The following is a 54,968-nucleotide window of genomic DNA, read 5'->3' on the forward strand; positions in this document are numbered from 1 at the left end:
CTGAGGCTCCTCACCAGCCCGCCTTTGGACAGGGCGTCACGCCCAAAGGGCCAGCGACACGACACGCACACCTAACAGCTATGACAACAGGCTCTGCGATAGACCTTCGGCTCTGGTGCAGAAAAGAACTTGGCCACGTCCTGCTCCACGGTCCCGACAACGAGGACGCCGCCATGCACCGAGGGATCGCCGAGGTCGAGGCAGAGTCTGTGGCCTTGATGATCGGTGCCGCGCACGGCCTGGACACCGCCACCTACACAATTCCCTACGTCACCTCCTGGGCCAGCAGCGTGCCCGACAAGTCCCCGGTCGAGGTCGTCCAGGCCACCGCAGAGCGGGTACGGAAGACGGCCGTCAGCATTCTCAACCAACTCGAAACCCCACAGGTCGGGAACGGAGACCCTCCCGGGCTTGACCGCACGGCTCCGGTCGCGGTCGCCGTCGTCGGACACCGGCCGTCTTCGGTTGAAGCATCCGAGCGTGCACAGGCAGCGGTGATCGGGCTATGAGTCTCCTGCACACCACCACGCCCTACCGGCGCGACCAGCTAAGCCCACTGCGGGTGCCCGTCACGCTGCCCCTTGTGGAGGTCCACGTCGACACCGACGGGGTGCTCAGCATCTTGATCAACCGCGAGCCCTACGTCACCGACCGGCCCTTGATGAGAGACGACCTTCGGCAGGCACTCACGCGGATCGCCGACGACCTGCAGTCCCCGGTCAAAGTCGAGATCCACGAACAGGGCGAGACGGTCTTCACCGACATCGTCATCCCGGGTGTACAACCGGACGAAGCGCCGCTGCCGAACCCGGAATTCCCTACCATCTTGAGTCCGGGCGAGGTCGCCGGCGACGGGTTCCTTCCCGACGAAGACGTCGCTGTCGCGGTGGTCGTGGCCCATCAGGTCGCCAGCCCCGACGGAACCGCACGGCTGCGCCTGCCCACAGCTCTGCTCGCTGGTCGACCAGGCATCGTCGTCCTACTCGGGCGGACCTCGGGGGCGATCGCGGTGAGCGGCAGTACAGCGTGAACCCGCGCGGCCGCTCGATCGACGACCAACTGGTCAACCTCGGACTCGTCATCATCGCTGCGGTCGGTCTCCTCGCGGCCATCCTTCGACTAGCCGGAACCGCGGCCGCCTGGTTGACCGGGGCGACGCCACCGACCGGTGGGTTGGCGGGCGGGTTCCGTGTCCTCGGGGACCCCGGCAACCCGGCTGGCGCCCTCGGCTCCCCCGGTCTCCCGGCCTGGCTCTACTGGCTCGTCCTCACCCTCATGACAGCGACGGTGGCCCTGACGGCACTCGTGCTCTGGCACCGCATCCAAACCGTCAAACACAAGACCTCACGCGACCCACGACGGCTGGCCGGAGTCGCCACCAAGCGGGACGTCGCAGTGGCCGCCTCCGAACGAGCTCTGCTGGCGCGTGGGCGAACGCTGCGTCCCTCACTGGCGAAGCCGGAAGCCTCGGACGTCGGCTACCTGCTGGGTCACTCCCGCGGTCACGGCGTGTGGGCGTCCGTGGAGGACTCGATGCTGCTCCTCGGTCCACCACGCTCAGGCAAGGGGTTGCACGTCGTCATCAACGCCATCCTCGACGCACCCGGCGCCGCCGTCACCACGGCGACTCGACCCGACAACATCGCCGCCACCATCACAGCGCGACAGCGACGTGGCCCGGTTGCTGTCTTCGACCCCCAGCGGCTCGCCGACGGGCTGCCGGCTGGGCTCAGGTGGTCCCCGGTCCGAGGCTGCGAAGACCCCCTCACCGCGATGATTCGAGCCACCGGTCTCGCCTCGGCCACCGGACTGTCGACCGGAGGGGTCGAGTCCGGCGGGTTCTGGGAAGGCAAGACCCGCACCGCCCTCCAAGCTCTTCTACACGCAGCAGCCCTGGACCACAGGAACCCGACTGACCTGTTCGCCTGGACCCTGTCGCCCTCCGCGGCCGCCGACGCAGTGGCGATCCTGGCCAGCCACACCGACGCGGCACCCGGCTGGGCCGACTCGTTGGAATCGACGATCCACTCCGACCCCCGCACCCGCGACTCCATCTGGATGGGCGTCTCCCTGGCGCTGTCGTGCCTTGCCGATCCACGGGTGCTCGACGCGGTCACACCACGACCGGGCGAACACTTCGACCCACGCGAGTTCCTGACCAGCAACGGCACCCTCTACCTGCTCGCCACCGGAGCCGGAGCCGGCGCGTCGTGGTCACTCGTCGCTGCATTCATCGAGGACCTCGTCGAGACAGCACGCCACCTCGCCGCGGCCTCCCCGGGCGCCCGGCTTGACCCCCCACTGCTCATGGCACTCGACGAGATCGGCAACCTCTCCCCACTACCCTCCCTGCCGGTCCTAATGGCCGAAGGCGGCGGCACCGGCATCACCACCATGCCGGTCCTCCAGTCCCTGTCCCAGGCCAGGGACAAATGGGGGGACCACTCGGCCAGCGCCATCTGGGACGCCTCCATCGTCAAAATCATCCTCGGCGGCACCTCCGCGGCCCGCGACCTCCAGGACCTCTCCGCACTCATCGGAGAACGCGACGAACACACCGACACCGTCTCGATCGGGGACCACGGCTCACGGTCCCTGCAACGCTCCACCCGACGCGTACCCGTCATGCCCCCGGAGACCATCCGGACCCTGCCCTTCGGGACCGCTCTCGTGCTGCTGCGCAGCGCACCACCGCTCGTCACCGACCTCCAGCCCTGGACTGCCCGGCCTGAGGCCCACCAGATCACCGCCGAACGCGCCGCCGTCGAGTCGCAGCTCCGCCGCCGGTAGGCGGAGTCGGTCGCCTGCGCCGGCGGCCGCGGTGTCCGGAGCCACCTGCGCACCTGACCGACGAGAGCGGCCGCCAATCCGGCACCGCACGACGGCAGGAGTCAGCGATGTCGATCCCCACCCAGATGAGCCTCCACGGATTCATCGCCAACGACCCCGAGATCCACTTCACCGCCAGCGGCACCGCCCGGTTCTACGCCCGCATCGGCGTCGAGCACTTCCGAAAGGAAATCGACGGCTCCTTCACCCGACTCGAGCCGAGCTTCCACGACCTGGTGATGTTCTCCACCAGCGCGCAGATCGCCCACGACAGATTCAACAAAGGCGACCAATTCGTCGCCTCCGGCTACATCACCACCTACGAGCTTCAGCGTGGCGGCAAAACAATCCCGCGCGAAGAGTTCGTCGCGCGCCGGATCGGGCACGACACCGCCCGCACCCGCTACCCGGTCGACCGCCCGCCGCCAACAGAGCCCACGTCGCCCAGCCAGGCCCCGGTCGCGGCGCCTTGTGAGTCGGCCCTCGCCGTCGGCCTCTAGGGCAAGCGATGACGACTGACGTGGAGTACGGCGAGCAGCAATCCCTGCTGGACCCACCGACAGACGACCACGACCACCCGGACTTCGGCAGGTACAACGCGCCAGACGAGCCCCTCGCGCCTGGATTCCCAGACGACGACGTGCTTCCGAGGCCGATCAACTGGAACCTCCTCACCTCCGAGGAGGCCCAGGCCGAATGGCTCGACCTCAACGCATGGGTCAACTGGCTGCGAGCGACCTACGGCCTACCACCCACGGTGATCCCACCGTTCTGGCACCGCCACGACGAACTGATCTGGGAACTGTCCGCACTGCACCAACACTGGCTCAACTCCTACGACCCCGACGGTTCGCCCGCAGCGCCACTCGCCTGGCACCGCGACTTCGCCGACGCCAGGAACCGACTGCGCGAATGGGTCGGAACCTCGGGCACCCGGCTCGATCGCGACCGGCCCACCCGACAGACCACCTGGCCAGGCGAACTGCCCGCCCAACCAGCCGTCGAGCGCGTCGTCGCCGACCGCGACGCCGACTTCGTGGACTTCGTCCTCGCCGACGTCACCGCACGCCAGCACATCGAACAACGAGTCCGTGCCCACCTGCCCTGACGCCTCCATTACGCGCAGCCGCTCGGCTCTCCACACCTACGCCGATGGACACGAAGACCCAGCCCTGGAAAGCAGACGGTCGACAGGTGCGCCCGTCCCAAGCGCTCTGATTCGGAAGGAAGTTGCCATGCTGCTCGCACACGCTGTCACGCTCGCCGAAGCGCGCTCCTACGTTGCTGTTCTGGCCGACCTGGCTCACACGTTCGACGCCTCGGTCGAGTACGAGCGCGTCCTGCTCCAACTCGACTGGATCCACGGCGATGACGGCCCTGCGCTCACCACCGTGCTCACCGTCGAGCGCGAGGTCATCTACTCGGCTGCCGAGGACGCCATCGAGGAGTTGGCCACCCATGGCGTCGACGCGCTCCAGATCGAACTCGTCCTCGACATGCTCGAAGCCGCCAGGGCGATGGACCTGCCATGACGTACGGCGAGAACGGCAGCCAACTCAGGACCGAGGTCGCAACACTGCTGAGGCAACATCGAATCCAAGTACGCCTGGGCGGATCCCACGGGCCATTCGGCCAAGAGTCGACGACGATGCAACAGCGCGAAGAGCTCGGGCGACAGATCGGGCGCTACCGCCTGGCCGTGCTCGTCTGGTGCCAACTGGCCGTCAGGGCCTCCAGCCCAATGGGCGGAGTAGCCGAAACCTCGATTCGGCCACGTTCCCCAGTCGATGAATTGCGCTACCGACTCACGCTCGCAGTCAGAGCCACCGGAACAGCCTTGCCGGCCCTGGACGAACTCACTACCGCGCAAGAGTTCGCCATCGTCGAGACGTGGCGGCAAGCTGCCCGAGCCGCTGCACTCGGCGAGCACGACTTCGCGGCCGGGCTTGGAAACGGGAGGCTGTCAGCCGCGCAAGCGCAGACCCTAGTGACAGACGCCGCCGAGATCACCCGAGGGCTCGTCACGCTCGACCGGCGCTACGAGAACATCCCCGGATGGGAGAACCTTCAGGGACAAGGACGCCTCGGCCGAGCCGCCGACGTCTGCGCGGAGTCCGCCAGTGGTGCCGACATGGACTACAGCGTCGACCTCCGAGGTTGGCGGCCGCGGATGGCGACACTCGAGGGTTCAGTGATGACGGGCTGGCGCGGCGTTCTCCAGGCCGAGCACAACCTCCTCGTGGCCCTGAACAACTTCCCCAACGCTCGCAGCCTCCGTCTGATCCTTGATTCCCAGCGAGTGCTCTCGCAGGAGGCGGCGGTTCGCGTCGTCAATATGGCCTCTCGCTTCTCGGACAAGTGGCTTGCGCGGGGGCAGACATATGGCGCGTTGGTTCGAGAGACCCGCGACCTTGGTGGACGCGTCGGAAGCGGGGCGGAGGCCGCCTCCCAAGGAGCGAACGCCATCGGACGCTTGAGAAAGGTCCGCAACGGCGAGGCGCCGGAGTCGCAGCAGCTTCGACACTTGGACCGGTTGTTCCTCCAGGTGGACGAGCGACTCTGCGACATCATCGAGCAGGGCACACGCGAACGGCTCTACGTCCACCGCGTAAGACTGCCCCGCGTCATCCACCAGTCCGAGGGCCTCATCAAGTCGGTCCGCGAGCGCTACGTACCGATCACAGCGCCTATCCAGACGGACCTCGTCAACGTCGTTAAGTCGCAACTGAGGCCGCCTCCCGCGATCGCCACTCCCCCGCCCGCGGCTAGGAGCAGTCGCGTGGAACTTCACGAAGCCATCACGCATCGATCCGAACGCCGCGGGACAAACCTTTCGATCTAGGACGTCGTGCTCGGAGTGAACGCTCGACCCCGCTCCGGCATTGCCGGGTCAGCTCCGCCAGGCAAGATTTCTGAGGCATCCAGCCAGGCTTCCACGGTCGCCCAGCCCTGTCTGTCGAGCCATCGGACCGTGATCACCCCGCCTTCCCAACCCGTCGCCGCGCGACGCCATTCGACGAGCAGGGAGGGTTGTCCGTTCACAAAGCAGTGCCTGGCCGGTGAGGCCAGTGCCCGAGCAGCATTCGAGTCTGCGGATCCCTCGGGCTGCCGCGCATCCATGTCCCCGATTCACGTAGCAACCGACGACCCCTGATCTCAGGCTAGCGTCCCACCCGACCGACCTGAATGCGAGCACCCAACACGGGCGCGGAGCCCGCTGAGCACCTTTGTTGCGAGGGCAAACCGGCCCACGCCAACGCAAAGGAGCACATGATGGGTCCGACGACACCCAGCACTTCAGCGCGCTCGATCCTCACGATCGACCAGGCTGCGGCGTACTTGGCCATCCCGAAGGCGACGCTCTACACGTGGCGCACCCGGCGCGCTGGCTTCGGCCCACGCGCGGTCAAATTCGGCAGCTGCCTGCGGTACCGACGCTCCGACCTGGACGCCTGGATCGCGGAGCACGTGGAGTGCTTCGAGAACGAGCCCATGCCCACTGCACTGCCTCTCGACACGTCGTCGCGCCAGCCGGACGTGTCGGCGATCTCAAGCCGCTGAGTGGCGCAATGCACTTGCCCACGTCGGAGTCGTCAGCTTGAGAGGCCGTCCGCTGCCGAGTTCAGGAGCCGAATGCGGTCCCCCACGCGTCTTGGATCTGCGCCGCACGGTCGGGGGCGAGCCGGCTTTTGTGGATGTAGTGGCTCTCGGCGATTTCGCGAGTGTTGCCCATCTGAGCCGCGGCTGCTTCGGCGCCGAATTCGTTCGCAACGACCGTCCCCGTGGCGGATCGCAGGAGTCGCAGCTCGAACCAGGCGCCGACGTCGGTGTCCTTCAAGATGCTGTCTCGAAGTCGCGTGTTGATGTTGTTCAGGGACAGCCAATTCCCGGTCCGGGTCGCGAAGATGGCGTCGTTCTCGTTCGGTGCCGCGGCCATCATGCGCTCACGCAGCATGGCGGCGACGAAAGTCGGGAGAATCACGGTGCGGTCGCCGGCGCCGTGGCCCTTGGTGTGAGGCTGGCGGAGGAGGCCACCAAGTTCTGCGTCGTAGACGACCGTTCCGGTGATGTGGGCGACTGGCTTGGTCGTTCCGGGCGCGACGGTGCAGTTGAGATCGATGTCGCAACGCCGAAGAGCGAGTGCCTCACCCGGGCGGCATGCGGTCCCAGCGATGAGCAGGACCAGATCGCGGTAGTTGGTGCTGGGTCGCGGACCAGGTCGCTTCCTGGTCATCCATCCTTCGATCGCGGCGAGGACGGTCTTCAGGTCCTCGATGGTGAACTCACGATCCTTGGACCGCTTCTGGATGTTCTTCCGCTGGTAGCTCTGCAGGTTGGTGACAGGGTCACGGCGAAGTGCGCCTTGGACGACGAGCCATTTGATGAAGGCATGGAGGATCTTGCGGACATCCGCGTACCGCGTTGGGGGGACGTCGTTGCGGAAGTAGGTATCTAGCCGGCCAGGGGTGAGTTGGCGGACTTGGAGTTCTCCCAGGATCGGCTTGATCCAGTTCTCGGCGACCGACCGGTAGATCTTGACGCTACGCGGGTTCGCCCGCCCGATGCCGTTGCGAGCGTCGTCCATCCGGTTCATCAGGTAGATGTCGACCGCCTCGTTCACGAGGCTGGCCGTGGTGACCAGACTGTTGAGGTTCTCGAACTCGATCCGTTCCTTCAGCTCATCCGCCAGCGCGCGTCGGGAGGCCGTCTCTGTGCGACCAGTCTTGCGGCAACGTCCTTTGGTGCCGGAGCGGTCGCAGTAGGAGGCGTCGGCTCGCCAGAGGCCGGGCCGGATCTGTACCGTGCGGATCTTTCCGATCTCGCCGGGTTGAAGCGGGTTGCGTGACATGAAGTCGTTCTTTCTGATGGCCATCAACTCGACGACGGCAGGAGTCTTACGCGGTCAATGGGCGGTAGCTGATCCGTGGATGCCGGCTCCGCCAGCGAGGGGCTTCCGGCTTGGCCGCCGGTGCCGGGTGACGGGAGGGAGATCTGCGGGCGATGTCTTGCCTCGCTTCGAGCCTTCGATGCCCTCCGAGACGCTCCCGTCCTCGTTTTCGGTGTGCTCGTCGATCCAGGCCAGCAGGTCCGCAGGTCGGTAGCGGATGCTGCCACCGACCTGAACTGCTCGCGGGCCGTAGCCGCGCCGACGGGATCGCCACGTGCGCAGGGTGGCGACCGGCACGCCAAGCACGACCGCCGCCTCGTCGGACGTGAGGAGGCGGTGAGAGGCGATCTCCTCCGGCAGGCCGGAGGGTGCGGGAAATCCGGAATGAGTGGACATGGCTCTGCCACACAGGTGCCCCAGGGTGCCCACAGGGTGGCGCTGGCAGACCGCCTCCGGCTCAACCTCGGCAGTGCTGCGAGCGCCCAAAAGTGGCGCAAAAGTGTGAATAGTGGGCTCAGAGCCGGAAACGTGAAAACCCGCCGTACCTGTTTACGCAGGTCAGGCGGGTTTTCGGTGCTCCCCCGGTTGGACTCGAACCAACAACCCTCCGGTTAACAGCCGAATGCTCTGCCAGTTGAGCTACAGGGGATCGCTTGGCAGCCCGCATAGGTTAGCAAGGAGTGCAGGCCGGTGCGAATCGGGTTGAAGGAGGGGGCGCGGGGCCCTACTCAACGGGTGCCGACCTCGTCCTGAGCGGCGGCGAGACCGGCTGCAGCAGCGAGCCGGACCACCGGATCGTCGGGGTCGATGCCGTCCTGGTATTCGAAGATCCAGCGGATGGGGGCGTCGCCTGCGGGCGATCGCCGGGCGATCACGAACAGCCCGCGACGGCCGCGGACCGGGACGTGGCGCTGCAGGACGACGCTGGCTGTGACCCGTTCGCGAATCAGCTCCAGGAGGCGACCAGGCTCCTCGAAGCTCAACTCGTGAACAGGGCGCTGCTCCCCCCAGGTGCCGACCTCGGCCACGCGCAGGACGGAGGTGTCGAGATCCCAGTCGGCGCTCTCGACGTCCTCCCAGCCGATGCGCTCGTCGCCGATCATCAGGGCGTCCCTGGTGCCGCCCACGAGCACTCCCGTCGTGGTGGTGGCGCGCGCGAGCATGCCGTCGCGCGGCGTACGCCACCTCACGAGGTGCCCATCGCCAGCTCACGCAACTGGCGGCGGTGCTGCTCGAGCGCGACCAGCTCTCCGAACATCTTGTTGTACTCCGCGACGTGCTCGACCGGGTTGGTGCGCTGCAGCCGCGACTTGACCTCGGCGATGCGGCGCATGGCGGTGAGTTCCTGGAGCTTGTAGACGTGGGCTGCGACGTAGGCGGAATCGGGATCTCGCGGGGTCAGCAGTGGCTCGACACCCAGGGCACTGATCGCCGAGGCGACACCGGGATCGCCGACACCGTCGCGCAGTCGCGACGCCCAGGCCGGGTCGGAGGCACCCGCTGCTGGTCCCCCGCGGCCGGTGACAACGTCCCAGACACCGCGATAGGTCGGGTGGGTGAAGTCGTTGCCACCCAGACCAGCAGCCAGTGAACCGAGGGCGCCAGGGTGCTGGATGACCAGCTTGAGCGTCTCGCGCTCCAGGGAGAACCGGGGGTCACGCAGGTCGGGCACGTCGGGGCGAGGCGCCTGGACCTGCACAGGCGCCTCGGACTGCGCGTGCGAGCCACGTCGAGCCGCGCGGCGCACCTCGGTGAGGACCTGGTTGGTGTCGATGTCGGCGCCCACCATCTTCGAGATCTCCTGCGCGAACGCCGTGACCTTCGACTGGTCGCGGATCGAGGCGACGAGCTTGGCGGACTCACGGACGGCGTCGATGCGGCCATCGGCCCGGTCGAGGTCGTATTTCGAGACCACGTTGCCCAGCACGAACCGGTACAGCGGGACCCGGCGGGCGACCAGCTCGCGCACCGCCGCATCACCGCCCTGGAGGCGCAGGTCGCAGGGATCGAGGCCGTTGGGCTCGACCGCAACGTAGGTCTGGGACACGAAGTTCTGGTCACCGCTGAACGCCCGCAGCGCAGCCTTCTGGCCCGCCGCGTCACCGTCGAAGGTGAAGATCACCTCGCCCCGGAACTCCTCATGATCGTGCAGGAACCGGCGCAGCACCCGGGAGTGCTCGTCACCGAACGCGGTGCCACAGGTGGCGACCGCGGTGCCCACCCCGGACAGGTGACAGGCCATGACGTCGGTGTAGCCCTCGACGATGACCGCCTGGGAGGAGCGCGCCATCTCGCGCCGCGCCAGGTCGATGCCGTAGAGCACCTGACTCTTCTTGTAGATCGGTGTCTCGGAGGTGTTGAGGTATTTCGCGTCGATCCGGTCATCGTCGAAGATGCGACGGGCGCCGAAGCCGATCACATCGCTGCTGGCGTCGCGAATGGGCCACAGCAGCCGCCCCCGGAACCGGTCGTAGAGACCCCGTCCGCCCTGGCCGACGATGCCGGCCGTGACGAGCTCCTCGTCCTTGAAGCCCTTCTGTCGAAGGTGGTGCAGCACGGCCTCACCGCTGCGGGGCGCGAAGCCCACCCCGAACATCGCCGCGGCGTCCTGGTCGAACCCGCGCTGGTCGAGGAACTGTCGGGCCACTAGGGCATCGGCGGTCGTGAGCTGGTCGGCGTAGAACTCCTGGGCCTTGTTGTGAGCGTCGATCAGCCGCCCACGGTTGGGACCGCCGGCGCCACGGACCGGGGCCGGCCCGTCCTCGTAGCGCAGCTGGATGCCGGCCTTGTCGGCCAGTCGCTCAACGGCGTCGGTGAAGCTCAGGCCGTCGATCTTCATCAGGAAGGAGTAGACATCGCCTCCCTCGCCGCATCCGAAGCAGTGGTAGAAGTTCCGCGACGGAGTGACGTGGAACGACGGGGACTTCTCGTCGTGGAAGGGGCACAGCCCCTTCATCGAACCGCCCCCGGCGTTGCGCAGCGTGACGTAGGAGGACACCACGTCGTCGATCCGCGTCTTCTCGCGGACCTCTGCAATGTCCTCTTCCCTGATCCGACCGGCCACGTCGCGGAGTCTACGGCGCGGCACCGACCGATCCGCAGGCCGTCACTTCCACCCCAAGGGGTGGAGCGCGGGGAACAGGAATCCGCGAAGGTGGGGGCGACGGGGGTCAGACGACGTTGTCCAGCGGTTCATCCCGGGCGAACCGCTGGAGTTGTTCTCGGATCAGCCTGACCGCCCGTGGTTTGAACGCTGTCGAGCTGCCGCCGGTATGAGGCGAGATCAGCAGTCCCGGAGCACTCCACAAAGGGTGCTCCGGCGGCGGCGGTTCCGGGTCGGTGACGTCGAGTGCGGCTGTGATCCGACCACCGTGCAGGGCTGCGACCAGCGCATCTGTGTCGACCACCGCACCCCGAGCGACGTTGACGAGCAGTGCTCCCTGCTTCATCGCGGCAAGAAAACGCGCGTCCACGAGGTGCCGGGTGGCCTCGGTCAGCGGTACGACGAGCACGATCACGTCGGCCTCGGGGATGAGCGCAGGCAGGTCCGCGAAGGCGTGCACGTCGGCTCGTGCGGTCCGGGCGACCCGGACCACCTCGACCTCGAAGGGGGTGAGACGAGCCTCGATGGCGGCCCCGATGTCGCCGTAGCCGATGATCAGGACCCGCCGGTCCGCCAGGGCAGGGCGCTCGCCGGGCACCCACTCGCGTCGGTCCTGGGCGCGGACGAAATCGGGGATCGCGCGCAGTGAAGCCAGCATCAGGGCGACCGCGAGCTCGGCGGTGGAGGCGCTGTGGATCCCGCGGCCGTTGCACAGGGTCACCCCCTCCGGGATCCGGCCGACCAGGTGATCGACACCCGCAGTCAGCGACTGCACCCAGCGCAGGCGGGGCGCTCGGGCCAGGAACGCTGAGTCCCCCGGCTCGAACCGATAGGGCAGCACGTAGCCGGCGACCTCCGCGAGGCTCGCAGGCAGGTGCGCCACGGGATCGGGGACGACCTCACAGCGCACCCCCACAGGAAGATCGTCGATCTCGAACGGCAACCAGACCAGTGGAAGGCTCACGAGACCACCAGGGCCCGGTGCCAGGTCACCGCGGAGACGTCGGTCAGGGAGGCCACCTGGTCGATCACCACCCGGGCCCGGGCAGCGTCGTCAACAGCTTCTTTCCAGTCGTCGGCGAACGGCGTCGCGAGCGCATCGGGCCCCCGATCGTGAAGGGCGTGCACCAGATCGGTGAGCAGCTCGCGTTGGCGCACCATCAGCTCGACCCGGTCGTCGGCACGCATCACATAGTGTGCGGCGATGCCCTTGAGGACGGCGATCTCGAGAGTCGTCGTCTCGGGCACGACCAGATCGGCACCGTGGCGCACGAACGGTCCCGCATTGCCGGCGAACGTCGCCTGCTGCACAGCCCCGCAGAACCTGCCGACCAGATCGCTGGTGAGGTTCTTCAGCGCTGCCAACCCGCGTCGGCTGCCGTCGTACGGCGTCACCGGCCAACTGCCCTGCGACTGCAGGCCGAGCAGGACATCGTCGAGGAGTCCGTCATCGGCGGTGGGGACGTACCACTCCCGCACCGTCTGCCACACCGCCTCGCGATCGATCCCGACCAGGTCGATGCGACCGGCCACGATTCCGTCCTCGATGTCGTGCACCGAGTAGGCCACGTCGTCGGCCAGGTCCATCACCTGCGCCTCGACACAGCGGCGCTTGCCCGCCACACCGTCACGCAACCACGTGAACACCGGCAGGTCGTCGTCGTAGACCCCGAACTTGCGGATCTCCCGCGGCGATCCGTCGGCGTGGACACCGGACGGGTCCTCGGAGTCCTCGCGGGTCCAGGGATACTTCGTGCATGCGTCGAGGGTGGCGCGGGTCAGGTTGAGCCCCACGGACCCGTGGTCGTCGAAGGTCTTCGCCTCGAGCCTGGTCAGGATCCTCAGTGTCTGCGCATTGCCCTCGAAGCCACCACACTCCGCGCTCAGGGCCTCGAGAGCCCGCTCACCGTTGTGGCCGAACGGCGGATGACCGAGGTCGTGGGCCAACGCGGCGGTCTCGGCGATGTCGGGCTGACAGCCCAGGGCACGAGCGAGGTCGCGGGCCACCTGGGCGACCTCGAGGCTGTGGGTGAGTCGGTTGCGCACGAAGTCGTCGGTCTCTGGCCCCACCACCTGGGTCTTGGCCGCGAGACGCCGAGACGCCGCCGCATGGACGACCCTGGCCCGATCGCGCTCGAACGGCGTGCGGACCGGAGCCTCGACCCGCTTCGGCGGCTCGGGCACTCGACGCTCGCACGCAGCGGCGTCGTACAACTCCAGCGCATCCATCAGCGACGACCCTACTGCCCCTGACCGACCACAGCCGGTGCGGCAACCCGTGGACCAACCGGGGAGCCCGGCGTAGCCTGGGAGCGGAGGCGCCCATGAAGCAGACGATGATTCCCGATGCCATGCCCGTGCTCAGTCCCGGACGACACCGCACGCCACGCAAGGGGGCGTGCTTCATGGAGTTCGCCTCCTATCTGGCCGGCGAGCGGTGGAGCGATCACCCGAGCTGCACACACCCGGCACTGGCGGCTCTGGCTCGCGGCGTCAACGACACGGTGAGCGACGAGGCCCGCTCGGAGCTCGTCGCCCTGATCCCCGATGTGGTGGGGGTCAACGGCGGAGGCCGGAGTCTGGACCTCTGGATCGCCCTGCACAGTGCCCAGGCGGCGATCCGGGTGGCACCGGAGACACGTCAACGCGTGCTCGCCCTGGCCATCCTCAACGGCGAACGGGAGCTGGCCGAGCTCGAGGGAAGTGGCCGCACAGACCTGTCGCCAGCGTCCGCCGAGGCGCTGGGTGACGTGCCGGGCGCCCATCGGTGGGCGGTGGACTACCTGTCCGCGCATCCCATCCGGGTGCTGCGCACCAACGTGGCCGCAGTCCTGGAGAACGCCGTGCTGGGGCTGAGCCAATCGGTCGCCGCGGACCGCGACGCCCAGCTCGTCGAGCTGCTGCGCAGCAGCATCGTGCACTGCCGGTCCGTGCTCACCCCGGTGTCACAGCCCACCGGGCGGGCGGTCGGCACGGGCAGGTCCTCCACACCGACCCGCTGAGGCGCCGGGTCACGGACCCACGTGACAACGGTCAGTTGACCGACACGTGCACGTGGTCGTAGTGGTTGGCCGTGGACGATCCCCGACTGGGCATCGAGCGCCATCCCTCACTCGAGCGGACCGGGGTCCAGATGTGCTGCTGCCACAGGATGTCGTAGAGGTTCAGCTCAGCCGCGTGCGCCTGCAGGAAGTCCGCGATCGCCGAGCCCAGCGCGCTGTCGGAGGTCATGATGTCCAGGGCCCTGCCGGAACTGTGCTCACCATGGTTGTCCCAGCCGCCGTACGACGTGATCTGCGGGAACGCGTGGCACACCGAGCGGTAGACATAAACGGCGTCGGAGGTGAGGCCACTCTCGACGCCCGGGTCCGGGCAGGGCTCCATGGACAGGCCCGCCGCGGCGGCGAGCGGCTTCTCGTCGGAGAAGTAGCCCGACGTCACCCACCGGGACTTGCCCTTGACGACGACTTCGCTGCGTCCCTCGGCCGTCCGTCCGGTCACCAGCACCTTGTCTCCGGCGGCAATCTCACCGAGGATCCGTGCGTCCTTGCCGGCGTCACTCCACAGGTTGAGGTCCGTGGTGGCCCACAGCCGGGTGTCGGCCCGGCGGACCGCCTTCGCAGTGGCCGCCTGCGCGGCCATGCGCTGGTCGCGCAGCTTCATCGCCTTGAGCTGACTGGCGGGAAGGTAGGCCCGACCCAGCTCACGCGAGACCTCTTCGGGCCGGTCGGTGGTGGTGGGGAACTGGGGGTTCGCCGCCGTCAGCGAAGAGTTGGCATCGGCCATCAGAGTAGGTGTCACAGGGGTGCCGAGCAGCACTCCGGCAGAGACAGTGGCGACGGTGGCCGCCAAGGCCAGAGGAGCGCTGACCAGAACAGCCTTGGGCATCTTGCGGCGGGCATTGGTGACCCGCTTGTGGCGATGATCTGCCACAGCGTTCATCCTTTGCGAGTCGAGGACACGGCGGGTGTGCGTGAACCCCGAGGACCAAGCACGAGGTTCGAGTCAAACACATTCGTCAAGAGGAGCCGAATCGAACCGCCTGTGGCGGTGGTCACCCACCCGAGGTCTCGGAGGCTTCCTCTCGTACGACGAACCCGCTGCCGTCGGTGTTGTCGAGCCACCCTTCGGGCAGGACGACGCGCTTGCGTGGTGAGCCCTGGCGTCCGCGCGGAGCACCCAACTCGCCCACCGGGAACGGCTCGTCAGGGTTGAGCTCACCCAGGAGAAGGTCGAGGGTCGCGAGCGTGTCCACCAGCGCGAGGGCGTGGCGCAGGGGTCCGCCCGCAGCGAAGCCCTTGAGGTACCAGGAGACGTGCTTGCGGAACTCCTTGCACCCGCGCTCCTCCCCCATGTGCTCGCACAGGAGCTCGGCGTGGCGTCGCATCATGCTGCGCACCTCACCCAGCAGCGGGAGGGTCCGGGCCTGTTCTCCCGCGAACGCCGCGGCCAGGTCGCGGAACAGCCACGGCCGCCCCAGACAGCCGCGGCCCACCACCACCCCGGCGACCCCGGTCCTCTCCACCATCGCGATGGCGTCGCCCGCCTCCCAGATGTCGCCGTTGCCCAGCACCGGGATGTCCACCGCCTCGACCAGCTCGCCGATGGCGTCCCAGTCGGCCTGGCCGGAGTAGGCCTGCTCCACGGTGCGCCCGTGCAGGGCGATCGCCGCCACTCCGGTCTCCTGCGCGATCCGCCCGGCATCGAGGTAGGTCAGGTGGTCGGTGTCGATGCCCTTGCGGGTCTTCATCGTCACCGGCACGTCGTAGGGACTCGTCGCCCGCACCGCACTCTCGAGGATCTCGCCCAGGAGACCTCGCTTCCATGGCAGGGCTCCGCCGCCACCCTTGCGGGTGACCTTGGGGACCGGGCAGCCGAAGTTCAGATCGATATGGGCCACGCCGTAGTCGGCGCACAGGATCTCCGCGGCCTTGCCGACATACGCAGGGTCGGTGCCGTAGAGCTGGACGCTACGAACGGTCTCGAGCTCGTCGAAGACCAGCATCGACGTGGTGACCGCATCGCCCTCGACGAGGCCGCGACTGGTGATCATCTCGCACACGTAGAGGCCGGCACCCTGCTCCGCGCAGAGTCGGCGGTAGGCCGCGTTGGTGATCCCCGCCATCGGCGCGAGCACGACAGGCGTGTCGACGCGCACTGACCCGAGGCGCAGCTCGGTGGGGATCGGAAAGGTCACGCCCTCATTGTCCGTGGCCACGGGCTCGGGCGCGAATTGCCGCGGTGCCTCAGCCCTTGTCGTTCTTCGACTTGTTCTTCTTCGGCTTGTCCACCGGCGCCTTGGTGAGTTCGCCGGTCCACTGGATCGGGTCGTAGGCCTGGTCCGGGCGGAAGCTGACTGCGGCCAGGGTCCCGTGGTCGGCGGCGATGTAGACCAGGCAGACCTTCGTGGCCCGACCCGGCTTGAACTTCTCGGGCAGCGGCTTCGCGGCGCACGGGGTGAAGGTGCTCCGGAAGGTCGACTGGCCCACCAGGACATTGTTGCCGTCCACCATGAACAGAGGGGTCTTCACCCCGCTCAGGTCGGTCCTTCCGAGGTTGCGGACCGTCGCATCGACGTAGTACGGCGTCGACTGCTGGGTCGCCTCGTCGAGCACGAATCCCGAGAAGTCCTTGACACTCCCCCGGCGCAGCTTCGTCACCGTGATGGCAGCGACTCCCACCTTGTTCTTGTCCACCTGCCACCCCACCCGGGCGGTGTCGCCCAGGGCGAGATCACTGCCGAGCGGAGTCAGCTTCGTGCCACGCGGAAGGTCGAGACCGTAGGCGGCGTTGGCATCCTCCGACGCAGTCGTGTCCTGACTCGACCCGTCGCCGGACGTCGCGGAACCCCCGGTCGTGCCGGCCCCGGACGTGTTCCCGGCCCCGGGGTCGGCGCCGTCCCCGCCGCCACACGCGCCCAGCACGAGTGCAGACGCCGCAAGCAGGCTCACGGCGCCGAGAGCGCGCCTGGCCACCGAAGAGATCATGGCCGTCATTGTGCTTGACGACACCAGTCAGCAGCCGACGAAACGCTCGGCGAAGTAGGTCGAGATCCCGTCCAGGCTGATCCGCTCCTGCTGCATGGAGTCGCGCTCGCGAACCGTGACCGCGTTGTCGTCAAGGGTGTCGAAGTCGACGGTCACGCAGTACGGCGTCCCGATCTCGTCCTGTCGACGGTAACGACGCCCGATCGCGCCGGAGTCGTCGAAGTCGACGGTCCAGTTGCGCCGCAGCTCAGCGGCCAGCGCCTTGGCCTTGGGGGTCAGGTCCGCGTTGCGGCTCAAGGGCAGGACGGCGACCTTGATCGGCGCCAGGCGTGGGTCGAGCCTGAGCACGGTGCGCTTGTCCACCCCGCCCTTGGTGTTGGGGGCCTCGTCCTCCTGGTAGGCATCGACCAGGAACGTCATCAGGCTCCGGCTCAGGCCGGCGGCCGGCTCGATCACATAGGGCGTGTAGCGCTCGTTGGCGGCCTGGTCGAAGTAGGACAGGTCGTGGCCGGAGTGCTTGGAATGGGTGGTGAGGTCGAAGTCGGTGCGGTTGGCGATCCCCTCGAGCTCACCCCACTCGGAGCCGGCGAACCTGAAGCGGTACTCGATGTCGACCGTGCGCTTGGCGTAGTGACTCAGCTTCTCCGTCGGGTGTTCGAAGTGACGTAGGTTGTCGGCCGCGATGCCCAGGTCGACGTACCAGCGGGTGCGCTCGTCGATCCAGTACTGGTGCCATTCCTCGTCCTCGCCCGGCTTGACGAAGAACTCCATCTCCATCTGCTCGAACTCCCGGGTGCGGAAGATGAAGTTGCCCGGAGTGATTTCGTTGCGGAAGCTCTTGCCGATCTGGGCGATCCCGAAGGGCGGCTTCTGGCGACTGCTGGTGACCACGTTGGCGAAGTTGAGGAAGATGCCCTGGGCGGTCTCCGGTCGAAGGTAGTGCAGTCCGGAGGCGTCCTCGATGACACCGAGGTAGGTCTTGAGGAGACCGGAGAACTGCCGAGGCTCGGTCCACGCGCCGCGGGTGCCGCAGTTGACACAGACGATGTCACTCAACGGCACCGAGTCGGGGTCCTCGATGCCCTTCTTCTCCGCGTATGCCTCCTGCAGGTGGTCGGCACGGTAGCGCTTGTGGCAGGACTGGCACTCGGTCAGCGGGTCGCTGAACGTGTCGACGTGACCGCTCGCCTCCCACGTCTGACGAGGAAGGATCACACTCGAGTCGAGACCGACCACGTCCTCGCGAGCCTGCACCATGGACTTCCACCACTGGCGCTTGATGTTGTCCTTGAGCTCGACACCGAGCGGCCCGTAGTCCCAGGCCGAGCGGGTGCCGCCGTAGATCTCGCCACACGGGTAGACAAACCCTCGGCGCTTGGCGAGGGAGACGACGTTGTCGACGGTGGTCGGGGGCGGCTTTGCCACTGCGGAGCTCCATTCGGTGGTTGAGCAGGGCGCACTGCGCCCCGGCTCGAAACCCAGGCCGGCTGGCTGCCGGTCTCGAGGGTTCAGCCTAACGACCGTGTCTGCTCGACATTCAGTTCGGTGCCCGACTCGACCACCTCGTAGGCGCTGGGCTCGTCGATCGCCCGGCTCAGCAGGGGCACAGCGCCGAGCTTGACGTCGTACGCCGAAAGCGCGCGGCGGTAGGAACCGACGTTCTCCCACTGGGTCGAGAGCACCCAGAGCTCCGGGTCGTCCACATTCCGGCCGACGTGGCCGGCCAGGTGGCCGGGACGCTCGGCGAGGACCGCGGCGGCACGCTCGACATCGATGCGGAACGACGCGGCATCTGCTGCCTCAACCCGGAAACGACTGATCACCAACATGCTGCGCACGCTATCCCTTCCCGTTGAGTGGTGCCCCCTCAACGGGAGGGGGGATGGGCACAGTTGACAATGATTCTCAACTAGATGAGAATCATTCTCATGAGATTGCTCGCCACCCCGAAGCCACGCGCCCACCGCCCCGCCTTGGCGCTCCTCCTTGCTGGAAGCCTGGCCGGGACCGTGGCGTTCAGTGGATGCTCGGCGCTGTCGGACGACTCCGGAAATGGTCGCCGGATCGCGGCAGCGTTCTATCCGCTCGCCTATGTCGCCGAACGGGTGGCGGGCAATCTCGCCGACGTGGAGAACCTGACCCGACCGGGGGGCGAACCGCACGACCTGGAGCTTGGGGTCAAGGAGGTCGCCGAGGTCGCCGAGGCCGACCTGGTGATCCTCGAGGAGGGGTTCCAGCCGGCCGTCGACGACGCCGTCGCCCAGAACGCCACCGGGGAGGTCCTGGATGCGGCCGCACCCGCCCGGCTCGAGCCGTTCGGGCACGACGGGCACGACCATGCCGACGAGTCCGGGCTGGACCCGCACTTCTGGCAGGACCCCCTCCGCCTGGCCGCCGTCGGTGACGCCACTGCCGAGAAGCTGGCCGAGCTCGACCCCGACCACGCCGCGGACTACCGGGCCAACGCAGCAGCCCTGCGCAGCGACCTCGAGAGCCTGGACCAGCAGTACGCCGAGGGCCTGGCGAGCTGCGAACGCACCACCGTGGTGGTCTCACACGACGCCTTCGGCTACCTGTCTCGCTACGGCCTCGACTTCGAGCCGATCGTCGGCCTCTCCCCCGAGGCCGAGCCGACCCCAGCCGACCTCGCCCGCCTCCAACGCCTGATCAGGGCGAAGGGCATCACCACCGTCTTCTCCGAGACCCTCGCCAGTCCGAAGATGTCGGAGACCCTCGCCAACGACCTCGGCATCACCACCGCCGTACTCGACCCGATCGAGGGCCTGAGCGACGCCACCGCCGATGAGGACTACCTTTCCATCATGCGTTCGAACCTCTCGGCCCTGAAGAAGGCGAACGGGTGCTGAACCCGGTCCCCCCCATCCAGATCCGCGAGGGCGCCGTCGCCATCGGGGGTCGGCCGATCCTGCGCGGCATCGACCTGACCGTGGAGACCGGGCAGTTCCTGGCGCTGATGGGAGCCAACGGCTCCGGCAAGTCGACGCTCGTGCGGGCGATGACAGGGCTCAGCCCACTCGCTACCGGCTCGCTGGCACTCTTCGGGACCGACATCGACGACTTCCACGACTGGCACCGCATCGGCTTCGTGCCCCAACGAGCGAGCGCCGCCTCGGGCGTCCCCTCATCGGTGCGCGAAGTCGTCTCCTCGGGCCGACTGACCCGGCGTCGGCTGCTGCGGCCACTCTCGCGCGCCGACCGCCGGGCCATCGACGACGCGCTCGCGGTCGTCGGCCTCACCGATCTGGCCCAGCGCGGCGTCGCCCAGCTCTCCGGGGGCCAGCACCAGCGCGTCCTGATCGCCCGGGCGCTCGCCGGCGAACCGGACCTGTTCTTCCTCGACGAACCGGCGGCCGGCGTGGACCTCCCCAACCAGCAGGCCCTCGCCGATGCCCTGCAGGTGCTGTCCGAGCGTGGCGCCACCATCGTGCTGGTGGCACACGAACTCGGCCCGATGGCCCCGCTCATCGATCGCGCGGTCGTGATGCGGGACGGCCGGATCGCCTACGACGGGGCGCCGCTGGGCGACCACGAGGTGCACCATCCAGACTTCGGCGAGCCCCACACCCACCATCACCACGAGTCGCTCGAGCGTCGCGACCACGCGCCGTACGTCTCCTCGCCGCTGGACGGGGGCAGCAACTGATGGACATCTTCACCCTGCCGTTCATGCAACGTGCCCTGCTGGCGGCCGTGTTCACCGGGCTGGCTGCACCGGCCATCGGCACCTACCTGGTGCAGCGTCGCCTGGCCCTCATGGGCGACGGGATCGGCCACGTGGCGGTCACCGGCGTGGCCCTCGGGCTGCTGACCGGCACCTCACCGACCTGGACGGCCGTGATCGTGGCCGTCCTGGGTGCCACCCTGATCGAGGTCATCCGCGAGCGCGGCCACACCAACGGCGATGTCGCGCTCGCCCTGCTCTTCTACGGCGGCCTCGCCGGCGGCGTGCTGCTGACCGGGCTCGGTGGGCAGAGCGCCTCCACACTGCAGCAGTACCTGTTCGGCTCCATCCTGACCATCTCGCTGGTCGACGTCTGGGTCACCGTCGTCCTGGCGGTCACCGTCGTCCTCATCTGCGTCGGTCTGGCACCCCAGCTCTTCGCGGTCGCCCAGGACCAGGAGTTCGCGAAGGTGGCCGGCCTCAACGTGCGCGTCTACAACCTCCTGGTGGCGGTGCTGGCCGCGGTGACCGTCACGGTGGCGATGCGCACCGTGGGCCTCCTGCTGGTCTCCGCCCTGATGGTGGTGCCGGTGGCGACCGCCCAGCAGGTGACCCGCTCGTTCCAGGCCACCCTCAGGCTGGCCATGGTGCTGGGCGTCGGCGCCTGCCTGGGCGGACTGGTGGTCTCGGCCCTGGTCTCGTTGCAGGGGCCGATGGTCGCACCCGGGTCGACCATCGTGCTGCTGGCTCTGGCCGGCTTCCTGCTCACCTGGCCGATCGGCGTGTTGCTGCGCCGCCGCCAGCGGTTGCTGACCCCCTTCGCCTCAGGTGAGCCCGAGGGCCACGAGGCCAGCACGGAGGAGCACCCCCACGAGCACGGCGAGAACTGCGGCCACCGGGCGGTGCCCCACGACGACCACCTCGACTACGTGCACGACGGGCACCGACATGCACCTCACGGAGAGCACTATGACGAGCACTGATCCCAAGCCGGTGATGGCCGGGGCGCGTCCGACGCGACAGAGACTGGCGGTCGCGGAGGTCCTGTCGACCTTCGCGGACTTCCGCTCCGCCCAGGAGATCCACGACCTCCTCGACCAACGGGGCCACTCGGTCGGGCTGGCCACGGTCTACCGGACCCTGCAGAAGCTGGTGGACGCCGATGAGGTGGACATGCTGCGCACCGAGGACGGCGAAGCCATCTACCGGCGTTGTTCCGACACCCACCACCATCACCTCGTGTGCCGCTCCTGCGGAGCCACCATCGAGGTGGAGGGCCCGGCGGTCGAACGCTGGACCCGCACCATGGCTGCCGAGCACGGCTTCTCGGACGTGTCCCACACGCTGGAAATCTTCGGGACCTGTCCGCGGTGTCGCGTCGCGACATAGAGGGCGAGGTCAGGCCGAGCCGTAGCGCCGATCACGCCTGGCATAGGTGTCGATCGCGGCCCACAGGTGACGTCGGTCGACGTCCGGCCAGAGCACGTCGGTGAAGACCAGCTCGGCGTACGCCGCCTGCCACAACATGAAGTTGGACAGGCGCTGCTCACCCGACGTACGCCAGATCAGGTCAGCCTCGGAGGTCTCGGGCACGTAGAGGTGGCGGGCGAACGTCTTGTCGTCGATCTTGTCGGGGTTGAGCTTCCCGGCCGCGACCGCCCGTCCGATCGAGCGCGCGGCGTCCACCAGCTCGGAGCGGCCGCCGTAGTTCACGCACATGGTGAGGGTGAGGACGTCGTTGTCCTTGGTGAGCTCCTCGGCGACCTGGAGCTCGCGGATGACCGACTTCCACAGCCGCGGGGCACGCCCGGCCCACCGCACGCGCACGCCCAGGTCATGCATCTCGTCGCGCCGGCGGCGGATGACGTCACGGTTGAAGCCCATCAGGAACTTCACCTCGTCTGGCGAACGCGACCAGTTCTCGGTCGAGAACGCGTAGGCCGAGATCGCCTTCACGCCGATCTCGATCGCACCCTCGACGACGTCGAAGAGCGACGACTCGCCCTGTGCGTGTCCCGCCGTACGCGGCAGTCCGCGTTCCTTGGCCCACCGGCCGTTGCCGTCCATGACGATGGCCACGTGCCGGGGCACGAGTTCGCGAGGAAGGGATGGTGCCGTGGCACCCGAAGGGTGAGGTGTCGGGGCTTTTGCGGTTCGGGGCACCTGCCAAACGATAGTGTGCTCAGAGGGGGTCCGCGGCGATGGAGGCGAGGCCAGAGGTGGGAAACGCTAACGACGAGATCGAGCAGCAACTGTTGCTGTTGCTGCGTCGTACTCAGGCGATCCATGTCCGGACATCCTCCGGCGACGTGCTCATCGAGCGCTCCAGCTACGGCATCCTGTGCCTGATCCTGGACGAGGGTCCTCAGCGCCTCGGCACCATCGCCCAGACGTTCACCTTGGACCCCTCGACCATCACCCGCCAGGTCCAGGCCGTGGTGAAGGCCGGGCTTGCCGAGAAGACGGTCGACCCCAGTGATCGGCGTGCCATGTTGCTGAGCCTGACACCTGAGGGCCGCACCGCCATCAAGGAGGCGCGCGCCCACCGTCGCGCCATGCTCGAGGAGCTCATGAAGAACTGGACCGAGGACGAGCGCACCGAGTTCGGTCGTGCCCTGCGCCGGTTCAACACGACCGTGGAGGAGTGGAACGTCACGGGCCTGCCGGAGTCGTTGGTCGAGCAGGTCTAGCGCTGCACGTAGGCCATCGAGCGCAGCCCGCGCTCCAGGTGCCACGAGAGGTACGCCGAGACGAGCGTGCTGGCTGCCTTCAGCTGACGGGCGTCCGCCGCTTCGACGAGCGGCCAGTCACCGGCGAGCAGCGCACCGAGCACCAGCACCGTCTCCGGTTGGGGATTGGCCGAGCCGGGCATCCGGCAGTCGCCGCACAGCACCCCACCGGCGGCCGGGCTGAACCAACGGTGCGGCCCCGGGTCGCCACAGCGCGCGCACACGTCGAAGGACGGTGCATAACCGGCCACCGCGAGTGAGCGGAGCAGGTAGGAGTCGAGCACCGCACCCGGGATCCGCTCGGGAGAGGTGAGCGCCCGCAACCCGCCGATGAGCAGCAGGAACTGCTGGAGGGCCGGTTGCTTCTCCTCCACCACCAGTCGCTCGGCGGTCTCCAGCATCGCCGTACCGGTGGTGTAACGCTCGTAGTCCAGGCCCAGGCGGGAGTGGAAGGGAGTCAGGGTCTCGGCCTGCGTGATCGTGTCGAGGTTGCGGCCCTCGGCGAGCTGGAGGTCGACATGGGTGAACGGCTCCAGCCGCGAGCCCCAGCGCGAGGTGGTGCGACGTACTCCCTTGGCGACGGCCCTGACCCGGCCGTGGTTGCGCGAGAGCATCGTGATGATCCGGTCGGCCTCACCCAGCTTGTGGGTGCGCAGCACGATGGCTTCGTCACGATAGAGGGGCACCCTCCCATTCTGCCGTGTGCTGCGACTTATTCACGCGCACGCGCGGGTGCGAACCTGAGAGGCTTGTCGACATGATCGAGATCCGGATGCTCGAGGCCGACGAGTGGCAGCTGTGGCGCGACCTGCGCCTGCGCTCACTGGCCGACGCCCCGGACGCATTCGGTTCGACGCTCGAGCGCGAGCAGGCATTCGTCGAGGCCGACTGGCGTGACCGGCTCCAGAGCATGCCGGTCATGGGGTTCCTCGACGGCCGTCCCGCGAGTCTGGGCGGCGGCTACCGGATCCGGCCCGGCTGGGTCCAGGTGGTGGCGATGTGGACCGATCCGGCCCACCGGGGCAGAGGCCTGGCGGGACAGGTGCTGGAGCGCATCGTGGCGGCAGCTGGTGATGAGCATCGCCGGGTCGTCCTGGACGTCGAACGGCGCAACACCGGTGCCCGGGCGCTCTACGAGCGGTTCGGCTTCGTCGCCACCGGCAACTCCTCTCCCCTACGTGAGGGATCCTCGCTGGTCGTCGACGAACTGGTGCTACCTGCCCGGCGCTGACGGGCGCTGCGACGCGGGGTCGCCTCACTCATGGACCATCGTCGGTGGGGTAGCCGAGCGGAAGGTCAGCCACGGTGCGCCACGAGAGGGGACGTGTCGACCCCGCGATGAGGCGGGCGCTGTCCACGCGAGCGCGCAGCGGGAGCCCCACCGTCAGGGCAGCCTCAGCACGGTGCAGTTCCTGGACACCGCCGCCACCGCGGACCGCGACCGTCAGGTGCGGCACCAGGTCCTCATGGGCGCCCTCGTACGGCGGGCGGTCAGGGAAGGCGCCCCACACCGCCCGGGTCAACTCGGTGAACGGCTGGGACGGTTCCGGCGCGAGCCAGAGCACGTCGGATCCGAACCAGCGACAACTCGCGAAGGTGCAGTCGAAGCCCGACACGTTGCCCACCGCAGCCGCCAACCGGGCCACCGTCGGTTCGCCGACCTCGGCCGGGGCGACGAAGGGGAACAGCACCGTCACATGGGCGGGCACTCCCCAGGCAGCGGCCGGGTCGAGTTGCGCGCGCAGCGCAGCGACGAGTGGTTCGGCCGCGGGCACCGCGATGATGACGGCCGTCTGGGCAGCACCGTGCAGTGCCGAACGGTCCACCGATCAGGCGCGGTTGACCGCGCTGATGACCGCCTTCAGCGAGGCCGTGACGATGTTGGGATCGAGGCCCACTCCCCAGAGGATCTGGTCGCCGACGGCGCACTCCACGTAGGCCGCCGCGATCGCGTCGCCGCCCGAGGACAGCGCGTGCTCGGCGTAGTCCAGCACCCGCACGTCGTGGCCGAGGTCGTTGATCGCGTTGACGAACGCCGCGATCGGGCCGTTGCCGGTGCCCTCGAGGGATCGGATCTCACCGTCCACGTAGACGTTGACGGCGAGCTGGTCCTTCTCCCCGGCGGCTGACGAGGTGTGCACCGAGTTGAGCTTGAGCGGTGTCTCGCGCTCGAGGTACTCGGCCTTGAAGGTGGACCAGATGTCCTCGGGAGCCATCTCGCCACCCTCGGTGTCGGTGCGCTCCTGGATGACCCGGCTGAACTCGATCTGGGCGCGGCGCGGCAGGTCGAGCTTGTGCTCGGCCTTGAGGATGTAGGCCACCCCACCCTTCCCCGACTGGCTGTTGACCCGGATCACGGCTTCGTAGCTGCGACCCACGTCCTTGGGGTCGATCGGCAGGTACGGCGCCTCCCAGACGATGTCGCGCACCGAGATGCCTTGGTCGGCTGCCCTCACGTCGAGGTCCTCCAGGCCCTTCTTGATGGCGTCCTGGTGGGAGCCGGAGAAGGCGGTGTAGACGAGGTCACCGGCGTAGGGGTGCCGCGGGTGGACGGGGAGCTGGGTGCAGTACTCCACCGTGCGCCGGATCTCGTCGATGTCGCTGAAGTCGATCATCGGCTCGACCCCCTGGCTGAACAGGTTCATGCCCAGCGTGACCAGGCAGACGTTGCCGGTGCGCTCACCGTGCCCGAACAGGCAGCCCTCGACCCGGTCGGCGCCCGCCATCATCGCCAGCTCGGTGGCCGCGACCGCTGTGCCGCGGTCGTTGTGGGGGTGCAGGCTGATCACGGTGTTCTGGCGGCGGGTGAGCTGGCGGGAGAACCACTCGATCTGGTCGGCGTAGACGTTGGGGGTCGCGCTCTCGACCGTTGCGGGCAGGTTGAGGATGATCTCGCGGCCGTCGGCCGGTTGCCACACGTCGGAGACTGCTTCACACACCTCGAGGCTGAAGGGCAGCTCGGTGGAGGTGAAGATCTCCGGCGAGTACTCGTAGCCGATGACGGTCGTGTCGAGGTAGTTCTCGGCGTGCTTCATCACCAGTTCGGTGCCCCGGACCGCGATGTCCTTGATCTCGTCCTTGCCGGCATGGAAGACGACCCGGCGGAACAGCGGCGCCAGAGCGTTGTAGAGGTGGATGTTGGCCCTGGGGACGCCCACCAGGGACTGCACGCTGCGCTCGATCAGGTCCTCGCGGGCCTGGGTCAGCACCGAGATGGTGACGTCGTCAGGGATCCGGTCACCCTCGATCAGCTGGCGCACGAAGTTGAAGTCGGTCTCGCTGGCGGAGGGGAACCCGACCTCGATCTCCTTGTAGCCCATCTTCACGAGCAGGTCGAACATCTTCATCTTGCGAGCGGGGCTCATCGGGTCGATCAGCGCCTGGTTGCCGTCGCGCAGGTCGGTGGAGAGCCACCGTGGGGCTTCGGTGATCGTCTTCGACGGCCAGGTGCGGTCCGGCAGGTCGATGGGCGCGAAGGGGCGGTAGCGGTGGATCGGCATCCCGCTGGGCTTCTGAGTGTTCATGGTCGTCCTCGGCTGGTCTTCGGTGGGGGCCCGGTCAGGCAGCACGCACTCCGCAGCGAGGGGGTCCGGTGATCAGACCTCGCTGCGGCAGCCAAGGAGGAGCAGTCGCATCATGATGACCACAGGTTAGCGCACCCGGCTCGAAGCTGCCGAGCGAGGTCCGGATGCACCCCGGCATGCGACGATCGCCCCATGAGGGTCCTGGTCGTCCACCACTCCCCCACGGCGTCGATGCGCAGGCTCACCGAGGCCGTCGTCGCGGGCGCCGGTGACGAGGCCATCGAGGGAGTCGAGGTCGTCGTCCGCGGCGCTCTGGACGCCACCGCCGAGGAGGTGCTGGCCGCCGACGGCATCCTCTTGGGGACCCCGGCGAACTTCGGTTACATGAGTGGTGCGCTCAAGCACTTCTTCGACAGCACGTTCCTGGAGATCGGCGGATCGCTGGCCGACGACGGCGCCGCGGGCGTCGGAGGCGCACAGGGACGCAAGCCGTTCGGGCTCTATGTGCACGGCCGGTACGACACCACCGGTGCCGTCCGGTCAGTGCTCACGATCGTGGGCGCCCTGCCCTGGAGGCAGGCAGCACCCGTGCTGGCCGTGCTCGGTGAGGTCACGAGCGATCACGACGCTGCCGGCCACGAGCTCGGCGCGACCTTGGCAGCCCTGCTGAGTCCCTGACAGAGCTCGGGCCGGGCAGCTACCGGTGGACCACGCCGCACGGCCACCACGTCATCACCGATCACACCGGCACGCTCCTTGCCCCGGCCAGCTCGCCGGGACCCAGGGAGCCGGGGAGTAGCATCACGGCACTGCCGCCACCGTGAACCTGGAGCCAACGACTTGCCACACCTGACTCGCGCCGCGCGAGCCAGCGTCGGACCCGTTCTCGCCCTGCTCCTGCTGGCCGGCTGCACTCCCGACGACCAGGGCACCAACATCGATCCCGCTCAGGTCGATGCCGTGCGGGCGCCGGACAACGGCGCCTGCCGTCGTCTCAGCCCCGCCGACGTCGCGATGCCCAGCAACGCCACCGTCACAGTCGACTGCACCGACAAGCACTCTGCGGAGACCTATGCCGTGGGCACGCTGCCGGCTGAGTTCGACAAGGCGGCGTACGACGACAAGGCTGTGGGACGTTATGCCTACCAGACCTGTTCGAGCGCCTTCGAGGAGTTCCTCGGTGCTGATGAGTCACTCGCCATGCGGACCATCGTGAGCTGGGTCTGGTTCCGGCCCTCGGAGCCGGCCTGGGAGAAGGGGGCCCGCTGGTACCGCTGCGACGTCATCGGCGGCGGAGCGCAGACCAAGAAGTACGTCGACCTGCCGACCACCGCGCGCGGCCTGCTGCAGAAGCGACCCGACACCTGGATGGCGTGTGTGAACGGCCCCTCCGTGAACGGCCTGAAGACCAGTTGCGACCGCCCGCACACCTGGCGGGCCGTCACGACGATCAAGCTCGGTCAGGCCGCGGACCCCTACCCCGGCGACCGGGCTGTGGAGGCACGCACCGAGGACTTCTGCTCCGACTCGGTCGGAGCCTGGCTCAACTACCCGGTCGACTACGACTTCGGGTTCACCTGGTTCAAGGAGGGTGAGTGGTCGGCCGGCAACCGCCGCTCGATCTGCTGGGCGAGGACCGATCAATGACCCCCCGCCTGCTTGCGGCTGCCGTCGCCCTCGTCCTTCTGGCGGGCTGCACCGGGAACACGCCTGACCCGGCACCGTCCAGCAGCCCCAGCCCCAGCCCCAGCGCCGACGTACCGTCGCCGACGGCGTCGCCAGCTACGGCTGCCCCCAGACCGAGCACGGGCGCGTGCTACGCGCTGACCTACACCGAGGCCCTGGAGTCGACCTCGAGCGTGCGCCCAGGGAAGTGCAAACGGCCGCACACGGCCCGCACGTTCTTCGTGGGCACCGTCGATGCCGTGGTCGACGGTCACCTGCTCGCGGTCGACTCCGCCCGGGTCCAGGACGCCATCGCAGCCGCCTGCCCGCAGCGTCTCGGACGCTATCTGGGCGGTGACCAGGAAGCTCGCCGACTGAGCATGCTGCGCGCTATCTGGTTCAGTCCCAGCATCGAGCAGTCGGACGCCGGCCAGAACTGGTTCCGCTGTGACGTCATCGCGCTCGCCGGTGACCAGGCGTTGGCCCGCCTCGGCGGGGACCTGAAGGGGGTGCTGGACACCTCAGAGGCTGCGGACTTCGCCATGTGCGGCACCGCCGACCCCGAGTCCGCGCGCTTCGAGCGAGTGATCTGCTCGGCCCCCCACACCTGGGAGGCCGTCGCCACGGTCGACGCCGACCAGAAGACCTTTCCCGGCCCACAGAAGCTGCGCACCGACGGCAAGGCCGCCTGTGAGGATCCCGCCCGGGCGGTCGCTCCCGACCCCCTGACCGTGACCTGGAGCTACGAGCCGCCCACGCTGCAGCAATGGCGAGGCGGCCAGCACTACGGCGTCTGCTGGGTGCCCAGCAGCTGAGCGCTCAGAACCCGAGCTTTCGCAGCTGCCGCGGGTCACGCTGCCAATCCTTGGCCACCTTGACCCGCAGGTCGAGATGCACCTGGGTGCCGAGCAGGGCCTCGATCTGCTTGCGGGCATTGGTGCCGACCTCCTTGAGGCGGCTGCCCTTGTGGCCGATCACGATGCCCTTCTGACTGTCACGCTCGACGTAGAGCCAGGCATGGATCTCCAGCAGCGGCTTGTCGGCGGGGCGGTCCTCGCGTAGGCCCATCTCCTCCACGACGACGGCGATGGAGTGGGGCAGCTCGTCGCGGACTCCTTCGAGGGAGGCCTCGCGGATCAACTCGGCCACGATCGCCTCCTCCGGAGAATCGGAGATGTCGCCATCGGGATAGAGCGGCGGCCCCTCTGGCAGCAGGCCCACCAGCAGCTCCTCGAGCAACGCGACCTGGTCACCGGCCTTCGCAGACACCGGCACGATCTCGGCCCATTCGGTGCCGGTGTCGGCTCCGACGGCCTGGATCGCGAGCAGGTGCTCGCCGATCTGCTCGGGGGTCGCCAGGTCGGTCTTGGTGGCGACGGCGACCTTGATGGTGCGGCGCACCTTGGCCATCTCGTTGACGATGAAGCGGTCACCAGGCCCGATCTTCTCGTTGGCCGGGAAGCAGACGCACACGATGTCGACCTCTGCGAGCGTGGTCTTGACCAGGTCGTTGAGCCGCTCCCCCAGCAACGTCCTCGGGCGGTGCAACCCCGGGGTGTCGACCAGGATGAGCTGCGCGTCCGGGCGGTGGACGATGCCGCGTACGACGGTCCGGGTCGTCTGCGGCTTGGAGGACGTGATGACCACCTTGGTGCCCACCAGGGCGTTGGTCAGTGTGGACTTGCCCGCGTTCGGGCGTCCCACGAACGAGGCGAACCCGCTCTTGAACGGTGGAGCCTGCTCGGTCACTGCTCTGCCTCTCGTGCTGCGTCGTAGGCCGCCCAGATCTCAGAATCGGACTTGCCACCAGCCTTGCCCTGCTGCCAGATCGGTGCCGGGTCGACCGCGCGCGGCTGGCGCTGCTGCCCGCCGCGCCAGTAGCCCATCACATCGAACGCGGGGCCCGGCAACTTCACCTCGCGCATCAGGTGCTTGCGGATGGCCCGCATCTGAGCCGACTCGCCCGCCATCCAGAAGTACCCGTCGCCGGCCGGCCAGTCGATGGACTCGACGATCGCAGACGTGGCCGACTCGCTGCCCGCCGGGGGCGTCGACCAGATGATCTCCGCATCGACGTAGCCCTCGATCGGCGCGTCGGGTGTCTCCACCCAGGCCCGGACCGGCAGGTCACGATGGGTCTCCAGGATGCGACCGACGGCCGGCAGCGCGGTGAGGTCGCCGACGAGGATCAACCAGCGTGCACCCGGTGGCAGCCTGAACGACCCCTTCGGCTCGGAGACGGTGACGGTGTCACCGACGCAGTCGCCGGTCGCCCACTCGGTGACCAGACCATGGTCGTGGACGACGATGTCGAGGGTCAGCTCGCCGTCCGCCCAGGAACGCACCGTGTAGTACCGGATCTGGAACTGGCCCGGCACCGTCAACGCCACCCACTCGTCCGGCGCCCCGGTCGTGGCGAAGCCGTCGAGCCCAGAACCGCCCAGCACGATGCGCACGAAGTGCGACGACAACTGCTCGCGTCGCAGGACGTCAGCCTGGTACGTCGCCGCTCGGGTGCTCACCGGCCAAGGTTAGTTGGTGTACATCTGCGACGGGTCGGCGCATGTTTGGGTGTACATCTGCGACAGGTCGCTACCAGGTGGGGCGCAGTGGGAAGTCGCTCACTCCCTCGCTGTCGGTCTTGGTGGCGAGCACATGGTGCAGCTGGATCTCGTTGCGCTCGAAACTCAGGCGTGACGCTGCCATGTAGAGCCCCCAGACCCGGGCCACTCCTTCGCCCACCTCGGCGACGGCCTCGTCCCAGTTGGCCTCGAGGTTGCGGCACCAGCCCGCCAGGGTCATCGCGTAGTGGAAGCGCAGGTTCTCCTCGTGCTGCACCTCCAGCCCGGCGTTCTGGGCATCGGTGATGATCCGGCCCGAGCCGGTGAGCTCGCCGTCGGGGAACACGTAACGGTCGATGAACGCACCCGTACGGGTGGTCACGTTGGTCGGGCGGGTGATGCAGTGGTTGAGCAGTCGGCCCTGGGGGCGCAGCTTGGCGTTGATGGCGGCGAAGTACGCCGGGTAGTTCTTGACCCCGATGTGCTCGGTCAACCCGATCGAGGACACCGCGTCGAAACCGGTCTCCTCGACATCGCGGTAGTCCAGGAAACGCACCTCGGCCAAGTGGTCGAGACCCTGCTCCTTGATCGCCTGCTGGGCCCAAGCGGCCTGTTCACGCGAGAGGGTCACCCCGAGTGCCTTGACGCCGTACTCCCGGGCGGCGTGACGCACCATGCCACCCCACCCGCAACCGATGTCGAGCAGTCGCTGACCCGGCTGGAGGCCGAGCTTGCGCGCGACGAGATCGTACTTCTCGTGCTGCGCCTCCTCGAGGGTGGACTCCGCGGTCGGGAACACCGCGCACGTGTAGGTCATGGACGGGCCGAGCACCAGCTCGTAGAACCGGTTCGACACGTCGTAGTGGTGGTGGATCGCCTCGGCGTCGCGCCCCTGGGAGTGCCGCAGGCCCTCCATTACCCGGCGCCAGCGCGGCGGAGCCTCCTCGGGTGGCGCGGGCGGGGGCTTGAGGTTGGCGATGCCGACCGAGCGCAACAGCGCCACGGCCTCGCTGGCCGACGGCCGCCTGAACTTCAACCCGTGCTTGAGCGCTTTCAACGCCTCGTACGGGTCTCCGGGATGCGCCCCGGAGAGCGTCAGGTCCCCCGCCACGTAGGCGCGCCCCATGCCCAGGTCACCCGGGGCGGTCACCAGGTAGGCCAGGCCACGCTCGTTGAGCAGGGAGAAGGTGAACTGGGCGTCCGGGGGCCCGGTCTCGCTCCCGTCGTACGCCGTGATGCGCAGCGGCAGGGGCTCCTTGAGCAACTGCTCGAATGCTTCCGCGATGGACATGGTCATCGTCGTTTCACCGCCTTGTCGTAGAGCGACGTGAATCTGTCGTCAGGGTCGAAGCGCTGCTTCACTGCAGCGAGATTGGCCCCGTCGTAGAGCTGGTCGAAGGTCTCTCGGTCGTAGAAGGCCTCCGAGTAGAGCGACTTGTGGCCGCCCAGCGCGTGCACCTTGGCCTCGATGGCACGGTTGCGCGGGGCATGAGGGGCCTCGGGCCCGACGTTGACGGCGCCCCAGAAACCCACGTTGACGTAGGTCACGCCCGCTGCGAGCGGGTACGACGGCCACGAGCGATCGCCTCGCAGCTTGAGCGGGCAGATCCACACCGGACGCATCCCCACCTCGTCGTCGAACCAGGCCAGGAACTCCTCGAGTCGTTCGACTGGGATCTCCACGTCCTGCACCACGCGCTCAGCCTCGGCGCGACCGGCCCGTTTGTCGAGCCTGCGGGCGATGTCGAAGCGCTGGTCCAGACGGACCAGCTTGTAGTAGACGTCGGAGCGCCGCCACCTGCGCGGCCAGAAGCGGCGCACGCGCGGGTTCTGGGCGCCGAACGCCCGCGAACACCAGAACCAGTCGGTGTCCCAGCGCCAGAGGTAGTCGTAGATGCTCAACCGGTCGACCTCACGCTGCTGGAGCGAGCGGTAGAAGATCGCCATGCCGGTGTAGTCGCTGGTCGGTCCGTCCTCCTCGACCCAGCTGGCCAGCGTCAGGTAGCCCTCGCCCGGTTCGAACGCGACGCCGTCGATGGCGTCGACCCGTTCACCGTGCCACTCTCCGGTCTCCACCACCTCGGCGATGGCCTTGGCGATCAGCCCGAAGTCGGAGAAGCGGACATGGCGCAACGCCACCTGGGCCGGCACCTGCTCCAGCTCGATCCGCAGCCGGGTGGCGTAGCCCAGGGAACCGTAGGAGTTGGGGAAGGCGTCGAACAGCGGCTCGCCCGGACTGGTCGTGACGACCTCTCCGGTGCCGGTGAGGATGTCCATCTCCAGGACCGACTCGTGCGGCAGTCCGTTGCGGAAGCTGGTCGACTCGATGCCCAGGCCCGACACGGCCCCACCCAGGGTGATCGTGCGCAGCTGCGGCACCACCAGCGGGATCAGCCCGTGGGGCAGGGTGGCGTCGACGAGGTCCTCGTAGGTGCACATCCCCTGGACATCGGCCGTCCGTGCGGCGACGTCGACACTGATCACTCCGTCGAGCCCCGACACGTCGAGCCCGGGCGCGACGTTGGCCTTGCGCGCCCGGAAGAGATTGGAGGTCTTCTTCGCCAGCCGCACGTTGGCTGAGCGAGGCACGGCCGCGAACGACTGCTTCAGTCGCGCCACCGCTGCCTCGTGAGCAATGCTCCCCACACCCGTCACCCTCTCAATTTAGCCCCATTGAAGGTTGGTAGGTCCAACGGTCTCGTTCGTGGACTCAGATCAGGTGTACGACGACCTCGTCGCCGCCGAACTCCGCGATCACCGCGGCATCGGGAGCCGACAGCTCGTCTGCCCCGGAGAAGACCACCACCGCCTCCAGGCCGCGGGCCCCCGAAGCCACCGCCATGGCCACACAGACCTGCACGGCCGAGAGCCGGAGCGAGTCCAGATCGACCGCCGCACCAGCGTAGGTGCGCCCGTCCCCGTCCCGCACGGCCGCACCCTCGGCCGCTCCGGTGCGCGCCCGCGTGGCTCTGGCGAGCGTGAGCAGCTTCTGGTCCTCCACCGTCAGATCAGGCATGGGACTCAGGATAGGTGTCGTCCTCCTCGGACTCGACCTCGCTCCTGCTGATGAGGACCGTGCTGATCCGCTTGCGGCGCCCGGTCGGCTTCTCGGCCTCGAAACGCAGTCCATGCGCCTCGACGTGAGCACCAGGCAGCGGGACCTTGCCCAGCAACTTGGCCATCAGGCCACCCACGGTGTCGACGTCGTCGTCGATGACGTTGATACCGATGACCTCGTCGAGGTCGTCCACCGGGTAGCGCGAGGAGACCCGCACCGACCCGTCTTCGAACGTCTCGGGCTCGATCTCCGCCTCGTCGTACTCATCGGTGATCTCGCCCACGATCTCCTCGAGGATGTCCTCGATGGTCACCAGGCCCGACGTGCCGCCGTACTCGTCCACGACGATGGCGATGTGCTGACGGCGCGCCTGCATCTCGCTGAGCAGCTCGTCGACCGGTTTGGAGTCCGGCACGAAGTGCACCGGGCGCATCACCTCGTCGACCCTCAGCGTGAACTCGGCGTCAGGGGCCTCGAAGTCACGACGGGCGACGTCCTTGAGGTAGGCGAACCCCACGATGTCGTCGAGGTTCTCCCGGGCCACCGGCACCCGCGAGTAGCCGCTCTTGAGGAACAGCGACATGGCCTGTCGCAGGTTCTTGTGAGGCTCGATGAAGACGATGTCGGGTCGCGGCACCATCACCTCGCGCGCGATGGTGTCCCCGAGCTCGAAGACCGAGTGGATCATCTTGCGTTCCCCGGACTCGATGACCGCGCTCGCCTCGGCCAGGTCGACCAGCTCGCGCAGCTCGGTCTCGGAGTTGAACGGGCCCTCCCGGAATCCCTTCCCCGGTGTGATCGCGTTGCCGAGCAGGATCAGCAACCTTGGCAAGGGGCCGAGGATCCGGGTGATGAAGGCGAGGGGTACGGCGATCGCCAACGCCACCGTCGCAGCCTGCTGACGTCCCACCGTGCGCGGTGAGACCCCGATCGCCACGAACGAGACCACGAGCATGATCCCCACCGCAGTCAGGACGGTGGGCACCCGGTCGCCGTCGAACAGCTCTCCGAGCTGCACCGTCACCAGGACGATGGCCGCGATCTCGCAGAGGAGGCGCAGCAGCAACGCGGTGTTGAGGTAGCGGGGCCGGTCAGCCACGATCTCGAGCAGGCGCCGAGAGCCCGCACGCCGTTCAGCGGCCAGCTCCTCGGCGCGTGCCTGGGAGAAGGTTGAAAGCGCCGCATCTGCTGCGGAGAAGAGTCCGGCGAGGACGACGAGGGCCGCTGCTCCGATGAGCAGCCACACATCACCCGAGGTCATCGGGAGCGCCACTCCTGGAGCACCTGGTCCTGGAGACCGAACATCTCCTTGTGCTCCTCAGGCAGCGCGTGGTCGTAGCCCAGCAGGTGGAGGATGCCGTGCACCGTCAGCAGCTCGATCTCCGCGTCCCGGCCGTGACCGGCGCTCTCGCCCTGGGTCGCCGCGATCTCAGGACAGAGCACGAGGTCACCGAGCACGCCCTCCTCGGGCTCCTCGTTGACCAGCCCGGGACGCAGCTCGTCCATCGGGAAGGCCAGCACGTCGGTCGGGCCCTCCTTGTCCATCCACTTCGCGTTGAGCTCGGCGATCGTGTCGACGTCGACGGCCTTGATGCACAACTCGGCCAGAGGGTGCACGCGCATCCGCTCGAGCGTGAACCGGCTCAGCGAGGCCAGGCTCTGGACGTCGAGCTCCTGGCCTGACTCGTTCAGGATCTCGATGCTCACCGCGGGCCGGTCTCCTGACGTTTGTCCTGCTCGTGCGCGGCGCGTTCCTTGCGGGCGTCGAACTCGTCGTACGCCGCGACGATCTTGCCGACCAGGCGGTGACGCACGACATCGTGGCTGGTGAGGCGGTTGAACACCACGTCCTCCACCTCGCCCAGGATGCCCTCGACGACCTTGAGGCCGGACTTGGACCCTCCGCCCGGGAGGTCGATCTGCGTCACGTCGCCGGTGATCACGATCTTCGAACCGAACCCGAGGCGGGTCAGGAACATCTTCATCTGCTCCGGCGAGGTGTTCTGCGCCTCGTCGAGGATGATGAACGCATCGTTCAAGGTGCGCCCACGCATGTAGGCCAACGGGGCCACCTCGATCGTCCCGGCGGCGAGCAGCTTGGGGATCGTGTCGGGGTCGAGCATGTCGTGCAGGGCGTCGTACAACGGACGCATGTAGGGGTCGATCTTCTCGCCCAGGGTGCCCGGCAGGAAGCCGAGACGTTCGCCGGACTCCACCGCGGGTCGGGTGAGGATGATCCGGGTCACCTGCTTGGCCTGGAGGGCCTGGACCGCCTTGGCCATCGCCAGGTAGGTCTTGCCGGTGCCGGCCGGGCCGATCCCGAAGGTGATCGTGTGCTTGTCGATCGAGTCGACGTAACGCTTCTGGTTGAGCGTCTTCGGGCGGATCGTGCGGCCGCGGTTGCTCAGGATGTTGAGCGACAGGACGTCGGCGGGACGTTCCTTCGTCTCGGTGCGCAGCATGCCCAGGACCCGCTCCACGGTCTCGGGACTGATGCCCTGGCCGGTGCGGATGATCGTGACGAGCTCGTCGAGCAACCGCTCGGCGAGGGCGATCTCGTGGGGTTCACCGTGCAGGGTGATCTGGTTGCCGCGAACGTGGATGTCCGCCGCGAAGGCATCCTCGATGAGCGTGAGGTGCTCATCGCCGGGCCCCAGGAGGCTGACCATGTTGACGCTGGCGGGCACGACCACCGTGTGGCGGGTGCCGGAATTGGTCTGCGAATCTGTCATGGAGGCCCGGTGGGCAGCCTTTCGGTCGGTTTCAGGTGCGAAAACCATGCTACGCGAGCGTCCGCGCGCCGCCCAACGAGTTCCCGGCGCAGGGTCGGTCAGCCGCGGACGACCTGCAGGATGCCCAGGCACATCTCGTCCGTCGTGCCCTCCCCCCACACGACGTAACGGTCCGGCTGACCCTCGAAGGCGGGCAGTCGGTCGCGCAGCCACTGGGCATGGCGACAGGTCACCCGCACCTTGTCGAAGGTGTCCAGTCGGACCGGGGTGATCGGCTGGGCACCCTGGTTGTCGAAGTCCCAGACCTTGATGTCCAGGATGGTCCGTGCCCGCGGGGTGTCGGGATTGACCTCGATCTTGATCGAGCGCCCCAGAAGGTGCATGTGACCGGCCACGCCCACGATCGTGGTCGGCTCCAGGATGTTGCGGTCGCAGATCTGAACCGGCCCGGCCCGCACCGGGCCACAGAGGAAGTGCAGCAGGTCGGCGGTGGAGCCGGGGCCGTCCCCGAAGCGCTGCTTCACGTCGGCCAGTGCGGTTGCCCGGTCGCACAGCGGTGACTCCTCGTGCCCCGCCCGACAGGGCAGCTCCACCGGCGTCGGCATCAGCATGGTCTCGACCCGGTCCAGGGCCGCGGTGCCGGGAGCGATCCGGATCTGAGTGGCCGAGACATCAGGGCTGTCTCCGGCCAGCAGGTTGTAGTGCACCTGCATCACGATCCGTGACCCCTTCTCCAACCGCACTCCCAGGCCCTTGCGAAAGACCGTCTCGCGACCACCGGGAGCCCAGGCGCCCAACCAGGGAGCGCTGTCCAGCTCGTTGCCCGCGGCGCTGATCCCGGAGTTGCCGAAGCAGGTCCACCCGTCCCCCGTCGTCGCGTCGTCCAGGGCGACAGCACGATCCACCTCGGCGGCAGGCACCCGGAACAGGATCACGTGGTGGACGACCTCAGGGTTGCCGGGCAGCACGTTGGTGCCGGTGATGAAGGCATCGCGGTCGAGCCGAGGATCCAGGAGGAAGCACCGGTAGTCGTCAGTGCCGACTCCGGTCGGTGCGCTCGGGGTGTAGGGAGCCGACATCTTCATGGTGATGCGCTTCTCGCCGGCGCGCAGCGGCCTCAGCGGGTGTGCGGCAGGCGCGGCATGGTCGTCCACCGGGGCGTGCGACGCACCGCTGTGCGCACCGGCGGTCGCCTCAGGCGACGCCGAGGAGCCAGGGCCGGTGGCAGGGGACTCATCGGGCCCGCAGGCCGCGAGGAGCAGCAGGCACAGTGCCGCCACGCCGGCGAGCAGACGACGGTTCACCCCGGAGGCCAGGTCAGCGAGCGGCCCCCGAGCACGTGCAGGTGCGCGTGGAAGACGGTCTGGTTGGCGTCGGCACCGGTGTTGAACACCAGCCGATAGCTGTCAACGCCTTCCGCGGAGGCCACCTGGGCCGCGGTTGCCACCAGGTCGGCCACGGTCGCCGGCTCCGCCTCTCCCAGGCTGGCGGCGTCGGGGTAGTGGCTGCGCGGGACGACCAGGAAGTGCACCGGTGCCTGCGGCTCGATGTCACGGAACGCCACCGTGGTCTCGCCCTCGGCCAGCACCTGCGCCGGGATCTCGCCCGACACGATCCGGCAGAAGAGGCAGTGGGGGTCGGGCGCCGGGAGGGTCATCGAGTCAGCATATTTGTTTCTGCGCGTGTAAACCAACGAATCAGGCTGCGCGTGGAACTAGCGTGTTGACGGAGATGAGACCTCGAGGCGCCACGTGGGATGCCGATACCGCGGTGGAGCAGTTGTACGCCGCCCACTGGCGCCAGCTGGTCCGTCTCTCGATGCTGCTCGTGCGCGACGTCGGCACCGCGGAGGAGGTCGTGCAGGACTCCTTCGTGGCGCTCCACTCCCGCTGGTCGCGGCTGCGCGATCCGGAGAAGGCGTTGGCCTACCTGCGCCAGATCGTGGTGAACCGATCCCGGTCCGCCCTGCGGCACCGCAGCGTCGTGGCCAAGCATGCGCCGCTTCCCGAAGTGACCTCCAGCGCCGACGAGGCAGCGCTCGCGCACGGACAGCGCGACGTCGTCCTCGAAGCACTGCGCCAGCTCCCGGAGCGGCAGCGCGAAGTGGTCGCGCTGCGCTACTACCTCGACCTGTCCGAGGCTGACATCGCCGCGACCCTCGGCATCAGCCGCGGCGCGGTCAAGAGCCACTCCTCACGTGGCCTGGCCGCACTCCGACTCTCGCTCGGCTCCCTGATGGAGGACCCGTCATGACCAGCCCCCGGCCCGACGAGGAGCGACTTCGTCGACTGATCGAGCAGAGCGTCGCGGACCTCGAACCACGCGACCAGCTCGACGCCATCCGTGCCCGAACGAAGGAGACCCCCATGCCCGCCTCGGACACCACGAAACGCCCCTGGATCTGGGTCACGCTCGGCGCCGCCGTCGCGACGGCCGCGGTGATCGGAGGCTTCGCCGTACTCAACGACCCAGAGCCCTCGGCCGACCCCTCTCCGGCAGGCTCGCCCTCGGCGAGCGCCAGCGATCCCTCAGCCGACCCGTCCGAAACGCCCTCCGAGGATCCCAGCTCGCCCGCCGCCGGTGGCGCGATGGCGATCTACGTCGCGGGCGACACCCCCTTCGGCCCCCGCCTCTATCGCGAGTTCCGCCCGACCACCTCCGCGGACCGGCTGCTGGAGGCGGGCCAGGCGAGCACCACCGGGACCCCGTTGGATCCGGACTACTTCAGCCTGTGGTCCAGCGGCGGTATCTCCGATGTCTCCTTCGACGGGATCGGGAATGACGGGCAGATCGGGGTCACGCTGGACCCGAGCACCCCGTTGACCCGCCCGGCGGGGATGAGCCGAGAGGAAGCGCGGATCGCCATCGAGCAGGTGATCTACACCCTGCAGGCTGCGACGCAGACCCGGGCTCCGGTGCAGTTCTACCTCGAGGACAACCCGGTGGCGACCGTGTTCGGGGTCCCGACCTCGGAGCCGCTGGCCCAGGGCAAGCCCCTGGAGGTCCTCTCGCTGGTCAACCTGACCAACCCTGCCCAGGGCACGAGCGCCAGCGGCTCGCTCGCGGTCGACGGAGTGGCCAGCTCCTTCGAGGCCACGGTGCCGTGGCAGCTCATGCAAGGAGCCCGCGAGGTGCGCACCGGCTTCTTCACCGCCGACGGCTGGCAGGACAAGCTCTACCCGTTCTCCGGCGACATCGACCTGAACGGACTGGCCCCCGGCAACTACACGCTGGTCGTGCAGACCGACGACCCCTCGGGTGGCGAGGGCCCCGGACCGTTCGTGGACACCCGTGACATCACGGTGAGGTGAGGGCCAACTCCTTGCTCTCCTGGGCCCGCACCCGGGCACCGCAGAGCACCAGGTAGCCGACGAAGCCGATGGCCAGTGCGACCAGCACACCGATGTTGGCGTAGGCCCAGTCCCCGCTCTTGCCGCCGAGACCGAGCGGGCCCAACAGGTAGCCCTGCCAGGTGAGCCAGCTGGCCAGGCTGTTGGTGACCAGTCCCCACCCGATGACCGTGCCGACGAGCATGATCACGATGGCTGTCGGGTTGGCCACCCCGTATCCCTGCGGGGACTCGTCGAACAGCTTGACCTCGTCGTACCGCTCCTTGCGCAGCAGCAGGTCGGCAACGAAGATGCCGCCCCAGGCCGCCAGGGGGACCCCGACCGTGATCAGGAAGCCCTGGAACGGGACCAGGAAGTTAGGGGCGAACCAGACCACGTAGATCGCGCCGATCGTCATCAGCACCCCGTCGAGGGCGGCCGCCACCGGGCGCTGGATCGGGATGCCCGTGGCCACCAACGTGAGGCCGGAGGAGTAGATGTCGATGATCACCCCTGCAGCGAGACCGAGCAGCGCGACCGCGATGAACGGCAGCAGGTACCACGTCGGCAGCATCGGGGTGAGCGCCCCGATCGGATCGTCGTAGAACTGGTCGATCAACGCAGGGTCGGAGGCGCAGAGCAGAAGGCCGTAGCCGGCCAGAAGTACGACGGGCAACGCCCCACCGAACGTGGTCCAGCCGACGATGCCGGCCTTGGAGGCGTCGCGCGGCAGGTAGCGCGAGTAGTCGGCGGCACAGTTGATCCACCCCACCCCGAAGCCCGCCACCAGCATGACCAGTGCCCCGATGACCGCGGTCGTGCTCCCGGCAGGCTGGTCGAAAGCGGCGCCGAGGTGGACCTCGTCCATGGTGAGGGCGATGAAGCCGGCGGTCAGCGCGAGCGTGGCGATGGTCAACCAGCGCTGGGCCCGCATGATGGCCTCGAACCCGAGCACTCCGTAGTAGATGCCACTGCCGGCGACCAGCACCAGCGCCACCGCCGCAGCCACATCACCCGACCCCTCGGCGAGTCGCTCGGAGACCGTGCGAGCCGACAGCGCCGCCAAGGCGCACAGCGAGGTCTCCCAGCCCACCAGCAGCAGCCACGAGACCAGTCCCGGCAACCAGTTGCCCTTGATGCCGAAGGAGGCTCGCGAGAGGACCAGCGTCGGCGCCGAACCCTTCTGGCCAGCCAGGGAGGCCAGGCCGACCAGGAGGAACGAGGCGACGACACCGATCAGCGTCACCAGCAGGGCCTGGGTCAGGTTGATGCCGAAGCCGATCACGTAGCCGCCCCAGCTGACCGCCAGGACCGCCACGTTGGCGGCGCACCAGGGCCAGAAGAGGCTGTGCGGGTGACCGTGGCGCGCCGACTCCGCGATCACGTCGACCCCGGCATGCTCGATCCGGTTGGCCTGGGGGATCTCGTCGCTGACCATCTTGCTCATGCGCCGCATCCTAGGCTGTGGGCGTGCACCTCGGCCCTCGCGTTCTCAACCGCACGCTGCTGCACCGCCAGGGCCTGCTCGCCCGCTCCGACACCGACCCGATCAGCATGGTCGAACACCTGGTCGGGTTGCAGGCCCAGGAGACGCTGCCGCCGTACCTCTCGCTCAACGCGCGCCTGGTCGACTTCGACCCAGGGGTGGTCAGCAGGGCGCTGGGCGGCCGGGACCTGGTCAGACTGCTGGTGATGCGTGGCACGATCCACCTGCTCACACCGGCCGATGCGTTGACACTGCGTCAGTTCTCCCAGCCCTGCCAGGACCGGGAACGCCGCAGCAGCCAGAACGTCCGGGAGGCCGCACACCTGGACCCGAGCGACATCCGCCGCGCCGTCGACGCCGTACTCGCTGACGGGCCCCTGCCGGTGCGAGTCCTCGGCGAAGCTCTTGCGCAGCGGTTCCCGGGTGTGGCTCCAGCACAGCTGGGGCAGCTCGCCCGGGTCGACAGCCCGTTGGTGCAGGTGCCGCCTCGGGGACAGTGGGCGGCCTCCGGTGGCGTGATCTACCAGCGCGTGGACACCTGGCTGGACGCGCCACTGACCGAGCCTGACGTGCCGGCCATCGTGCGGCGCTACCTGCGGGCCTTCGGCCCGGCTCTCGCCGCCGACGTGACGACGTGGTCGGGGGTCACGCGGCTCGGTCCGGTCCTGGCCGCGATGGAGGACCTGGTGCGGCACACCGACGAGCAGGGCCGCGTCCTCTACGACGTCGCCGACGGCGAGATCGTCGAGGAGGCGCCAGCACCGGCCCGGCTGCTCGGCACCTACGACAACATCTGGCTCTCCCACCGCGCACGAGACCGAGTCACCGACCCCGCGAAGCGGAGCCACTGGATGGGACCCAACGGCGGCGCCGGGATGGCGCTGTTCGTCGACGGCTGGCTGGAGGGCCTCTGGCGCGTCACCGACGGGGTTCCCGAGGTGCTGGCGGAGTTCCGGAGGTTCAGCCGTTCCGAGCGGCGCGAGCTGGACGACGAGCTGGCCCGGGTCGAGGCCCTGCTCGCCGTCAGAGCCAGTCGCGACGCTTGAACACGATGTAGAGCACCAGACACACCACGCCCATCAGGGCGATCGAGAACGGATACCCGAAGGCCCACGAGAGCTCGGGCATGCTGGAGAAGTTCATGCCGTAGACCGACGCGATCAGCGTCGGGGCGAACAGGATGGCCGCCCAGGCGGAGATCCGCTTGACCTCCTCGTTCTGGGCGTGCCCGGCCACGCTGAGACGCCGCATCTCCTCGTTCTGTTCCTGCGCGACCAGCGTTGCGTTGACGGTGAGCATGTCGCGCAGCAGCTGGCGGAACCCGTCCAGCGACTCCGCGACCGCGAGGATGTGGTCCTCGACGTCACGCAGGTAGCGCTGCAGCTCCTCATCGGTGTGGTACTTCTCGAACCCCTGCTTCAGCCCCTCGAACATGTTCACCAGCGGTGCGGCAGCGCGCTGGAACTCGATGACCTCACGGGTGAGCTGGTAGATGCGCCGAGACACTTGCGGATCCCCGTTGAAGATCTCGGTCTCGATCTCGTCGATGTCGTTCTCCAGGCCGGCCACCACCGGCGCGTAGCCGTCCACCACCCGGTCCATCACCGCGTAGAGCACGGCCTCGGGACCGAGCCGGAGCAACTCCGGCTCGCTCTCCAGCCGGCGGCGCACGGACCCGAGGTCGGGCGACTCACTGTGGCGCACGGTGACCACGAAGTCGGGCCCGACGAAGAGGTGGACCTCGCCGAACTCGACCTCCTCGGTGTCGTCGATGTAGCGCGCCGCCCGCAGGACCACGAACAGCAGATCGTCGTAGCGCTCGAGCTTGGGACGCTGGTGGGCCAGGATCGCGTCCTCCACGGCGAGCTCGTGCAGGTCGAACTCATGAGCCAGTGAGGCGAGCTCGCTGCGGTCGGGCCGGTAGAGGCCGATCCACCCCATGGAGTCGTCGGTGTCGCGCAGCTCCTGATACGTGTCGGGCAGGGCTTCGGGAGAGGAGACCCGGCGGCCGTCGACGTAGATCGCGGAGTCCACGAAGCTGTGCCGGAACGGTCGCGACGGGATGGCTCCGTCGTCGAGCATCGTGGGAGCCACCGACGTACGACGCCGGCGGCCACGGAAGCCACGCGGGGTCTGGTCGGACATGGTGCGAGCCTACTCAGAACACCGCGGGCCAGGTCAGCTCCAGCGCGATGTCCGCGCCAACAGGCCGGCAACCGCTGCCAGCCCGGCTGTCGAGGTGCGCAGCACCTCGCTGCCGAGCCTGACCGGCACGATCCCTGCAGCCTCGAACACCGCGAGCTCCTCGGGCGCCACCCCGCCTTCGGGCCCGACCACCACGACGATCCGGCCGTGGGAGGGCACCTCGAGCTGTGCGAAGGGAGTCTGCGCCCCTTCGTGGAGTACGACGGCGAGGTCGGCCTGATGCCCGAGCGCGACCACCTCGGCCGTGGTGAGCATCTCGGTCACGTCGGGGAACCAGGAGCGACGGGACTGCTTCGCGGCCTCGCGAGCGGTCGCGCGCCACTTGGCATGGGACTTCGTCGCGCGATCGCCACGCCAGACCGCGACGCAGCGACTCGCAGCCCAGGGCGCGATCGTATCCACCCCGATCTCGGTCAGCACCTCGACGGCCAGCTCGCCTCGATCGCCCTTGGGGATCGCCTGCACGACGGTGAGGTGCGGGACCGGCCGCTCACCCGTCCGGGCCTCGACGACGGTGACGGAGAAGAAGCGCTTCCCCGTCGCCGTCACAGGACCGGTGACCGAGCGCCCCCGCCCGTCGGTGAGCACGACGTCCTCACCGACACGCAGCCGGCGCACCGCGACCGCATGATGGGCCTCGTCACCGTCGACCTCGACCACTGCCCCGGGCACGACATCGGCCAAGGACTCGACCAGGTGAACGGGAAGGGACATGGTCAGTGCGGGTTGAAGGCGTCGCGGATCCGCCCGAAGACGCCGGCCTTGCCGCCGGCACGGATGCTCCCGGACGGGGTCTCCTCGCCGCGCAGCGCGGCGAGCTCCTTGAGCAGCTCGCTCTGCCGGGCGTCCAGTCGCTGCGGGGTCTCCACGATGGTGGTGACGATGAGGTCACCGCGTCCGACACCACGCAGGCCCGGCACACCGCGGCCCCGCAGGACCGTCTCGGTGCCCGACTGCGTGCCCGGCTTGACCTCGAGCTCGAAGCTGGTCTCGACGCCGGAGTCGGCGCCGTTCTCCACGTCGCTCTCCAGGGTGGGCATCGTCAACGTCGTGCCCAGGGCCGCTGCGGTCATCGGCACCGACACCGTGCAGTGCAGGTCGCTGCCGTGTCGGTCGAACGTCGGGTGGCGCGCCACCTTGATCTCGACGTAGAGGTCCCCGGCCGGTCCGCCACCGGGCCCGACCTCACCCTGCTCGGTCAGCTGCACCCGGGTGCCGGTGTCGACGCCGGCGGGGATCTTGACCGTGAGGTTGCGACGCGAGCGCACCCGCCCGTCGCCGGAGCACTCCCGGCACGGCTCGGGGATGATGGAGCCGAAGCCGCGGCACGCCGCGCACGGCCGCAGCGTGCGGATCTCGCCCAGGAACGAGCGCTGGACATGAGCCACCTCGCCCTGGCCATGGCAGGTCTCGCAGGTCACCGGCTTCGATCCAGGAGCGGCGCCGTCACCGTTGCACGTCGTACAGCGCACGGCGGTGTCCACCTTGAGCTCGCGCGTCACTCCGAAGGCCGCCTCGGCCAGCTCGATGTCGAGGCGGATCAGGGCGTCCTGGCCCCGGCGCATCCGCGGCTTGGGGCCACGACCGCCAGCAGCACCGCCGGGCTGGCCACCGAAGAACGCGTCCATGATGTCGGTGAAGGAGAACCCCGCACCCTGGCCGAAGCCGGCCTGGCCTCCGCCGAACGGGTCGCCGCCGAGGTCGTACTGGCGGCGCTTCTGCGGGTCGCTGAGGACCTCGTAGGCGTGCGAGACCTCCTTGAACCGCTCCTGGGTCTCCGGATCGGGGTTGACGTCTGGATGCAGCTGGCGCGCCAGTCTGCGGTAGGCCTTCTTGATGGTGTCGCCGTCAGCGTCGCGGGCGACGCCCAGCATCTCGTAGAGGTCTTGACTCACCTGATGTTCTTTCTCATGCCTCGTCGAGGATTCGGGTGACGTAACGGGCCACTGCCCGCACCGCCGCCATCGTCCCCGGGTAGTCCATGCGGGTCGGGCCGACCACGCCGAGTGTGGCCAACGCAGCATCGCCGGGGCCGTAGCCCGTTGCGACGACGCTCGTCGACGAAAGTTCCTGATAGGGCCCCTCATGCCCGATGCGCACGGTCACGGTGCCCCCGACGCTCGCCTCGCCGAGCAGCTTGAGCAGGACCACGTGTTCCTCCAACGCCTCCAGCATGGGGCGGATGGAGCCGTCGAACCCCTCGCCGAAACGGGCCAGGTTGGCCGCCCCACCCACGGCCACACGACCGTCGGCACGGTGGTCCGACATGGCTTCGACCAGGGTGGCGGTGACCGCCTCGGTGATCGCCTGCTGCTCGGGCGCAGCCGCGACCGCGAGGTCCCCGAGTGCCTGCGCCGCCACGGTGATGAGCTCTCCGGTGGCCGCCCGGTTGACCCGCGAGCGCAGGTCTGACAAGGCATCGTCGCCCAGCTCGGTGGCCAGCTCGACCAGCCGCTGCTCCACCCGGCCGCTGCTGAGGATCAGCACGGCCAGGAGCCGGTTGGGGGCGAGCAGCACGAGCTCGATGTGGCGCACGGTGGACCGGGCGAGGGTCGGGTACTGCACCACCGCCACCTGACGGGTCAGCTGGGCGAGCAGCCGCACGGACCGCTGCACGACGTCGTCCAGGTCGACAGCACCATCGAGGAACGTTGCGATGGCGCGCTTCTCCGCGGCGCTCATCGGCTTGACCGTCGTCAGCCGGTCGACGAACAGCCGGTAGCCCTTGTCTGTCGGCACCCGGCCGGCGCTGGTGTGGGGCTGGGCGATGAAGCCCTCCTCCTCCAGCGCGGCCATGTCGTTGCGCACCGTGGCCGGGGAGACCCCCAGCTGATGCCGCTCGACCAGCGCCCGGGAGCCCACGGGCTCCTCGGTCGAGACGTAGTCCTCGACGATCGCACGAAGGACGGCAAGTTTGCGGTCTTCGACCACCACACGATCCTCCTCGGGCTCGACTCCTGGCACTCCACCTGACTGAGTGCCAAGCGTACTAGGGTCTATCGACATGGCCGACTTCACCGCATCCACATTCACCGAGGTCGCCTCCCGGGTCTGGGTCGCACGGCACGACTGGCTCGACGTCAACGTGAGCGTGATCGGCGGTGAGCGTGGCCTCGTGGTCGTGGACACCCACTCCTCCGAGCGTGCCGCGCGCGGCGTGCTCGACGGCGTACGCCGCCTGGGGGCGGGGCCGGTGGTGGCCGTGGTCAACACCCACGAGCACTTCGACCACACCTTCGGCAACGCCGTGTTCCGTGACGAGTACGGCGCCGTCCCGATCCACGCCACCGACTGGGCAGCCGAGCACACGTCGGCGGCGGGCGAGCGGATCAAGCGCGCGTACGCCGTTGGGGACGACCCGCACCGGGTCGAGGTGCAGGAGACCCGCATCGTCCCGGCCGACCGGTCGTTCTCCTCCGCGCAGGTCATCGATCTGGGGGATCGTCAGGTCGAGCTGATCCACCCCGGGCGCGGCCACACCGCGGGTGACCTCGTGGTGCGGGTGCCCGACATCGACGTCATGCTGGCCGGCGACCTGCTCGAGGAGTCGGCACCGCCGGCGTTCGGGGCGGACTGCTTCCCGTTCGACTGGCCGGCGAGTCTCGACCTCATGATCAGCCTGTTGAGCGACACCTCCGTCGTGGTGCCCGGGCACGGCGCGATCGTGGACCTCTCGTTCGTGCAGGACCAGCGCAACGACATCGGGACCGTCGCGGAGACCATCCGCGACCTCGCCGGGCGCGGGGTTCCCCGGGCGCAGGCGCTGGAGGTCGGTGAGTGGCCCTACCCGAGCGACCTGCTCGTCGCGGCGGTGGACCGTGGCTACGACCAGCTGCCGCGAGGCGGGCGCCAGCTCCCGCTGGTCTGACGGCGACGAGCCCAGGCCGCGCGGCGAAAGAGCAGGAACATCCCGATCCCGACCCAGACCAGCCACGGCATGCCCACCAGCCAGGAGACCCCGATCAGGATCAGCAGCACGGGCAGGAACGGCAGGCGCGCACGAGGCCGCGGCGACACCGGCACCGGTGCCCGAGGAGTCGCCACGGGCTGCGGCAGGTCACGGAACAGCGGCGCGACGTCGCTCCAGGTCCGGGCCGCCAGTGCTGCGTCCGCCCGCTCGTCGTACTCCTCACGGTCCAGGCGACCCGCGGCGAAGTGCTCCCCGAGCGCCCGGATCGCGTCATCGCGCTCGGCGTCACCGATGCGCACGTTGCCCTTGGTGAGCTGGGTCTGCCAGGAGTTCAGGGCCGGCCATGCGTCGTGGACCTGGCCCCGCATCGAGTGGAACGCGTGGCTCATTCCGGCTCCCCTTCCGCCAGCAGCCCGTAGAGCCGTCGCCTGGTCTCCCCCAGCACGTCGGCGGCCTCGGCCCGCTGCTGGTCGGTGCCGGAGACCATGATCTGCCAGACGGCCCCCATCACCTGGCCGATCACCGGCTTGAGGTCGCCCACGCCGGCGGCCGCAGCGACCTCGTCACCGGTCGCCTCGAACGGACGCCAGGTGGCACGCAGCTCGTCGGGATGCTCGGCAACATACGTGCGCCCTTCCTCGGTGAGGACCAGGACCCGCCTTCCCTCACGCTCCTGCCCCTCGATGAGACCCTCGTCCTCCAGTTGCTGGACCGTCGGGTAGACCGAACCCGGACTGGGCTTCCACGCCCCTGCGCTGCGCTCGGAGATCTGCTGGATGATCTGGTAGCCGTTCATCGGCTCGACCGCCAGCACATCGAGGATCGCGGCCCGGACGTCGCCGCGCCGTACCTTCGGCCCGCGCGCCTTGGCGCCCATGTCGGGACCACCGAAGCTGCGCACCAGCTCCTGGACCCACGGGGGTGGCCCGGGGCGACCTCGGCCACCGGGGCCTCGCCCCTTGTGTCCCGACATCCCCTCGGCGGCCCATCCCGGACCGACCCATCCCTGTCCCCATCCGTGTCCCATGTCGAAATCCCTCACTCTTGTCACGACGACGAACCGATACGCTCACGATATATCGCGACTGTTCACCCTTCAACCCACCTGTCGCAGATGTACATGAATTTCCCGTCGACCTGTCGCAGATGCACGTGAGCGATGTACATCTGCGACAGGTGAGCGCGTTTCGGGCGTACATCTGCGACAGGTCGGGGCTAGCGTTGGGGAGTGAATCCAACCGATCGGTACGGCGGCGACGTGCTCGCGACCGACTGGCGCGCCCCGAAGCGAGGCCGCGCGGTCGAGGCGGAGGCGACCCCAGGCCTCGTCGTGGAGGAGGTCACCACCGACTGGTGCGGCGAGATCGTGGCCGTGGACCGCGACCTCGACACGGTCACGCTGGAGGATCGCCGCGAGAAGCGGCGCACCTTCCCGCTCGGCCCCGGCTTCCTGCTGGAGGGCAGACCGGTCATTCTGGTCCCACCGAGCCGCGCCGGCGCACCCGCGGCACCGACCCGCACCGCGTCCGGTTCGGTCGCGGTGCCGGAGGCCCGAGCCCGGGTGGCGCGAGCCAGCCGGATCTTCGTCGAAGGCCGCCACGACGCGGAACTGGTCGAGAAGGTCTGGGGTGCCGACCTACGCATCGAGGGCGTGGTGGTCGAGTACCTCGACGGCGTGGACGACCTCGCCGAGCACCTCCGCGACTTCCGGCCGGGGCCTCAGCGCAAGGTCGGCGTCCTGGTGGACCACCTCGTCGCGGGCTCCAAGGAGAGCCGGATCGCCCAGGCCGTGCAGCGCTCACCGGTGGGCAAGCACGTCTTGATCGTGGGCCACCCCTACATCGATGTGTGGGCCGCGGTGAAGCCCGAGAAGCTCGGCCTGAAAGCCTGGCCGAGCGTCCCACGCAGCATCGAGTGGAAGAAGGGGGTGTGCCAGCACCTGGGCTGGCCGCATCGCGACCAGGCCGACATCTCCCGGGCCTGGAAGACCATCTTGGGAAAGGTCTCGTCGTATCAGGATCTCGAACCCAGTCTCTTGGGTAGGGTTGAGGAACTGATCGACTTCGTCACCAACGACTGACTGCCACCGCTCGACTACCTGATGAGGAAGCGCCAATGTCGGACACCGAGGGCACCCCGGACTTCACCAAGAGGCCGGACCAACCGGCAGACCAGCCGCCGCCGGCACCGCCGTACGGACAGACGCCAACGCCGCCCTACGGGCAGCCGCAGCCGCCCCAACAGCCCTACGGCCAGCCGCAACAGCCGTACGGCGCACCCGCCCAGCAGCCCTACGGTGCCGCCGCGCCCGCTGGTGCCCCGCTGCGCCCCGACGAGGAGAAGACCTGGGGGATCCTGGCCCACGCCGGCGGCTTCATCCTCGGGTTCATCTCCCCGCTGATCGTGTGGCTGGTCTTCAAGGACCGGTCCGCCTGGGTGGATCGCACGTCCAAGGAGGCCCTGAACTTCCAGATCTCCTATGCCATCTACCTGTTCGCCTCCGGCATCTCGATCTTCCTGCTCGTCGGGATCATCCTGTTCCCGGTCGTGATCGTCGCCTACTACGTCTTCATGATCATCGGCATCGTCAAGGCGGCCTCCCTGCAGGACTACCGCTTCCCGTTGATCCTGCGACTGGTGAGCTGACCTCAGGGCAGCAGGTCGCGCACCACGGCGTCTGCGAGCAGCCGCCCCTCGACCGTGAGCACCAGACGGTCGGACTCGATCACCAGCAGTCCCCGGTCGACCAGACCGGGGACTGCTGCCGTCCCGGCCACATCGAGGACGTCGAGCGGCAGCCCTGAGCGCAGCCGGACCTCCAACAACACCCGTTCGGTGCGCCGTGCGGAACGGTCGAGCACCTCGCGCGCGTGCACCGGGCTGAGTCCGGCAGCCAACCGCTCGGCGTACGCCGCCGGGTGCTTGACGTTCCACCAGCGCACCCCGCCCACGTGGGAGTGCGCGCCGGGTCCCACTCCCCACCAGTCGGCGCCGGTCCAGTAGAGCCGGTTGTGCAGGCACTCCTGGTCCGCCGTGCTGGCCCAGTTGGACACCTCGTACCACCCCAGCCCGGCCGCGGAGAGCAGGTGGTCGGCCATGAGGTACTTGTCGGCCAGGTCGTCGTCGTCGGTCATCTCGATCTCGCCGCGGCGCACCTGGCGGGCCAAAGCCGTCCCCGCCTCCACGATGAGCGCGTACGCGCTCACGTGGTCCGGCGCACACGCCAGGGCGGCCTCCACGGAGAGCCGCCAGTCGGCCTGGGTCTCCCCCGGTGTGCCGTAGATGAGGTCCAGGCTGACCTTGTCGAACCCAGCGTCACGGGCCCAGCCGACGACCGCCGGCACCCGACGCGGGTCGTGGGTGCGATCCAGGGTCCTGAGCACGTGGGGCACCGCGGACTGCATGCCGAAGGAAAGCCGGTTGAAGCCCGCGGCCCGCAGCGCCTCCAGGTCTGCGAGGTCCACGCTGTCGGGGTTGGCTTCGGTGGTGACCTCGGCATCCGGTGCCACCCCGAACTCGGACCGGACCGCCGCCAGGATCGAGCCGAGATCCGCACTGCTCAGCAGGGTCGGCGTACCGCCCCCGAAGAACACCGTCCGCACCGGTAGGTCCACGTCGCCGAGGACTGCTCGGGCGCGGCGGATCTCGGCGATCGCGGCCTCAGCGTAGGTCGCTCGTGAGGCACCCGGCGCCGTGCTGGCGCCACCGAGCTCATCGGCGGTGTAGGTGTTGAAGTCGCAGTAGCCGCAGCGCACCGAGCAGAACGGGACGTGGACGTAGAGCCCGAACGGGCGATCCCCCAACCCGTCCAGCGCGGACGACGGCAACGAGCCATCCGCGGGTGCTTCATCCCCGGGGGGCAGGGAGGACGGCATGTCGCCATCCTCCCAGAGGCCGGCAAGCGGCTCAGATCGGGACGTTGAGCGTGGCGACGTACCCCTCGTCGACCGAGCCGGTCAGCTTCGCCATCTGCAGCGAGTAGCCGTCGGAGAAGACCATGTCGGTGTCCAGCGAGGTGCTCTGAAGGTTGGCGGCGCTGGCGTCGTAGCCGTCCGCGTTGTCGTAGACGTCCTGGCAGGCGTCCTCGGGCAGCGCGATCTGGGAGGTCCGCAGCTTGTTGCTCGCCGTGGTGGCGTCCTCGACCGAGGGGTAGACCTCGAAGTGGATGTGCGGCCACCGCCCGTCGTACGCGGCGGGGAAGATGCTGGTGAACGTCAGCGCCCCGGCACTGTCGGACTCCTGTACGCCGCGCAGGTAGTTCTCCTCGACGATCGCCTCCGAGTACATGGAGTACTCCCCGTCGCGGTTGCAGTGCCACAGGTACACAGCCGCACCGGAGAGCGGCGCGACGTCGGTGCCGTTCAGGTCGACCAGCGTGAGGTTGATGGTCAGCGGGACGCCCTCGGCGACGCCGGAGGCACCAGCGAAGGAGCTGGTGATGTCCTGACGGATGATGCCGCTCTCGCTCAGCACGTCCACTCCGTTGGAACCGTCTGCGGGATAGGGACCGGCGGTCTCCTCGGGGATCTCACCGTCTGTCGCGGCCGTGCTCGCGGCCGTGCTCGCCTCCGAGCTCGCGGCGGTCGTGGCGGTGCTCGCGTCCGAGCCTGCGATGGAGCAGCCGGCCACCGTGGCCACGCCGATCCCTCCCAGCAGGCCGAGCATCCCGCGCCGGCCGTAGCCCCGCGAGACGATCGTGGGCAGGTCGTGCGCGAGCCCCTTGTCGTGGTCGTGCAACTCGTCGTCTTGGTCGTGGTGATTGCTCATGACGCCATGTCACCGCGGCAGCCTGTGCGTCGCCTGTGTCACCTCTGTGCAGCGCGGTTGAGTTCCACTGAGGCCGTGCGGCTCAGCTGTAGAGGGCCACGATGGCCTCGCGGTTGTTGTCCTCCACGACCTTGCGCTTGACCTTCATCGACGGCGTCAGCTCCCCGGACTCGACCGTGAGGTCGTGGTCGAGGATCACGTACTTCTTGATCGTCTCCCAGCGGTTCAGTCGCCCGTTGAGCTCATCGACGTAGCCGGAGACCATCGTGTTCACCGCCGGGCTGCTGACGATCTCCGTGTACGACGCGCCCTCCATGCCGTTCTGCTTGGCCCAGTCAGTCATCTGGTCGGGGTCGAGGGTGATCAGCGCGACACAGAAGTTGCGTTCGGCCCCGACCACGAGGAACTGGCTCGCATAGGGGCACACGGCCTTGAACTGGGACTCGATGGCAGACGGCGCGATGTACTTGCCGCCGGAGGTCTTGAACAGGTCCTTCTTCCGGTCGGTGATCTTGAGGAACCCCTCGGAGTCCAGCTCCCCGATGTCACCGGTGTGCAACCAGCCGTCGGGGGTGAGCGCCTCGGCCGTCTGCTCGGGCAGGTTGTGATAGCCCTCCATGATGTGGGGGCCCTTGACCAGCACCTCGCCGTCCTCGGCGATCTTGACCTCGCTGCCGGTGAAGGCCGGGCCCACCGAGCCGAACTTGTAGTGGTCGGGGTGGTTGACGAACGCCCCCGCCGAGGTCTCGGTGAGTCCGTAGCCCTCGAGGATCACGATCCCTGCCGCGTGGAACCACTCGGCCACCTCGCGGTTGAGCGCGGCGGCGCCGGAGATGAAGAAGCGGACCCGGCCACCGAAGCGATCGCGGATCTTGCTGAAGACCAGCTTGTCGAAGACAGCGTGCTGCAGCTTGAGGTGCAGCGGGACCGACTTGCCGTCCCGCTGGAGCTGATCGACCTTCAGCCCGACCGCGAAGGCCTGCTTGAAGATCTTCTCCTTCACCCCGCCCTCGGCCGCCTGCATGGTGACGATCCGGCCGTGCGCCTTCTCGAAGATCCGCGGAGCCGCGCCCATGAAGGTCGGCTTCACGACGGCGAGGTTCTCGATGATCTTGTCGACCCGGCCGTCGACGGCGGTGGCGAAGCCGCAGGCCATCTGGGTCGACAGCAGGACCTTGCCGAAGGAGTGCGCCATCGGGAGCCACAGGAACTGCAGGTCGGTCTCGTCGAGGATGCCGTGGGCCTTGATGACCTCGCCCTCGTAGACCCAGGAAAGATGCCGCAGCCGCACACCCTTCGGTCGCCCGGTCGTCCCTGAGGTGTAGATCAGGGTGGCCAGCTGGTCGGGCTCGATCGCCTCGGCGTGGTCGGTCACGGCCGTCGGGTTGTCGGCGAGGTAGGCATCGCCGAGCACCGCGAGGTCCTCCATGCCGATCACCCAGTCCCCGTCGGTCTTGCCGTCGAAGGTGACCACCTTGATCACCTGCGGGATCTCGGAGCGGTGCGAGACCAGCTTCGCGATCTGGGTGTCGTCCTCGGCGAAGACGATGCGGCAGTCGGAGTCACTCAGGATGTAGGCCGTGTCGTCGGCGTTGGTGGACTGGTAGACGGTGGTCGTCGCGGCACCTGCGCAGGTGATCGCGAGATCCGCGAGGATCCACTCATACCGGGTCGAGGATGCGATGCCGACCCGCTGCTCCGGCTCGATCCCCAGCGCCATCAGGCCCGCCGCCAGACGGTTGACCTGGTCGCCGGTCTCCTTCCAGGTCACGCTCTCCCATCGGTCTCCCACGGGGTAGCGGTATGCCTCACGGCTCCCGCTTTGCTTCACCCGATCCAAGAACTGCACCGCGACGTTGCGCGGCATCGACTCGAGAAACGACGCGTCGTGATTGATCGGCATGGTTCTCCTGCGCTCTCCGGGAAAGGCTGTGACGCAAGTAACCTAGATCACGATGCTACGCGGCGGTAGGGATCAGGCCCGCGCGGCGACGTAGGCCTCGGCCATTTCCCTGGCTTCCGCGATCAACCCGTCGACCTTGAGCAGCTGAGGTAGCAGCGAACGGTCAGTGTTCAGGGCCCGGAACATCGTGCTGACGCTCACTCCGTGACCCGGTCGGTGCACCACCACCAGCTCGTCGCCAGCCGCCAACGTGCCCTCCTGGACCACCCGGAGGTAAGGACCCGGGCGCCCCAGTGCGGCGAAGCGCTTGACCCACGCCCGGTTCTCGTAGCCGGAGAAGCCCATCCAGTTCTTGAAGTCGTTGCACGGGGTGCGCACGGAGCTGATCTCGAGCAGGGTCGAACCGATCAGCCACCGTTCACCGATCTCGGCATCGTTGACGTCGATGCCGCTCGTGGTCAGGTTCTCGCCGAACTGGCCGTCGCGGATGTCCTGCCCGAGTTCGGCGGCCCAGTGGTCCAGGTCCTCGCGGGCGAAGGCGTAGACAGCCGCGTCGCGGCCACCGTGATTGACCGTGTCGGAGACCTGGTCGCCCTCCAGGCCACGAGCG

The 54,968-nt window shown here is 68.5% G+C and carries 59 protein-coding genes, 1 tRNA gene and 1 pseudogene (1 of these 61 running past the window's edge); 24 read left to right on the forward strand and 37 right to left on the reverse strand.

What is annotated here, in order from left to right; translation table 11 throughout:
• The 8 genes and pseudogenes from AB7I40_RS21415 to AB7I40_RS21450 form a co-directional block, all read left to right on the forward strand.
• Positions 1-509, forward strand: a pseudogene (locus tag AB7I40_RS21415) (hypothetical protein); the annotation flags it as partial.
• Complete coding sequence (locus AB7I40_RS21420; protein ID WP_428347834.1) at positions 506-1,030, forward strand: hypothetical protein; 525 nt, start codon at positions 506-508, stop codon at positions 1,028-1,030. The pseudogene AB7I40_RS21415 and the gene AB7I40_RS21420, both read left to right, overlap by 4 nt.
• Positions 1,027-2,790 carry a TraM recognition domain-containing protein gene (locus AB7I40_RS21425; RefSeq protein WP_428347833.1) on the forward strand — a complete coding sequence of 588 codons (1,764 nt, stop codon included), beginning with the start codon at positions 1,027-1,029 and terminating at the stop codon, positions 2,788-2,790. Before AB7I40_RS21420 ends, AB7I40_RS21425 begins: the two co-directional genes overlap by 4 nt.
• A gap of 107 nt (positions 2,791-2,897) precedes the next feature.
• Positions 2,898-3,329, forward strand: a complete 432-nt coding sequence (locus AB7I40_RS21430; protein WP_428347832.1) for a single-stranded DNA-binding protein — start codon at positions 2,898-2,900, stop codon at positions 3,327-3,329.
• An 8-nt stretch (positions 3,330-3,337) separates the two neighbouring features.
• The gene (locus tag AB7I40_RS21435) at positions 3,338-3,937 is read left to right on the forward strand and encodes a hypothetical protein (protein ID WP_428347831.1); all 600 of its coding nucleotides are present in this window, start codon (positions 3,338-3,340) and stop codon (positions 3,935-3,937) included.
• Positions 3,938-4,064: 127 nt separating this feature from the next.
• Entirely contained in the window at positions 4,065-4,361 is a 297-nt protein-coding gene (locus AB7I40_RS21440) for a hypothetical protein (RefSeq protein ID WP_428347830.1), read from the forward strand.
• Complete coding sequence (locus tag AB7I40_RS21445) at positions 4,358-5,671, forward strand: hypothetical protein (RefSeq protein ID WP_428347829.1); 1,314 nt, start codon at positions 4,358-4,360, stop codon at positions 5,669-5,671. The genes AB7I40_RS21440 and AB7I40_RS21445 overlap by 4 nt, the downstream gene beginning before the upstream one ends.
• A gap of 431 nt (positions 5,672-6,102) precedes the next feature.
• On the forward strand, positions 6,103-6,390 hold the full coding sequence (locus AB7I40_RS21450; protein WP_428347828.1) for a helix-turn-helix transcriptional regulator: 288 nt from the start codon (positions 6,103-6,105) through the stop codon (positions 6,388-6,390).
• 61 nt (positions 6,391-6,451) lie between these two features.
• On the opposite strand, the gene AB7I40_RS21455 is transcribed toward AB7I40_RS21450, so the two are convergent.
• From AB7I40_RS21455 to AB7I40_RS21485, 7 genes are all read right to left on the reverse strand, one after another.
• On the reverse strand, positions 6,452-7,678 hold the full coding sequence (locus tag AB7I40_RS21455) for a tyrosine-type recombinase/integrase (RefSeq protein WP_428347827.1): 1,227 nt from the start codon (positions 7,676-7,678) through the stop codon (positions 6,452-6,454).
• 54 nt (positions 7,679-7,732) lie between these two features.
• Positions 7,733-8,113 carry a helix-turn-helix domain-containing protein gene (locus AB7I40_RS21460; RefSeq protein ID WP_428347826.1) on the reverse strand — a complete coding sequence of 127 codons (381 nt, stop codon included), beginning with the start codon at positions 8,111-8,113 and terminating at the stop codon, positions 7,733-7,735.
• A gap of 180 nt (positions 8,114-8,293) precedes the next feature.
• Positions 8,294-8,366: transfer RNA gene (locus AB7I40_RS21465), tRNA-Asn, on the reverse strand.
• A gap of 79 nt (positions 8,367-8,445) precedes the next feature.
• Positions 8,446-8,907: a hypothetical protein gene (locus tag AB7I40_RS21470; protein WP_428347825.1), complete on the reverse strand. Its 462-nt coding sequence runs from the start codon at positions 8,905-8,907 to the stop codon at positions 8,446-8,448.
• On the reverse strand, positions 8,904-10,781 hold the full coding sequence (gene dnaG, locus AB7I40_RS21475; RefSeq protein ID WP_428347824.1) for a DNA primase: 1,878 nt from the start codon (positions 10,779-10,781) through the stop codon (positions 8,904-8,906). Before dnaG ends, AB7I40_RS21470 begins: the two co-directional genes overlap by 4 nt.
• A gap of 106 nt (positions 10,782-10,887) precedes the next feature.
• The gene (locus AB7I40_RS21480; RefSeq protein WP_428347823.1) at positions 10,888-11,784 is read right to left on the reverse strand and encodes a 2-hydroxyacid dehydrogenase; all 897 of its coding nucleotides are present in this window, start codon (positions 11,782-11,784) and stop codon (positions 10,888-10,890) included.
• A complete protein-coding gene (locus AB7I40_RS21485) occupies positions 11,781-13,049 on the reverse strand; it encodes a deoxyguanosinetriphosphate triphosphohydrolase (RefSeq protein ID WP_428347822.1) in 1,269 nt (422 codons plus the stop codon). Before AB7I40_RS21485 ends, AB7I40_RS21480 begins: the two co-directional genes overlap by 4 nt.
• Before the next feature lie 95 nt (positions 13,050-13,144).
• On the opposite strand from AB7I40_RS21485, the gene AB7I40_RS21490 reads away from it, so the two are divergent.
• On the forward strand, positions 13,145-13,822 hold the full coding sequence (locus AB7I40_RS21490) for a hypothetical protein (RefSeq protein ID WP_428347821.1): 678 nt from the start codon (positions 13,145-13,147) through the stop codon (positions 13,820-13,822).
• 31 nt (positions 13,823-13,853) lie between these two features.
• On the opposite strand, the gene AB7I40_RS21495 is transcribed toward AB7I40_RS21490, so the two are convergent.
• The 5 genes from AB7I40_RS21495 to AB7I40_RS21515 all read right to left on the reverse strand — a co-directional run bounded on the left by AB7I40_RS21495 (position 13,854) and on the right by AB7I40_RS21515 (position 18,636).
• Positions 13,854-14,753, reverse strand: coding sequence for a mucin-2 protein (locus AB7I40_RS21495; protein WP_428347820.1), 900 nt, complete (start codon positions 14,751-14,753; stop codon positions 13,854-13,856).
• Between the two features lie 121 nt (positions 14,754-14,874).
• Positions 14,875-16,017: a tRNA dihydrouridine synthase DusB gene (dusB, locus tag AB7I40_RS21500; protein ID WP_428347819.1), complete on the reverse strand. Its 1,143-nt coding sequence runs from the start codon at positions 16,015-16,017 to the stop codon at positions 14,875-14,877.
• 49 nt (positions 16,018-16,066) lie between these two features.
• Positions 16,067-16,807, reverse strand: coding sequence for a hypothetical protein (locus tag AB7I40_RS21505; protein ID WP_428347818.1), 741 nt, complete (start codon positions 16,805-16,807; stop codon positions 16,067-16,069).
• 27 nt (positions 16,808-16,834) lie between these two features.
• On the reverse strand, positions 16,835-18,232 hold the full coding sequence (locus AB7I40_RS21510) for a glycine--tRNA ligase (protein ID WP_428347817.1): 1,398 nt from the start codon (positions 18,230-18,232) through the stop codon (positions 16,835-16,837).
• An 83-nt stretch (positions 18,233-18,315) separates the two neighbouring features.
• The gene (locus AB7I40_RS21515; protein WP_428347816.1) at positions 18,316-18,636 is read right to left on the reverse strand and encodes an antibiotic biosynthesis monooxygenase family protein; all 321 of its coding nucleotides are present in this window, start codon (positions 18,634-18,636) and stop codon (positions 18,316-18,318) included.
• An 84-nt stretch (positions 18,637-18,720) separates the two neighbouring features.
• Here AB7I40_RS21515 and AB7I40_RS21520 point away from each other — a divergent pair, with 84 nt between their 5' ends.
• From AB7I40_RS21520 to AB7I40_RS21535, 4 genes are read left to right on the forward strand one after another with little or no spacing between them, the layout of a single operon-like run.
• Entirely contained in the window at positions 18,721-19,674 is a 954-nt protein-coding gene (locus AB7I40_RS21520; protein ID WP_428347815.1) for a metal ABC transporter substrate-binding protein, read from the forward strand.
• Positions 19,668-20,471, forward strand: a complete 804-nt coding sequence (locus AB7I40_RS21525) for a metal ABC transporter ATP-binding protein (protein ID WP_428347814.1) — start codon at positions 19,668-19,670, stop codon at positions 20,469-20,471. Before AB7I40_RS21520 ends, AB7I40_RS21525 begins: the two co-directional genes overlap by 7 nt.
• Positions 20,471-21,472 carry a metal ABC transporter permease gene (locus tag AB7I40_RS21530; protein WP_428347813.1) on the forward strand — a complete coding sequence of 334 codons (1,002 nt, stop codon included), beginning with the start codon at positions 20,471-20,473 and terminating at the stop codon, positions 21,470-21,472. Before AB7I40_RS21525 ends, AB7I40_RS21530 begins: the two co-directional genes overlap by 1 nt.
• A complete protein-coding gene (locus tag AB7I40_RS21535; RefSeq protein WP_428347812.1) occupies positions 21,459-21,878 on the forward strand; it encodes a Fur family transcriptional regulator in 420 nt (139 codons plus the stop codon). Before AB7I40_RS21530 ends, AB7I40_RS21535 begins: the two co-directional genes overlap by 14 nt.
• Positions 21,879-21,887: 9 nt before the next feature.
• Here AB7I40_RS21535 and AB7I40_RS21540 read toward each other — a convergent pair whose 3' ends face one another.
• The gene (locus tag AB7I40_RS21540) at positions 21,888-22,664 is read right to left on the reverse strand and encodes an isoprenyl transferase (RefSeq protein ID WP_428347835.1); all 777 of its coding nucleotides are present in this window, start codon (positions 22,662-22,664) and stop codon (positions 21,888-21,890) included.
• A 44-nt stretch (positions 22,665-22,708) separates the two neighbouring features.
• Here AB7I40_RS21540 and AB7I40_RS21545 point away from each other — a divergent pair, with 44 nt between their 5' ends.
• The gene (locus AB7I40_RS21545) at positions 22,709-23,179 is read left to right on the forward strand and encodes a MarR family winged helix-turn-helix transcriptional regulator (protein ID WP_428347811.1); all 471 of its coding nucleotides are present in this window, start codon (positions 22,709-22,711) and stop codon (positions 23,177-23,179) included.
• Here the strand turns inward: AB7I40_RS21545 and recO are convergent.
• The gene (gene recO / locus AB7I40_RS21550; protein WP_428347810.1) at positions 23,176-23,904 is read right to left on the reverse strand and encodes a DNA repair protein RecO; all 729 of its coding nucleotides are present in this window, start codon (positions 23,902-23,904) and stop codon (positions 23,176-23,178) included. The genes AB7I40_RS21545 and recO overlap by 4 nt on opposite strands.
• A gap of 71 nt (positions 23,905-23,975) precedes the next feature.
• Between recO and AB7I40_RS21555 the strand changes: the two genes are divergently transcribed.
• On the forward strand, positions 23,976-24,449 hold the full coding sequence (locus AB7I40_RS21555) for a GNAT family N-acetyltransferase (RefSeq protein WP_428347809.1): 474 nt from the start codon (positions 23,976-23,978) through the stop codon (positions 24,447-24,449).
• Between the two features lie 28 nt (positions 24,450-24,477).
• Here AB7I40_RS21555 and AB7I40_RS21560 read toward each other — a convergent pair whose 3' ends face one another.
• Both AB7I40_RS21560 and leuA read right to left on the reverse strand, forming a co-directional pair.
• Positions 24,478-25,044, reverse strand: coding sequence for a 2'-5' RNA ligase family protein (locus tag AB7I40_RS21560; protein WP_428347808.1), 567 nt, complete (start codon positions 25,042-25,044; stop codon positions 24,478-24,480).
• A 3-nt stretch (positions 25,045-25,047) separates the two neighbouring features.
• Positions 25,048-26,742 (reverse strand): 2-isopropylmalate synthase, encoded by a 1,695-nt coding sequence (gene leuA, locus AB7I40_RS21565; RefSeq protein WP_428348130.1) that lies wholly within the window; start codon positions 26,740-26,742, stop codon positions 25,048-25,050.
• A gap of 192 nt (positions 26,743-26,934) precedes the next feature.
• On the opposite strand from leuA, the gene AB7I40_RS21570 reads away from it, so the two are divergent.
• The 3 genes from AB7I40_RS21570 to AB7I40_RS21580 all read left to right on the forward strand — a co-directional run bounded on the left by AB7I40_RS21570 (position 26,935) and on the right by AB7I40_RS21580 (position 29,222).
• A complete protein-coding gene (locus AB7I40_RS21570; protein ID WP_428347027.1) occupies positions 26,935-27,420 on the forward strand; it encodes a flavodoxin family protein in 486 nt (161 codons plus the stop codon).
• 162 nt (positions 27,421-27,582) lie between these two features.
• Complete coding sequence (locus AB7I40_RS21575) at positions 27,583-28,389, forward strand: septum formation family protein (protein WP_428347028.1); 807 nt, start codon at positions 27,583-27,585, stop codon at positions 28,387-28,389.
• Positions 28,386-29,222, forward strand: a complete 837-nt coding sequence (locus tag AB7I40_RS21580; RefSeq protein WP_428347029.1) for a septum formation family protein — start codon at positions 28,386-28,388, stop codon at positions 29,220-29,222. The genes AB7I40_RS21575 and AB7I40_RS21580 overlap by 4 nt, the downstream gene beginning before the upstream one ends.
• A gap of 4 nt (positions 29,223-29,226) precedes the next feature.
• Here the strand turns inward: AB7I40_RS21580 and era are convergent, their stop codons facing one another.
• The 10 genes from era to AB7I40_RS21630 all read right to left on the reverse strand — a co-directional run bounded on the left by era (position 29,227) and on the right by AB7I40_RS21630 (position 38,415).
• Positions 29,227-30,156, reverse strand: a complete 930-nt coding sequence (era, locus tag AB7I40_RS21585) for a GTPase Era (protein WP_428347030.1) — start codon at positions 30,154-30,156, stop codon at positions 29,227-29,229.
• Complete coding sequence (locus tag AB7I40_RS21590) at positions 30,153-30,929, reverse strand: siderophore-interacting protein (protein WP_428347031.1); 777 nt, start codon at positions 30,927-30,929, stop codon at positions 30,153-30,155. Before AB7I40_RS21590 ends, era begins: the two co-directional genes overlap by 4 nt.
• Before the next feature lie 70 nt (positions 30,930-30,999).
• On the reverse strand, positions 31,000-32,259 hold the full coding sequence (locus AB7I40_RS21595) for a class I SAM-dependent methyltransferase (protein ID WP_428347032.1): 1,260 nt from the start codon (positions 32,257-32,259) through the stop codon (positions 31,000-31,002).
• A 2-nt stretch (positions 32,260-32,261) separates the two neighbouring features.
• Positions 32,262-33,614, reverse strand: coding sequence for an FAD-binding oxidoreductase (locus tag AB7I40_RS21600; protein WP_428347033.1), 1,353 nt, complete (start codon positions 33,612-33,614; stop codon positions 32,262-32,264).
• A 64-nt stretch (positions 33,615-33,678) separates the two neighbouring features.
• Entirely contained in the window at positions 33,679-33,984 is a 306-nt protein-coding gene (locus AB7I40_RS21605) for a cytidine deaminase (RefSeq protein ID WP_428347034.1), read from the reverse strand.
• The gene (locus AB7I40_RS21610; RefSeq protein ID WP_428348131.1) at positions 33,977-35,287 is read right to left on the reverse strand and encodes a hemolysin family protein; all 1,311 of its coding nucleotides are present in this window, start codon (positions 35,285-35,287) and stop codon (positions 33,977-33,979) included. Before AB7I40_RS21610 ends, AB7I40_RS21605 begins: the two co-directional genes overlap by 8 nt.
• The gene (gene ybeY, locus AB7I40_RS21615; RefSeq protein ID WP_428347035.1) at positions 35,284-35,733 is read right to left on the reverse strand and encodes an rRNA maturation RNase YbeY; all 450 of its coding nucleotides are present in this window, start codon (positions 35,731-35,733) and stop codon (positions 35,284-35,286) included. The genes AB7I40_RS21610 and ybeY overlap by 4 nt, the downstream gene beginning before the upstream one ends.
• A complete protein-coding gene (locus AB7I40_RS21620; RefSeq protein ID WP_428347036.1) occupies positions 35,730-36,758 on the reverse strand; it encodes a PhoH family protein in 1,029 nt (342 codons plus the stop codon). Before AB7I40_RS21620 ends, ybeY begins: the two co-directional genes overlap by 4 nt.
• Before the next feature lie 98 nt (positions 36,759-36,856).
• Positions 36,857-38,062: a hypothetical protein gene (locus tag AB7I40_RS21625; protein ID WP_428347037.1), complete on the reverse strand. Its 1,206-nt coding sequence runs from the start codon at positions 38,060-38,062 to the stop codon at positions 36,857-36,859.
• Positions 38,059-38,415, reverse strand: coding sequence for a histidine triad nucleotide-binding protein (locus AB7I40_RS21630; RefSeq protein ID WP_428347038.1), 357 nt, complete (start codon positions 38,413-38,415; stop codon positions 38,059-38,061). The genes AB7I40_RS21625 and AB7I40_RS21630 overlap by 4 nt, the downstream gene beginning before the upstream one ends.
• Before the next feature lie 74 nt (positions 38,416-38,489).
• Here AB7I40_RS21630 and AB7I40_RS21635 point away from each other — a divergent pair, with 74 nt between their 5' ends.
• Both AB7I40_RS21635 and AB7I40_RS21640 read left to right on the forward strand, forming a co-directional pair.
• Complete coding sequence (locus tag AB7I40_RS21635) at positions 38,490-39,011, forward strand: SigE family RNA polymerase sigma factor (protein WP_428347039.1); 522 nt, start codon at positions 38,490-38,492, stop codon at positions 39,009-39,011.
• Positions 39,008-40,069 carry a Gmad2 immunoglobulin-like domain-containing protein gene (locus AB7I40_RS21640; protein WP_428347040.1) on the forward strand — a complete coding sequence of 354 codons (1,062 nt, stop codon included), beginning with the start codon at positions 39,008-39,010 and terminating at the stop codon, positions 40,067-40,069. Before AB7I40_RS21635 ends, AB7I40_RS21640 begins: the two co-directional genes overlap by 4 nt.
• Here AB7I40_RS21640 and AB7I40_RS21645 read toward each other — a convergent pair.
• Positions 40,056-41,534, reverse strand: a complete 1,479-nt coding sequence (locus AB7I40_RS21645) for a purine-cytosine permease family protein (RefSeq protein ID WP_428347041.1) — start codon at positions 41,532-41,534, stop codon at positions 40,056-40,058. The genes AB7I40_RS21640 and AB7I40_RS21645 overlap by 14 nt on opposite strands.
• Positions 41,535-41,557: 23 nt before the next feature.
• Between AB7I40_RS21645 and AB7I40_RS21650 the strand changes: the two genes are divergently transcribed.
• Positions 41,558-42,619 (forward strand): winged helix DNA-binding domain-containing protein, encoded by a 1,062-nt coding sequence (locus tag AB7I40_RS21650; RefSeq protein ID WP_428347042.1) that lies wholly within the window; start codon positions 41,558-41,560, stop codon positions 42,617-42,619.
• Here AB7I40_RS21650 and corA read toward each other — a convergent pair.
• The 4 genes from corA to hrcA are packed head-to-tail and all read right to left on the reverse strand — an operon-like array spanning position 42,597 to position 46,709.
• A complete protein-coding gene (corA, locus tag AB7I40_RS21655) occupies positions 42,597-43,718 on the reverse strand; it encodes a magnesium/cobalt transporter CorA (protein ID WP_428347043.1) in 1,122 nt (373 codons plus the stop codon). The genes AB7I40_RS21650 and corA overlap by 23 nt on opposite strands.
• 33 nt (positions 43,719-43,751) lie before the next feature.
• On the reverse strand, positions 43,752-44,492 hold the full coding sequence (locus AB7I40_RS21660) for a 16S rRNA (uracil(1498)-N(3))-methyltransferase (protein ID WP_428347044.1): 741 nt from the start codon (positions 44,490-44,492) through the stop codon (positions 43,752-43,754).
• 2 nt (positions 44,493-44,494) lie between these two features.
• Positions 44,495-45,673 (reverse strand): molecular chaperone DnaJ, encoded by a 1,179-nt coding sequence (dnaJ, locus tag AB7I40_RS21665; protein WP_428347045.1) that lies wholly within the window; start codon positions 45,671-45,673, stop codon positions 44,495-44,497.
• Positions 45,674-45,686: 13 nt separating this feature from the next.
• Complete coding sequence (gene hrcA, locus AB7I40_RS21670) at positions 45,687-46,709, reverse strand: heat-inducible transcriptional repressor HrcA (RefSeq protein WP_428347046.1); 1,023 nt, start codon at positions 46,707-46,709, stop codon at positions 45,687-45,689.
• A 73-nt stretch (positions 46,710-46,782) separates the two neighbouring features.
• On the opposite strand from hrcA, the gene AB7I40_RS21675 reads away from it, so the two are divergent.
• Positions 46,783-47,646: an MBL fold metallo-hydrolase gene (locus AB7I40_RS21675; protein ID WP_428347047.1), complete on the forward strand. Its 864-nt coding sequence runs from the start codon at positions 46,783-46,785 to the stop codon at positions 47,644-47,646.
• On the opposite strand, the gene AB7I40_RS21680 is transcribed toward AB7I40_RS21675, so the two are convergent.
• Both AB7I40_RS21680 and AB7I40_RS21685 read right to left on the reverse strand, forming a co-directional pair.
• Positions 47,601-48,077 (reverse strand): DUF1707 SHOCT-like domain-containing protein, encoded by a 477-nt coding sequence (locus tag AB7I40_RS21680; protein WP_428347048.1) that lies wholly within the window; start codon positions 48,075-48,077, stop codon positions 47,601-47,603. The genes AB7I40_RS21675 and AB7I40_RS21680 overlap by 46 nt on opposite strands.
• Positions 48,074-48,715: a PadR family transcriptional regulator gene (locus AB7I40_RS21685; protein WP_428347049.1), complete on the reverse strand. Its 642-nt coding sequence runs from the start codon at positions 48,713-48,715 to the stop codon at positions 48,074-48,076. The genes AB7I40_RS21680 and AB7I40_RS21685 overlap by 4 nt, the downstream gene beginning before the upstream one ends.
• Before the next feature lie 201 nt (positions 48,716-48,916).
• Between AB7I40_RS21685 and AB7I40_RS21690 the strand changes: the two genes are divergently transcribed.
• A complete protein-coding gene (locus AB7I40_RS21690) occupies positions 48,917-49,768 on the forward strand; it encodes a DUF3097 domain-containing protein (RefSeq protein WP_428347050.1) in 852 nt (283 codons plus the stop codon).
• Between the two features lie 35 nt (positions 49,769-49,803).
• Positions 49,804-50,334 carry a DUF4870 domain-containing protein gene (locus tag AB7I40_RS21695; RefSeq protein WP_428347051.1) on the forward strand — a complete coding sequence of 177 codons (531 nt, stop codon included), beginning with the start codon at positions 49,804-49,806 and terminating at the stop codon, positions 50,332-50,334.
• Between the two features lie 2 nt (positions 50,335-50,336).
• On the opposite strand, the gene hemW is transcribed toward AB7I40_RS21695, so the two are convergent.
• From hemW to AB7I40_RS21715, 4 genes are all read right to left on the reverse strand, one after another.
• Positions 50,337-51,563: a radical SAM family heme chaperone HemW gene (gene hemW / locus AB7I40_RS21700; protein WP_428347052.1), complete on the reverse strand. Its 1,227-nt coding sequence runs from the start codon at positions 51,561-51,563 to the stop codon at positions 50,337-50,339.
• A 31-nt stretch (positions 51,564-51,594) separates the two neighbouring features.
• The gene (locus tag AB7I40_RS21705) at positions 51,595-52,455 is read right to left on the reverse strand and encodes a 3,4-dioxygenase subunit beta (RefSeq protein WP_428347053.1); all 861 of its coding nucleotides are present in this window, start codon (positions 52,453-52,455) and stop codon (positions 51,595-51,597) included.
• 82 nt (positions 52,456-52,537) lie between these two features.
• The gene (locus tag AB7I40_RS21710; protein ID WP_428347054.1) at positions 52,538-54,358 is read right to left on the reverse strand and encodes an AMP-dependent synthetase/ligase; all 1,821 of its coding nucleotides are present in this window, start codon (positions 54,356-54,358) and stop codon (positions 52,538-52,540) included.
• Positions 54,359-54,430: 72 nt separating this feature from the next.
• Positions 54,431-54,968 carry the 3' portion of an MOSC domain-containing protein gene (locus AB7I40_RS21715; protein WP_428347056.1) on the reverse strand. It continues 110 nt past the right edge of the window, so the window shows 538 of its 648 coding nt (coding positions 111-648); the start codon falls outside the window, past its right edge — the gene reads right to left on this strand; it ends in the stop codon at positions 54,431-54,433.

Origin of the sequence: Nocardioides sp., from assembly GCF_050246775.1 — a bacterium.
Taxonomy (GTDB): Bacteria; Actinomycetota; Actinomycetes; order Propionibacteriales; family Nocardioidaceae; genus Nocardioides.

Coding starts and splice junctions, on each gene's coding strand:
- hemW (WP_428347052.1), bottom strand. CDS start 51,563: ATGCCGTCCTCCCTGCCCCCCGGGGATGAAGCACCCGCGGATGGCTCG.
- AB7I40_RS21440 (WP_428347830.1), top strand. CDS start 4,065: ATGCTGCTCGCACACGCTGTCACGCTCGCCGAAGCGCGCTCCTACGTT.
- AB7I40_RS21515 (WP_428347816.1), bottom strand. CDS start 18,636: ATGTTGGTGATCAGTCGTTTCCGGGTTGAGGCAGCAGATGCCGCGTCG.
- AB7I40_RS21520 (WP_428347815.1), top strand. CDS start 18,721: ATGAGAATCATTCTCATGAGATTGCTCGCCACCCCGAAGCCACGCGCC.
- AB7I40_RS21645 (WP_428347041.1), bottom strand. CDS start 41,534: ATGAGCAAGATGGTCAGCGACGAGATCCCCCAGGCCAACCGGATCGAG.
- AB7I40_RS21595 (WP_428347032.1), bottom strand. CDS start 32,259: ATGTCCATCGCGGAAGCATTCGAGCAGTTGCTCAAGGAGCCCCTGCCG.
- AB7I40_RS21450 (WP_428347828.1), top strand. CDS start 6,103: ATGGGTCCGACGACACCCAGCACTTCAGCGCGCTCGATCCTCACGATC.
- AB7I40_RS21620 (WP_428347036.1), bottom strand. CDS start 36,758: ATGACAGATTCGCAGACCAATTCCGGCACCCGCCACACGGTGGTCGTG.
- AB7I40_RS21635 (WP_428347039.1), top strand. CDS start 38,490: ATGAGACCTCGAGGCGCCACGTGGGATGCCGATACCGCGGTGGAGCAG.
- AB7I40_RS21580 (WP_428347029.1), top strand. CDS start 28,386: ATGACCCCCCGCCTGCTTGCGGCTGCCGTCGCCCTCGTCCTTCTGGCG.
- AB7I40_RS21605 (WP_428347034.1), bottom strand. CDS start 33,984: ATGCCTGATCTGACGGTGGAGGACCAGAAGCTGCTCACGCTCGCCAGA.
- AB7I40_RS21430 (WP_428347832.1), top strand. CDS start 2,898: ATGTCGATCCCCACCCAGATGAGCCTCCACGGATTCATCGCCAACGAC.
- AB7I40_RS21640 (WP_428347040.1), top strand. CDS start 39,008: ATGACCAGCCCCCGGCCCGACGAGGAGCGACTTCGTCGACTGATCGAG.
- AB7I40_RS21695 (WP_428347051.1), top strand. CDS start 49,804: ATGTCGGACACCGAGGGCACCCCGGACTTCACCAAGAGGCCGGACCAA.
- AB7I40_RS21435 (WP_428347831.1), top strand. CDS start 3,338: ATGACGACTGACGTGGAGTACGGCGAGCAGCAATCCCTGCTGGACCCA.
- AB7I40_RS21485 (WP_428347822.1), bottom strand. CDS start 13,049: ATGGATGCGCTGGAGTTGTACGACGCCGCTGCGTGCGAGCGTCGAGTG.
- corA (WP_428347043.1), bottom strand. CDS start 43,718: ATGTCCGACCAGACCCCGCGTGGCTTCCGTGGCCGCCGGCGTCGTACG.
- leuA (WP_428348130.1), bottom strand. CDS start 26,742: ATGAACACTCAGAAGCCCAGCGGGATGCCGATCCACCGCTACCGCCCC.
- AB7I40_RS21505 (WP_428347818.1), bottom strand. CDS start 16,807: ATGATCTCTTCGGTGGCCAGGCGCGCTCTCGGCGCCGTGAGCCTGCTT.
- AB7I40_RS21660 (WP_428347044.1), bottom strand. CDS start 44,492: ATGTCCCTTCCCGTTCACCTGGTCGAGTCCTTGGCCGATGTCGTGCCC.
- AB7I40_RS21685 (WP_428347049.1), bottom strand. CDS start 48,715: ATGGGACACGGATGGGGACAGGGATGGGTCGGTCCGGGATGGGCCGCC.
- AB7I40_RS21455 (WP_428347827.1), bottom strand. CDS start 7,678: ATGTCACGCAACCCGCTTCAACCCGGCGAGATCGGAAAGATCCGCACG.
- AB7I40_RS21705 (WP_428347053.1), bottom strand. CDS start 52,455: ATGAGCAATCACCACGACCAAGACGACGAGTTGCACGACCACGACAAG.
- AB7I40_RS21535 (WP_428347812.1), top strand. CDS start 21,459: ATGACGAGCACTGATCCCAAGCCGGTGATGGCCGGGGCGCGTCCGACG.
- AB7I40_RS21460 (WP_428347826.1), bottom strand. CDS start 8,113: ATGTCCACTCATTCCGGATTTCCCGCACCCTCCGGCCTGCCGGAGGAG.
- AB7I40_RS21420 (WP_428347834.1), top strand. CDS start 506: ATGAGTCTCCTGCACACCACCACGCCCTACCGGCGCGACCAGCTAAGC.
- AB7I40_RS21570 (WP_428347027.1), top strand. CDS start 26,935: ATGAGGGTCCTGGTCGTCCACCACTCCCCCACGGCGTCGATGCGCAGG.
- AB7I40_RS21445 (WP_428347829.1), top strand. CDS start 4,358: ATGACGTACGGCGAGAACGGCAGCCAACTCAGGACCGAGGTCGCAACA.
- AB7I40_RS21490 (WP_428347821.1), top strand. CDS start 13,145: ATGAAGCAGACGATGATTCCCGATGCCATGCCCGTGCTCAGTCCCGGA.
- AB7I40_RS21675 (WP_428347047.1), top strand. CDS start 46,783: ATGGCCGACTTCACCGCATCCACATTCACCGAGGTCGCCTCCCGGGTC.
- AB7I40_RS21530 (WP_428347813.1), top strand. CDS start 20,471: ATGGACATCTTCACCCTGCCGTTCATGCAACGTGCCCTGCTGGCGGCC.
- AB7I40_RS21555 (WP_428347809.1), top strand. CDS start 23,976: ATGATCGAGATCCGGATGCTCGAGGCCGACGAGTGGCAGCTGTGGCGC.
- AB7I40_RS21610 (WP_428348131.1), bottom strand. CDS start 35,287: ATGACCTCGGGTGATGTGTGGCTGCTCATCGGAGCAGCGGCCCTCGTC.
- AB7I40_RS21680 (WP_428347048.1), bottom strand. CDS start 48,077: ATGAGCCACGCGTTCCACTCGATGCGGGGCCAGGTCCACGACGCATGG.
- AB7I40_RS21710 (WP_428347054.1), bottom strand. CDS start 54,358: ATGCCGATCAATCACGACGCGTCGTTTCTCGAGTCGATGCCGCGCAAC.
- AB7I40_RS21630 (WP_428347038.1), bottom strand. CDS start 38,415: ATGACCCTCCCGGCGCCCGACCCCCACTGCCTCTTCTGCCGGATCGTG.